Annotated in this window: 49 protein-coding genes, 1 rRNA gene, 7 pseudogenes and 1 riboswitch; of the genes and pseudogenes, 21 read left to right on the top strand and 36 right to left on the bottom strand. The window is 70.8% G+C overall.

Annotated elements, in window-relative coordinates; all coding sequences use genetic code 11:
- Positions 1 to 424 precede the first annotated feature (424 nt).
- Positions 425 to 943 (top strand): transposase, encoded by a 519-nt coding sequence (locus tag AC0ZLC_RS33280; protein ID WP_476755657.1) that lies wholly within the window; start codon positions 425 to 427, stop codon positions 941 to 943.
- Positions 944 to 1,261: 318 nt separating this feature from the next.
- On the opposite strand, the gene AC0ZLC_RS33275 is transcribed toward AC0ZLC_RS33280, so the two are convergent.
- Together AC0ZLC_RS33275 and AC0ZLC_RS33270 are read right to left on the bottom strand one after the other, a co-directional pair.
- Complete coding sequence (locus tag AC0ZLC_RS33275; protein ID WP_476755656.1) at positions 1,262 to 1,726, bottom strand: PIN domain-containing protein; 465 nt, start codon at positions 1,724 to 1,726, stop codon at positions 1,262 to 1,264.
- Positions 1,713 to 2,021 carry a type II toxin-antitoxin system Phd/YefM family antitoxin gene (locus AC0ZLC_RS33270; protein ID WP_476755655.1) on the bottom strand — a complete coding sequence of 103 codons (309 nt, stop codon included), beginning with the start codon at positions 2,019 to 2,021 and terminating at the stop codon, positions 1,713 to 1,715. Before AC0ZLC_RS33270 ends, AC0ZLC_RS33275 begins: the two co-directional genes overlap by 14 nt.
- A gap of 585 nt (positions 2,022 to 2,606) precedes the next feature.
- Between AC0ZLC_RS33270 and AC0ZLC_RS33265 the strand changes: the two genes are divergently transcribed.
- Together AC0ZLC_RS33265 and AC0ZLC_RS33260 are read left to right on the top strand one after the other, a co-directional pair.
- The gene (locus AC0ZLC_RS33265) at positions 2,607 to 2,732 is read left to right on the top strand and encodes a UDP pyrophosphate phosphatase (RefSeq protein ID WP_476755659.1); all 126 of its coding nucleotides are present in this window, start codon (positions 2,607 to 2,609) and stop codon (positions 2,730 to 2,732) included.
- Positions 2,733 to 3,139: 407 nt separating this feature from the next.
- Positions 3,140 to 3,319: a hypothetical protein gene (locus AC0ZLC_RS33260; protein ID WP_358852806.1), complete on the top strand. Its 180-nt coding sequence runs from the start codon at positions 3,140 to 3,142 to the stop codon at positions 3,317 to 3,319.
- Between the two features lie 124 nt (positions 3,320 to 3,443).
- Here AC0ZLC_RS33260 and AC0ZLC_RS33255 read toward each other — a convergent pair.
- Positions 3,444 to 4,184: pseudogene (locus AC0ZLC_RS33255) on the bottom strand (SDR family NAD(P)-dependent oxidoreductase).
- Between the two features lie 49 nt (positions 4,185 to 4,233).
- Positions 4,234 to 4,692, bottom strand: a pseudogene (locus AC0ZLC_RS33250) (DUF4291 family protein); the annotation flags it as partial.
- Between the two features lie 370 nt (positions 4,693 to 5,062).
- Here AC0ZLC_RS33250 and AC0ZLC_RS33245 point away from each other — a divergent pair.
- Positions 5,063 to 5,332 (top strand): hypothetical protein, encoded by a 270-nt coding sequence (locus AC0ZLC_RS33245; RefSeq protein ID WP_476755654.1) that lies wholly within the window; start codon positions 5,063 to 5,065, stop codon positions 5,330 to 5,332.
- Positions 5,333 to 6,122: 790 nt separating this feature from the next.
- Positions 6,123 to 6,716, top strand: a complete 594-nt coding sequence (locus tag AC0ZLC_RS33240) for a DUF4291 domain-containing protein (RefSeq protein ID WP_476755653.1) — start codon at positions 6,123 to 6,125, stop codon at positions 6,714 to 6,716.
- An 80-nt stretch (positions 6,717 to 6,796) separates the two neighbouring features.
- Here AC0ZLC_RS33240 and AC0ZLC_RS33235 read toward each other — a convergent pair.
- A pseudogene (locus tag AC0ZLC_RS33235) lies at positions 6,797 to 6,979 on the bottom strand (DUF4291 family protein); the annotation flags it as partial.
- 68 nt (positions 6,980 to 7,047) lie between these two features.
- Here AC0ZLC_RS33235 and AC0ZLC_RS33230 point away from each other — a divergent pair.
- Both AC0ZLC_RS33230 and lnt read left to right on the top strand, forming a co-directional pair.
- Positions 7,048 to 7,617, top strand: a complete 570-nt coding sequence (locus AC0ZLC_RS33230) for a nuclear transport factor 2 family protein (protein ID WP_476755652.1) — start codon at positions 7,048 to 7,050, stop codon at positions 7,615 to 7,617.
- 162 nt (positions 7,618 to 7,779) lie between these two features.
- Positions 7,780 to 9,354, top strand: coding sequence for an apolipoprotein N-acyltransferase (lnt, locus tag AC0ZLC_RS33225; RefSeq protein WP_476755651.1), 1,575 nt, complete (start codon positions 7,780 to 7,782; stop codon positions 9,352 to 9,354).
- Here the strand turns inward: lnt and AC0ZLC_RS33220 are convergent.
- Both AC0ZLC_RS33220 and AC0ZLC_RS33215 read right to left on the bottom strand, forming a co-directional pair.
- Entirely contained in the window at positions 9,278 to 10,183 is a 906-nt protein-coding gene (locus AC0ZLC_RS33220; RefSeq protein WP_476755650.1) for a Gfo/Idh/MocA family protein, read from the bottom strand. The two genes, lnt and AC0ZLC_RS33220, sit on opposite strands and share 77 nt — an antisense overlap.
- Positions 10,184 to 10,212: 29 nt before the next feature.
- Complete coding sequence (locus AC0ZLC_RS33215) at positions 10,213 to 11,430, bottom strand: FAD-dependent oxidoreductase (RefSeq protein ID WP_476755649.1); 1,218 nt, start codon at positions 11,428 to 11,430, stop codon at positions 10,213 to 10,215.
- 123 nt (positions 11,431 to 11,553) lie between these two features.
- On the opposite strand from AC0ZLC_RS33215, the gene AC0ZLC_RS33210 reads away from it, so the two are divergent.
- Complete coding sequence (locus AC0ZLC_RS33210) at positions 11,554 to 12,144, top strand: TetR/AcrR family transcriptional regulator (protein ID WP_476755648.1); 591 nt, start codon at positions 11,554 to 11,556, stop codon at positions 12,142 to 12,144.
- Between the two features lie 938 nt (positions 12,145 to 13,082).
- Here AC0ZLC_RS33210 and AC0ZLC_RS33205 read toward each other — a convergent pair.
- From AC0ZLC_RS33205 to AC0ZLC_RS33175, 7 genes and pseudogenes are all read right to left on the bottom strand, one after another.
- Positions 13,083 to 13,601: pseudogene (locus tag AC0ZLC_RS33205) on the bottom strand (hypothetical protein); the annotation flags it as partial.
- Between the two features lie 143 nt (positions 13,602 to 13,744).
- On the bottom strand, positions 13,745 to 14,428 hold the full coding sequence (gene ung, locus AC0ZLC_RS33200; protein ID WP_476755647.1) for a uracil-DNA glycosylase: 684 nt from the start codon (positions 14,426 to 14,428) through the stop codon (positions 13,745 to 13,747).
- A gap of 103 nt (positions 14,429 to 14,531) precedes the next feature.
- Positions 14,532 to 16,115 (bottom strand): ABC transporter substrate-binding protein, encoded by a 1,584-nt coding sequence (locus tag AC0ZLC_RS33195; protein WP_476755646.1) that lies wholly within the window; start codon positions 16,113 to 16,115, stop codon positions 14,532 to 14,534.
- A 187-nt stretch (positions 16,116 to 16,302) separates the two neighbouring features.
- Positions 16,303 to 17,064, bottom strand: a complete 762-nt coding sequence (locus tag AC0ZLC_RS33190) for an SDR family oxidoreductase (protein ID WP_476755645.1) — start codon at positions 17,062 to 17,064, stop codon at positions 16,303 to 16,305.
- Positions 17,065 to 17,081: 17 nt separating this feature from the next.
- A complete protein-coding gene (gene fabG / locus AC0ZLC_RS33185) occupies positions 17,082 to 17,843 on the bottom strand; it encodes a 3-oxoacyl-ACP reductase FabG (RefSeq protein WP_476755644.1) in 762 nt (253 codons plus the stop codon).
- Between the two features lie 206 nt (positions 17,844 to 18,049).
- Positions 18,050 to 18,433: a DUF3037 domain-containing protein gene (locus AC0ZLC_RS33180; RefSeq protein ID WP_476755643.1), complete on the bottom strand. Its 384-nt coding sequence runs from the start codon at positions 18,431 to 18,433 to the stop codon at positions 18,050 to 18,052.
- Positions 18,430 to 19,185, bottom strand: coding sequence for a HipA family kinase (locus AC0ZLC_RS33175; protein ID WP_476755642.1), 756 nt, complete (start codon positions 19,183 to 19,185; stop codon positions 18,430 to 18,432). Before AC0ZLC_RS33175 ends, AC0ZLC_RS33180 begins: the two co-directional genes overlap by 4 nt.
- A gap of 160 nt (positions 19,186 to 19,345) precedes the next feature.
- Between AC0ZLC_RS33175 and AC0ZLC_RS33170 the strand changes: the two genes are divergently transcribed.
- A complete protein-coding gene (locus tag AC0ZLC_RS33170) occupies positions 19,346 to 19,816 on the top strand; it encodes a Rieske (2Fe-2S) protein (RefSeq protein WP_476755641.1) in 471 nt (156 codons plus the stop codon).
- A gap of 35 nt (positions 19,817 to 19,851) precedes the next feature.
- Here AC0ZLC_RS33170 and AC0ZLC_RS33165 read toward each other — a convergent pair whose 3' ends face one another.
- Entirely contained in the window at positions 19,852 to 20,502 is a 651-nt protein-coding gene (locus tag AC0ZLC_RS33165) for a cysteine hydrolase family protein (RefSeq protein WP_476755640.1), read from the bottom strand.
- Positions 20,503 to 20,637: 135 nt separating this feature from the next.
- On the opposite strand from AC0ZLC_RS33165, the gene AC0ZLC_RS33160 reads away from it, so the two are divergent.
- Positions 20,638 to 21,105, top strand: a complete 468-nt coding sequence (locus AC0ZLC_RS33160; RefSeq protein ID WP_476755639.1) for a pyridoxamine 5'-phosphate oxidase family protein — start codon at positions 20,638 to 20,640, stop codon at positions 21,103 to 21,105.
- Between the two features lie 31 nt (positions 21,106 to 21,136).
- On the opposite strand, the gene AC0ZLC_RS33155 is transcribed toward AC0ZLC_RS33160, so the two are convergent.
- On the bottom strand, positions 21,137 to 22,042 hold the full coding sequence (locus AC0ZLC_RS33155) for a LysR family transcriptional regulator (RefSeq protein WP_476755638.1): 906 nt from the start codon (positions 22,040 to 22,042) through the stop codon (positions 21,137 to 21,139).
- A 74-nt stretch (positions 22,043 to 22,116) separates the two neighbouring features.
- On the opposite strand from AC0ZLC_RS33155, the gene AC0ZLC_RS33150 reads away from it, so the two are divergent.
- Entirely contained in the window at positions 22,117 to 23,082 is a 966-nt protein-coding gene (locus tag AC0ZLC_RS33150; protein ID WP_476755637.1) for a DMT family transporter, read from the top strand.
- A gap of 12 nt (positions 23,083 to 23,094) precedes the next feature.
- Here the strand turns inward: AC0ZLC_RS33150 and AC0ZLC_RS33145 are convergent, their stop codons facing one another.
- On the bottom strand, positions 23,095 to 24,426 hold the full coding sequence (locus tag AC0ZLC_RS33145; protein WP_476755636.1) for an aminotransferase class I/II-fold pyridoxal phosphate-dependent enzyme: 1,332 nt from the start codon (positions 24,424 to 24,426) through the stop codon (positions 23,095 to 23,097).
- A 36-nt stretch (positions 24,427 to 24,462) separates the two neighbouring features.
- Here AC0ZLC_RS33145 and AC0ZLC_RS33140 point away from each other — a divergent pair, with 36 nt between their 5' ends.
- The gene (locus tag AC0ZLC_RS33140; protein ID WP_476755635.1) at positions 24,463 to 25,152 is read left to right on the top strand and encodes a pyridoxamine 5'-phosphate oxidase family protein; all 690 of its coding nucleotides are present in this window, start codon (positions 24,463 to 24,465) and stop codon (positions 25,150 to 25,152) included.
- 338 nt (positions 25,153 to 25,490) lie between these two features.
- Here the strand turns inward: AC0ZLC_RS33140 and AC0ZLC_RS33135 are convergent.
- The 3 genes and pseudogenes from AC0ZLC_RS33135 to AC0ZLC_RS33125 form a co-directional block, all read right to left on the bottom strand.
- A pseudogene (locus AC0ZLC_RS33135) lies at positions 25,491 to 25,944 on the bottom strand (EamA family transporter); the annotation flags it as partial.
- 153 nt (positions 25,945 to 26,097) lie between these two features.
- On the bottom strand, positions 26,098 to 27,108 hold the full coding sequence (locus AC0ZLC_RS33130) for an EamA family transporter (protein WP_476755634.1): 1,011 nt from the start codon (positions 27,106 to 27,108) through the stop codon (positions 26,098 to 26,100).
- Positions 27,109 to 27,226: 118 nt separating this feature from the next.
- Positions 27,227 to 27,382, bottom strand: coding sequence for a hypothetical protein (locus tag AC0ZLC_RS33125; protein ID WP_476755633.1), 156 nt, complete (start codon positions 27,380 to 27,382; stop codon positions 27,227 to 27,229).
- Between the two features lie 147 nt (positions 27,383 to 27,529).
- Here AC0ZLC_RS33125 and AC0ZLC_RS33120 point away from each other — a divergent pair, with 147 nt between their 5' ends.
- Positions 27,530 to 27,958, top strand: coding sequence for a type II toxin-antitoxin system Rv0910 family toxin (locus AC0ZLC_RS33120; protein ID WP_476755632.1), 429 nt, complete (start codon positions 27,530 to 27,532; stop codon positions 27,956 to 27,958).
- A gap of 160 nt (positions 27,959 to 28,118) precedes the next feature.
- On the opposite strand, the gene AC0ZLC_RS33115 is transcribed toward AC0ZLC_RS33120, so the two are convergent.
- On the bottom strand, positions 28,119 to 28,757 hold the full coding sequence (locus AC0ZLC_RS33115; RefSeq protein WP_476755631.1) for a PadR family transcriptional regulator: 639 nt from the start codon (positions 28,755 to 28,757) through the stop codon (positions 28,119 to 28,121).
- A 142-nt stretch (positions 28,758 to 28,899) separates the two neighbouring features.
- Here AC0ZLC_RS33115 and AC0ZLC_RS33110 point away from each other — a divergent pair, with 142 nt between their 5' ends.
- The 3 genes and pseudogenes from AC0ZLC_RS33110 to AC0ZLC_RS33100 all read left to right on the top strand — a co-directional run bounded on the left by AC0ZLC_RS33110 (position 28,900) and on the right by AC0ZLC_RS33100 (position 30,527).
- On the top strand, positions 28,900 to 29,322 hold the full coding sequence (locus AC0ZLC_RS33110) for a DUF6193 family natural product biosynthesis protein (protein WP_476755630.1): 423 nt from the start codon (positions 28,900 to 28,902) through the stop codon (positions 29,320 to 29,322).
- 187 nt (positions 29,323 to 29,509) lie between these two features.
- Positions 29,510 to 29,701: pseudogene (locus AC0ZLC_RS33105) on the top strand (hypothetical protein); the annotation flags it as partial.
- Positions 29,702 to 29,711: 10 nt separating this feature from the next.
- Positions 29,712 to 30,527 carry a PhzF family phenazine biosynthesis protein gene (locus AC0ZLC_RS33100; protein WP_476755629.1) on the top strand — a complete coding sequence of 272 codons (816 nt, stop codon included), beginning with the start codon at positions 29,712 to 29,714 and terminating at the stop codon, positions 30,525 to 30,527.
- 33 nt (positions 30,528 to 30,560) lie between these two features.
- Here AC0ZLC_RS33100 and AC0ZLC_RS33095 read toward each other — a convergent pair whose 3' ends face one another.
- Entirely contained in the window at positions 30,561 to 31,589 is a 1,029-nt protein-coding gene (locus tag AC0ZLC_RS33095; RefSeq protein ID WP_476755628.1) for an NADP-dependent oxidoreductase, read from the bottom strand.
- A gap of 113 nt (positions 31,590 to 31,702) precedes the next feature.
- Here AC0ZLC_RS33095 and AC0ZLC_RS33090 point away from each other — a divergent pair, with 113 nt between their 5' ends.
- On the top strand, positions 31,703 to 32,287 hold the full coding sequence (locus AC0ZLC_RS33090) for a TetR/AcrR family transcriptional regulator (RefSeq protein WP_476755627.1): 585 nt from the start codon (positions 31,703 to 31,705) through the stop codon (positions 32,285 to 32,287).
- A gap of 134 nt (positions 32,288 to 32,421) precedes the next feature.
- On the opposite strand, the gene AC0ZLC_RS33085 is transcribed toward AC0ZLC_RS33090, so the two are convergent.
- Positions 32,422 to 33,222 (bottom strand): CPBP family intramembrane glutamic endopeptidase, encoded by an 801-nt coding sequence (locus AC0ZLC_RS33085; protein ID WP_476755658.1) that lies wholly within the window; start codon positions 33,220 to 33,222, stop codon positions 32,422 to 32,424.
- A 181-nt stretch (positions 33,223 to 33,403) separates the two neighbouring features.
- Here AC0ZLC_RS33085 and AC0ZLC_RS33080 point away from each other — a divergent pair.
- Positions 33,404 to 33,620 (top strand): annotated as a pseudogene (locus tag AC0ZLC_RS33080) (hypothetical protein); the annotation flags it as partial.
- Between the two features lie 284 nt (positions 33,621 to 33,904).
- Here AC0ZLC_RS33080 and AC0ZLC_RS33075 read toward each other — a convergent pair.
- A complete protein-coding gene (locus AC0ZLC_RS33075) occupies positions 33,905 to 35,422 on the bottom strand; it encodes a glutamate-cysteine ligase family protein (protein ID WP_476755626.1) in 1,518 nt (505 codons plus the stop codon).
- A gap of 496 nt (positions 35,423 to 35,918) precedes the next feature.
- On the opposite strand from AC0ZLC_RS33075, the gene AC0ZLC_RS33070 reads away from it, so the two are divergent.
- Together AC0ZLC_RS33070 and AC0ZLC_RS33065 are read left to right on the top strand one after the other, a co-directional pair.
- Positions 35,919 to 36,503 carry a hypothetical protein gene (locus AC0ZLC_RS33070; RefSeq protein ID WP_476755625.1) on the top strand — a complete coding sequence of 195 codons (585 nt, stop codon included), beginning with the start codon at positions 35,919 to 35,921 and terminating at the stop codon, positions 36,501 to 36,503.
- A gap of 405 nt (positions 36,504 to 36,908) precedes the next feature.
- Complete coding sequence (locus tag AC0ZLC_RS33065; RefSeq protein WP_476755624.1) at positions 36,909 to 37,115, top strand: DUF5999 family protein; 207 nt, start codon at positions 36,909 to 36,911, stop codon at positions 37,113 to 37,115.
- Positions 37,116 to 37,212: 97 nt separating this feature from the next.
- On the opposite strand, the gene gcvP is transcribed toward AC0ZLC_RS33065, so the two are convergent.
- On the bottom strand, positions 37,213 to 40,098 hold the full coding sequence (gene gcvP / locus AC0ZLC_RS33060) for an aminomethyl-transferring glycine dehydrogenase (RefSeq protein WP_476755623.1): 2,886 nt from the start codon (positions 40,096 to 40,098) through the stop codon (positions 37,213 to 37,215).
- Between the two features lie 180 nt (positions 40,099 to 40,278).
- Positions 40,279 to 40,373: riboswitch (glycine riboswitch) on the bottom strand.
- A 116-nt stretch (positions 40,374 to 40,489) separates the two neighbouring features.
- Between gcvP and AC0ZLC_RS33055 the strand changes: the two genes are divergently transcribed.
- Positions 40,490 to 40,858, top strand: coding sequence for a PRC-barrel domain-containing protein (locus tag AC0ZLC_RS33055; RefSeq protein WP_388786219.1), 369 nt, complete (start codon positions 40,490 to 40,492; stop codon positions 40,856 to 40,858).
- Here AC0ZLC_RS33055 and AC0ZLC_RS33050 read toward each other — a convergent pair.
- The 11 genes from AC0ZLC_RS33050 to rrf all read right to left on the bottom strand — a co-directional run bounded on the left by AC0ZLC_RS33050 (position 40,783) and on the right by rrf (position 51,308).
- A complete protein-coding gene (locus tag AC0ZLC_RS33050) occupies positions 40,783 to 42,288 on the bottom strand; it encodes a DNA polymerase IV (RefSeq protein ID WP_476755622.1) in 1,506 nt (501 codons plus the stop codon). The genes AC0ZLC_RS33055 and AC0ZLC_RS33050 overlap by 76 nt on opposite strands.
- 101 nt (positions 42,289 to 42,389) lie before the next feature.
- Positions 42,390 to 43,022 carry a MerR family transcriptional regulator gene (locus AC0ZLC_RS33045; protein WP_476755621.1) on the bottom strand — a complete coding sequence of 211 codons (633 nt, stop codon included), beginning with the start codon at positions 43,020 to 43,022 and terminating at the stop codon, positions 42,390 to 42,392.
- A gap of 217 nt (positions 43,023 to 43,239) precedes the next feature.
- A complete protein-coding gene (locus tag AC0ZLC_RS33040; RefSeq protein ID WP_006123076.1) occupies positions 43,240 to 43,713 on the bottom strand; it encodes a bifunctional nuclease family protein in 474 nt (157 codons plus the stop codon).
- Positions 43,714 to 43,796: 83 nt separating this feature from the next.
- Positions 43,797 to 44,546: a transcriptional regulator FtsR gene (ftsR, locus tag AC0ZLC_RS33035; RefSeq protein ID WP_476755620.1), complete on the bottom strand. Its 750-nt coding sequence runs from the start codon at positions 44,544 to 44,546 to the stop codon at positions 43,797 to 43,799.
- Positions 44,547 to 44,584: 38 nt separating this feature from the next.
- Positions 44,585 to 45,559: an FHA domain-containing protein gene (locus tag AC0ZLC_RS33030; protein ID WP_476755619.1), complete on the bottom strand. Its 975-nt coding sequence runs from the start codon at positions 45,557 to 45,559 to the stop codon at positions 44,585 to 44,587.
- Positions 45,560 to 45,620: 61 nt separating this feature from the next.
- Entirely contained in the window at positions 45,621 to 46,496 is an 876-nt protein-coding gene (locus AC0ZLC_RS33025) for a DUF881 domain-containing protein (protein WP_476755618.1), read from the bottom strand.
- Positions 46,497 to 46,501: 5 nt separating this feature from the next.
- Positions 46,502 to 46,834 (bottom strand): small basic family protein, encoded by a 333-nt coding sequence (locus AC0ZLC_RS33020; RefSeq protein WP_003988855.1) that lies wholly within the window; start codon positions 46,832 to 46,834, stop codon positions 46,502 to 46,504.
- Positions 46,831 to 47,667 carry a DUF881 domain-containing protein gene (locus AC0ZLC_RS33015; protein WP_476755617.1) on the bottom strand — a complete coding sequence of 279 codons (837 nt, stop codon included), beginning with the start codon at positions 47,665 to 47,667 and terminating at the stop codon, positions 46,831 to 46,833. The genes AC0ZLC_RS33020 and AC0ZLC_RS33015 overlap by 4 nt, the downstream gene beginning before the upstream one ends.
- Before the next feature lie 159 nt (positions 47,668 to 47,826).
- Complete coding sequence (locus AC0ZLC_RS33010; RefSeq protein WP_476755616.1) at positions 47,827 to 50,322, bottom strand: sugar phosphate nucleotidyltransferase; 2,496 nt, start codon at positions 50,320 to 50,322, stop codon at positions 47,827 to 47,829.
- A 110-nt stretch (positions 50,323 to 50,432) separates the two neighbouring features.
- Positions 50,433 to 51,041, bottom strand: a complete 609-nt coding sequence (gene clsA, locus AC0ZLC_RS33005; protein ID WP_476755615.1) for a cardiolipin synthase ClsA — start codon at positions 51,039 to 51,041, stop codon at positions 50,433 to 50,435.
- A 150-nt stretch (positions 51,042 to 51,191) separates the two neighbouring features.
- Positions 51,192 to 51,308 (bottom strand): 5S ribosomal RNA (rrf, locus tag AC0ZLC_RS33000).
- Positions 51,309 to 51,318 lie beyond the last annotated feature (10 nt).

Here is a 51,318-nt window from a genome sequence, read left to right as displayed (position 1 = left end):
ACGGCGCCCGTCAGGCCCGTGATGCGACGGTTGCTGATGATCACTGCGCGAGCCCTGTTCCCCACCACCCGACCATGATCAACCATCACGGGCCCGACGTCTCACCGCTTGTCGTGCACGAGCTCGTTAGACATGCGGTATGAAGAAGGCGCGCAGCTACCAGTTGGCGGGTTGGTGACGCGAGAGCTCGCATCGGAGATGTCCGCCTCTGCTCGGTTTCGGAACGGGACCGAAGTCGTTGCGAAGATGGGCCGGTTTGAGGTCCATCGCCGTGGTGAGGACGGAGTCCTAAGGATCCAGGTCCTGCGCGAATGGCCGCGTCCGCAGTGGTTCGGCGCACTGACCTGGGAGACTGCTGTAGGTGCCGTCCACAGGGCGCTGGTCGAGGATGCGGCCGACCGAGTTGCGGAGCGGCTAAGCGTCGATGGTGCCCGGGTCTTCGCTCCGTGCAATCGATCGCCTTGCGGCCTGGTCCCAGTTCACCTTGAGGTGGTGTATGAGGGGTCGTCTTGGTACGCATCGGTGCTCGCGAGGTAGAGGGCGAAACCCGAAGTACTGGCGGATCCGCCGTAGCGCAGACGCATCTGTTCGCCGTCATTCAATCGAGGCGTCTGACAGCGAACCCAGTCGTTCAGGCTTCCTTGTCGGCGAACCTGGTCGCTCTCCGGCCCGATGCCTCCGATCCTGGCCGGAGTTCCCTCCGGGGTGGTGGGAGCGTGTGGCCCCGCTTTTGCCGGCTCGTCCGCCGAGGCGACATCGGTATCCTGGGCGGTTGCGCGCGGATGACCGGGCTGCGTTGCGTGGCATCGTCTACGTGCTGTGCAAGAGCGTGAGCTGGCGGGACGTTCCCGCGGAACACTGCTGCTGCTCCTCCCAGCCTTATCCACTCGAAAATCATCTCGCCGGTCGGTCAACCTGCCAGTGCCGTCGACAGGTCCCTTGAGATCGCCACCGGGACAGAAAGCGCACATCGCCAACAAGTCGACCTGGCCTCCGGCGACGGCTTCCAGGTTTAGGACGGGGCGCTGCTGCTGAACCCTTGCTGAACCAGGCGATCCGGTCGTAGAAGTGTGCGGCGCCGGGCTTGTCGAAGATGGTGTGGCGGCGACGAAATACGGTGACCGTCCCGTTACGTCGGCAGGCCGCCGCCGACCTCGCCCACCGACGGCACGCAGGCGCCGCGAACCGGTCGGTGAACGGGCAGGAGTCGGACACCACCCTGCGCGGAGCCAGGTCTCTATGGCGCAGGTGATGCCGCCTTTTAGAGGTCCTCGGGCAAGAGCCGAAAAGCGTCGTGGGCACTCAGCGGCCGGATCATGCGAAAATCGCTGTCCGTAGTCACCAGCACATTGGTGCGGTATTGCTCGGCAAGGACCACGCTGACAGCGTCGGCGAGCCCGACGCCGTCTCCGCCCCTCGCGTCCTTATAGGCTTCCATGACAGTCAACGCTGTGTGCATATGGGGCTGAATGTCCGGAATGGACCAGCGGCGTTTGTCTACTTGGCTGACTATGAAGTTGAGAAGGTTGGTGCTGGCAGATGGGCCGCGCAGCTTGGTCAGCAGGTAGTCGGCCTCAGCCATCACCATGGGCGAGACTACGAGATGCCCGATACTCTCCATTGCGCCACGGGTTGCTTCGTGAAGTCGGTCATCGCGAAACATAAGGCGCACCAAGGCGTTGGCATCAACGATGGCGACCGGGATGTTGGAGTCAGTCAAGCCCATGACTTCCCATGTCACGCAGCATGCCGGTCAGCTCGTCATCACTGGGAGCCTCGCCGTCGAGGACTGGCAGGTCAGCAAAGGGGCCCATAGGGTCTGTGCGGAAGGGATAAGTGGGTTCACTCACGGGACCTCCCTTCGGAGCGATGGTGGCAACCTCTTCGCCGTTCTGCGTGATGGTGATGGTCTCGCCCGCCTTGACGCGCGCGATGACGTTTGAGGTGTTCTGATTTAGTTCTCTCACGGGTACGCGTGCACTCATAACGCAAGTGTAGAACGTGTAGAACACGGTTGTCACGCTGCAAAGCTAGGTTGTGACCGACCTCCGTCGAGGCTTGTGCGCATGAGTTGAGACGCACAGGGCTGCAGCAGGCTGGTCGTGACTGTTTTTACTGGTCAGAGCATGATCTGAACGCTTCTACCGTCGCGCGCCTTCGACCGGATTCCGTGTTCTCCGTGGCGGTTCGGCTGTCTCGTAGGCGATGGATGAGGCGGAAGGGACCTGCATGTCGCCCGCGCCAGCCCGCGCATCCAGAACTCCACGCACACCAGACCCCTGACCTGCGACTTCACGGCACAGGTGATTTCGGATCCGGTCACCGACAGCGGAAGTCCAGCTCGGGGCGCGGACTGTCCGGCGCCGTCAACCGCGTCGTCCCGAACGACGACCTGGGTCTGGAAGCGACTGGCCTCGCGCGCAAGCTGGCGAACGGCCCCACACGCGCTCACGCCGTACAAAAGTGCAAACCATGTGGCTGCGCTTCGCGGCCAGCGCGAGCACAGGAAAGTGGTGCCATCTCCCACTGCTCTACCATTCGATCTTGAAAAGAGGTGGAAACCAGCAGGTCAAAGCCGCTCAGGACACGTCGACATAGTTTCGTTCATGAAGTTCATCACCACTAAGAGCTTCATGCCGTTCGTCTGGTACCGGATCGTGCTGGGCATCGTCATCATCGCGCTCGTGGCGACGGGGGCACTGAGCCCGCACGCGGCCGAGTCCGCGGGCTGAGGGGGGAAGGCCTCCCCGGCCGCCCTCCTGCCGGGTCCGGCCCGGGTGCCGCCGGCCGGCTCAGGGCCCGCGCGGTCTGCGGAACCCCGGGGCGGCGCCCGCCCGAGCACCGACCGGGGCGGTCGTGAGGACGGCCGCGGCGGCTTCCGGCTCCGGAACGGCTCACGGCTCGGGGAAACCGCGTCGCCCAGTCGGCCCCGGACGAGGAGACCGGCACCCGACGCGCGCATCCGCGAGGCGAGTGCGGGATGGCGCTCCAGCACCTCGAAGAGCATCAGTGACTCCCTGGCGACCCCGGGTGGCATCCATCGCGACAGGTTTCACCAGGATCCACCGTGACCAACCACATACGGCTTGCGTAGCCGTCCGGTAGCGCAGCGTCAGTCCTTGCGCCTAGGCTGGTGCGCATGTCCCCCGATTCCATGACCCCTGGTTCCGTGCGGTCTGCGGCCGAGTTAAATGAGCAGATTCGCGCCCTGTGGATGCGTACGGGCGGTTCCCTGTCGGCTCAGGAGCGGGCGGAGTACGCGCTCCTGGTCGTGGAGTGGGCCGCGGCGATCCGCGAAGAGGTCGTCGAAGCGGCCTGACCGCCGGCCTCCAGCCGAGCAGTCTGGCGAACGGTCCGGCGCCGCCCCGCGCGTTCCCCCGGCGCCCTCGGGGCGAAGTCCTGGTGCCCCGGGGGCCGAGACCCCCTCCCCTCGGCTGTGCAGCTCAGCGTCCGCCCGCCACCCGCAGCACGGCCCCGGTCGTGTACGAGGCGTCCGGTGACATCAGCCACGCGACGGCCGCGGCGATCTCCTCGGCGCGGCCCGCCCGGCGCAGCGGAATCGACCCGGCCGCCCGCTCGGCGCGGCCCGGGTCCCCCATCGCCGCGTGCATCTCGGTGTCGATCATGCCCGGGGCGACGGCGTTGACCCGGATGCCGTCCGGGCCCAGCTCCTTGGCGAGCCCCAGCGTGAGAGCGTCGACGGCCGCCTTCGTCGCCGCGTAGTGGACGAACTCTCCGGGGCTGCCGAGCGTGGCCGCGGCGGAGGAGACGTGGACGATGACGCCGCCGCCCCGTGCGGCCATCGCCCCGGCGGCCCGGCGCGAACACAGCAGCGTGCCCAGGAGGTTGACCTCGACCACCCGCCGCAGGTCGGCGGGGTCGGCGTCGGCGAGCCTGCCGAGGGGCCCCGTCACACCGGCGTTGTTCACCAGTCCCGTCACGGGCCCCAGCCGCTACGCCGCCGTGTCGAAGAGACGGTCCACGTCGGCTTCGACGGAGGTGTCCACACGGACGGTGACACAACGCGCCCCCGTCGCACGCACGTTGGCGGCGGTCCGCTCGGCGGCCGCGCCGTCGCTCACGTACCCGAGCACCACGTCATGCCCGTCCGCCGCGAGACGCACGCACGTGGCGGCGCCGATTCCCCGGCTGCCGCCCGTGACGACCGTGACGGGACGTGCCATGCGTGTCTCCTAGTGACGCCCGGGGATCCAGCGATCCCGCCGGACCACCCTACGCGCGCAGATGTGCGAGAAGCTCCTCGTCGAGGGGGTACGGCGGTTCCAGGGGCAACAGGGCCGCCGCGCGCTCCGGTTCTCCGGCCCGCACGTGCGCGTGGATGTCACCGGCGAGCGACGTCACGTCCTCGATGCCCACGATCCACTCGTCCGCGTACCGCGTGGCGGCCTCGCCGGCCAGCCCCAGCTGGAGAGAGCGGTACGGCGGCGGGGCGAGCCGCAGGTCCCGTTCCGGGTTCCACCGCACCCGCACGAGAGCCTGCCTCAACTGCCGCTTCCAGGCCTGCCGGTCGTCGTGCAGCTCCGGAACGTAGTGGGACAGGCAGGCGTTCCCCAGCGCCCACACGAACCCGGCGCGGCTGATCTCGACGGCCGGCACGGTCCCCTGCCCCTCTCTGGCACCCCATCCGCAGCGGTACATCATCCAGAGGAACGACGGCTTGATCCATGTCAGGCCTCGCTCACAGACCTTTCCATTCCCAGGATGTCCCTGGCTGGGGCTTACCGGCCTCGCGCCTTTGGCGATTGCGATCCGACGGTCTCCCGTCTCGTCGGCGCGCTCCCCGCTTCCGGCTTGAAGGCCCCCGCAGCCTTGAGGCTGTTCTCTGTTGCCGTGCGGAGCGTCAGCACCGACCGCCACCGCCTGCCGGCCCGGTGGCCACGGACGGTTCCGTTCGCATGCGCTAAGGCTTTCGGGTGCTTCTGCTGCGCGATCATGAGACCCGGCGCGCCAGCGCCCGTTTCGGCATTTTCCAGACTAATCTCCCGGAATTGTAAAAGTCGATCTTCCCTAGATCGCACCCACTCACTCCAACGGAGATGACATGCGCAAGCTTCGCAACGTGGCCGTCCTGATCGCCGCGATCGGCAGCATCGGACTCGTGGGCGGCACGGCCCATGCCGGTGACCACGGCGACGGGTTCGTCGTCAGGCAGCACTCCACCTGCCAGTCGCACGACCTGAACGCGGACGTCCTCGGCCAGGTCGGCCTGCTCAACGGCCTGGGCGGCAACCTGCTGAACGGCGAGGGCAACCCCGGCGCCCAGGCCACCACCGTCGGCTCCACCGCGGGCTGCAGCAACAGCGCCTTCTGAAGTCCTGGCCGACGCGGAGTCGCCGGCCGATAGAGGTCCCGGCCCGGGCCTGATGCCCGGGCCGGGACCATATGCGTTGCGTCGGCAGAGCTGCGAGGTGAGCTTGTTCCGCTTTGACGGACACCATCGGTGTGGTGGTCAGGCCGCGATGGGCGCCGACCGTGTGGCGCTGTGTGGCGGACATACCGCACAGCAGGTGGAGGCTCGCCGAAGGACTTCACCCCGTGCCGCTGCGCCCCGCCTGGCCGTGGCCCCCATGCGTTTCTACGTCGCCCAGGGCCTGTCCCGCACAGCTCGGACGAAGGTGACGACAGCTTCAGCATTTGGGCCGCCGCCACCCCACCGCAGCGCTCTCGCCCCGTCGGCCGACGCCGCAGTGGGGTGGGCCGCTTCAACGGCTGACATCGCATCCCAGCCCGGTTGCCTCCATCACCGGACAAGGGACAACTACCTGATCGGCGAGGAGATGGCGGGCTGGGACAGTGCAACTCCTACCCCGGCCCTGTGTGGCTGGAGTTCCCGCCCGCAGGACCAGGCCGGCACGCCCGCGAGGCGTACGGCCCAGAACGCGGAATCTGAGTTCAGCACCGAGAGAGACACTTGACGAACGACCGCGCCCGACACGTCGGTCCATCGAGTACGGCACTGTCGAGATGCCGCTCCGTGTGCCGGACGCTACTTGGCTCGCACGGGCAACCGCCTGCCGCCTGCGGCCGGCGTGCTCCGTCGGATCGGGCAACGGGTCGAAAACCGGTGGTCACCTGAGCTGACCGAGCCCACCCTGTACGCCATGGAAGAACCGCACCGCAGGATCCGTGCGCTCCACACGGCGTCCACGATCACCGTCTACCAGGCGTACCCCCCTGAGATCGGACTGCCCGCCATCCGAGAGGGCCGTTTCCCCGCCGCGTGGAAGCCTGGCCGCATGACGTGGATCAAACCCAGTTTCATGTGGATGATGTACCGCTCCGGCTGGGGCACGAAGGAGGGGCAGGAGACCGTCCTCGCCGTCGAAATCACTCGCCACGGCTTCGACTGGGCGCTGCGCCATGCCTGCCTGTCGAGTTACGTTCGCGGACTGCATCCCGATCGCGGCACCTGGCAGCGTGACCTCAAGCGCGCACCGGCCCGTGTCCAGTGGGATCCCGAACGCGATCTGCACCTGCGTCCCCTGCCACACCGCTCGCTGCAACTGGGGCTCTCGGGTGAAGCATCGTCGCGTTACGCGGCCGAGTGGATCGTGTCCATCAGCGATGTGACCCCGCTCGCCAACGAGATCCACGCACTCGTCAGGGACGGCGAACTGGACTCAGCCACCCGACTGCTCCCCAAGGAGCAGGAATACCCCGCCGGTGCAGAACTCCTGGCCCACCTGCGTCCCTGACCGGTAATCCGGGCACAACTGCCGGCATCACCCGTGGGGCACATGGCGGCACAGGCCCGTGAACGCTGCTCGATGATTCATGTCATCCGGTCGCGCTTCCACGTCGACGGGAACCGGCCCTCCCGTGCCGCGGGCCCGCCGATCCCCGGCGGGTATGCCTGGTAGAGCGTCAGGGTGGACGGGGTGTGCCGGGCGCGGACCTGGAACGCGGGCCGTGTCGGCGGGAGTCGGTCGTTCACGGGAACAGGATCCGTCGCGCACATGTACGAAGGCCAGCGAATAGCCCCGCACGCCCCTTGGCTGATCCCCTCCGGTGGCCAACACTGAGCCGATGACGCAGCGTGTGGAGCTCGCGACCGTGATGGACCGGCTGGCCGTGGACGAACTGATCACCGACTACGCGGTGGCCGTGGACGACGGCGACTGGGAGGCGTACCGGGCGCTGTTCGCTCCGGGAGGCCGTGCCGACTACCGGTCCGCCGGGGGCATCGAGGGGGACGCCGCGCAGATCGTCGGGTGGCTCGCCCGGAGCATGGGGCTGTTCTCCGTGCGGCAGCATCTGATCGTCAACCGGCGGGTCCGGTTCGAAGCGTTGGAGCAGGACACCGGCGACACGGCCCGCGTCCGGGCCGACTACGTCAACCCCATGCGGTTCGCGCGGCGCGACGCGGGCTCCACGGCGGCGGTGCCCTCCGGGCAGCCGGACCTCGTCTGCGGCGGGCGGTACGCCTTCGGGCTGCTGCGTACGTCCGACGGGTGGCGCCTGAGCGAGGTGGTCGTCCACGAGAAGTGGCGCACCCTCGCGGCCCCGTCCCCCGAGCAGCCGCATCGGCACGCCGGCCGGTCAGAACAACCCGGCTCCCCCGAGGGGCCGAAGGACCAACCGCCCAACGGCAGTTGAGCGGCCGCCCTGACAACGGGGCTTCCGCACCGGTGCGGTCGCCCGGCACCGAGGCACCGACCTGCGCGAACACCCGGGAGCCGAGCCGTCGGCACCTGAGCTGTCTGAGATCTCTTCCGCTGGGCAGACTGGGGAGGCACGCACCGGGGAGAGGGAGACCGTATGAGCATGACCGGTGACCGGCTCGCCTCCCGCCGGTGGCGCGGCGCCGCGGCTCTCCTGGCCGGCGCGCTGCCCATGTTCGCGTTCCCGGCGCCGTCCCTGTGGTGGTTCGCCTACGTCGCCCTGGTGCCGTGGATCCTGCTGATCCGTTCGGCACCCACCGGCAGGCGGGCGGCGTACGACGGCTGGCTCGGCGGGCTCGGTTTCATGCTGGCCGTGCACCACTGGCTGCTGCCGAGCCTGCATGTGTTCACGGTCGTCATAGCGGCGTTGCTCGGTGCGTTGTGGGCGCCGTGGGGCTGGCTGGTGCGCCGGTTCCTGACCGGGGTGCCCACGCCCGGCCGGCTGGTGGGTGCGCTCCTCGTGCTGCCGTCGGGCTGGCTGATGGTCGAACTGGTCCGGTCCTGGCAGGGGTTGGGCGGCCCGTGGGGGCTGCTCGGTTCGAGCCAGTGGCAGGTGGAGCCCGCGCTGCGACTCGCCTCGGTGGGCGGGGTCTGGCTGCTGAGTTTTTTGGTGGTGGCGCTCAACGTCGCGGTCGCCGTGCTCGTCTCGGTGCGCGAGTCGCGGATCCCCGCCCTGGCCGGACTGCTGGCCACGGTGGCCGCGGCGTCCGCCGCCTGGGTGTGGTCGCCGCGTCCCGACGCGGACGGCGGTGTCCGGATCGCCGTGGTCCAGCCCGGCGTCGTCGACGGTGCCGACAGCGGCGAGAAGCGTTTCGCCCGCGAGGAGGCACTCACCCGGCGGCTCGCGGGCCGGAAGCCGGATCTGATCGTCTGGGGCGAGAGCAGCGTCGGCTTCGACCTGGCCGACCGCCCCGACCTGGCCGGCCGGCTCACCGCCCTGTCCCGGCTCACCGGCGCCGACATCCTGGTGAACGTGGACGCCCGGCGCTCCGATCGCCCCGGCATATACAAGAGTTCCGTCCTCGTCGGTCCCGAGGGCCCGACGGGCGACCGGTACGACAAGATGCGGCTCGTGCCCTTCGGTGAGTACATACCGGCGCGCTCGCTGCTCGGCTGGGCCACCTCCGTCGGCAAGGCGGCGGGCGAGGACCGCCGCAACGGCAGCGAGCAGGTGGTGATGAACGTCGGGCACGGGCTGCGCGTGGGCCCCATGGTGTGCTTCGAGTCGGCGTTCCCCGACATGAGCCGCCGGCTCACCGAGGACGGCGCCGAGGTGCTGGTCGCGCAGTCGTCGACGTCGTCGTTCCAGCACAGCTGGGCGCCCGCACAGCATGCCTCGCTGGCGGCGCTGCGGGCCGCCGAGACCGGCCGCCCCATGCTGCACGCCACACTCACCGGTGTCTCCGCCGTCTACGGGCCGAGCGGCGAGCGGGTCGGTCCCCGGCTCGGCACCGGTACCAGCGGTTCGGCGGTCTACGAGGTGCCGCCGGCCCGTGGCGTCACGCCGTACGTCCGTTTCGGCGACTGGCCGGTGCACACGGCCCTGTTGGTGCTGGCCGCGCTCGGCGTGACCGAGTGCCTGAGGTCTCCGCGGCTCAGGCGGACGGCTCCTCGACCGCACGTACGACCCGCTCGCACAGTTCATGGGTCGCCAGCGCGTCCCGGGCACTGAGCACCTTTCCCGCCCGTACGGCGTCGAGGAAGGTGAGCACCACCTGCTCGATGCCGCGCTGCCGGGCCACCGGCACCCAGTCCCCGCGCCGCCGCACCGTCGGCTGTCCCTTGTGGTCGATGACCTCGGCGAGGTTGACCACCTGCCGCTTGGTGTCCTGACCCGAGATCTCGAGGATCTCCTCGGTGGATCCGCTCAGCCGGTTCATGACGCCGAGCGCCGTGAAGCCGTCGCCGGCGAGCTGGAGCACGACGTGGTGGAGCAGGCCGGCCTCGGACCGGGACCGTACGGTGACGTCGTCGACCGGACCCGGCACCAGGAACCGCAGCGTGTCCACGACGTGGATGAAGTCGTCGAGGATCATCGTGCGGGGCGCCTCGGCCAGTCCCACCCGGTTCTTCTGGAGCAGGATCAGCTCCCGCGGATGCTCGAGGCACTGCGCGTAGCCGGGTGCGTGGCGGCGGTTGAAGCCCACGGCGAGACTCACGTCGCGTTCCTCGGCGAGCCGCACCAGGCGCTCGGACTCGGCGAGTTCGTAGGCGAGCGGCTTGTCGACGTACGTCGGTACGCCCGCTTCCAGGAGCCGCGTCACGATTTCGGGATGAGCGACGGTCGCCGCGTGCACGAAGGCCGCGTCCAGGTCCTGGGCGAGGAGCTCCGACAGGTCGGTGTGCCGCTGCGCGGCCGGGAGACGGAGGCCGTCCCCGATCTCGGCGAGCGTCGCGGGCGTGCGCGTCTGCAGGTGCAGCTCGATCCCGGGTTGGGTGGACAGCACCGGCAGATACGCCTTGCGTGCGATGTCACCGAGTCCGATGCAGCCGACCTTCACGGGAGTCTCCTCGACGAGTGCGGGCGATGTCAGGGAGTCCGCTCGGGGCTCCGTACCTCGCCGGAAGCATACGGCCGCCCGGGCGGCCGCCAGTCGGCGATGCCGTCGAAGCCGCGCAGGAACAGTCCCGGTCCCACCTGGGAGAGGACGGTGATCGCGGTGTCGCGCACGACGGCACCGGCGCGGCTGCGCATCATGTTCAGCCGGGCGATCCGGACGGCCTGGCGGGCGATGGCGGTGGTACGGGGCCTGCGGTCCGCGGTGTACGCGGCGAGGCCGGACAGCTCCCGGCCGGCCCCGGGCGGACCGGCGTGGTGGGCGAGCACGACGGCGTCCTCGATGGCCTGGTTTCCGCCCTGGCCGAGGGTGGGCGGCATGGCGTGCGCTGCGTCGCCGAGCAGTGCGGTCCGGCCGAGGTGGAAGGCGGGCAGGGGGTCGGCGATGTGATGGACGTCGTGCCGCAGGACGTCGGCGGCACCGGCCGCGTCGATGACGGCGGGGACGGGGTCGTGCCAGTCGCCGAACCGGCGTCGCAGTTCCGCCTTCTCGTCGTCACGGGCGCGCTGTCCCGCCGGGGTCACGGCGGCGGCGTACGCGTAGATCCTGCCGTCCTTGAGCGGATGCGTGCCCCAGAGGCGTCCCGGTCCCCAGGTCTCGTGCGAGGCGAAGCGCAGGCCCGGTACCGCGATGACGACGCGCCAGGTGGTGAACCCGGAGTAGACGGGCCCGGGGTGCTGCGGGAAGAGCGCCCCGCGTACGGCGGAGTTGATGCCGTCGGCGGCCACCACCAGGTCGGCCTCCAGCTCGCCCTCCGCCGTGGCGACGCGGGCCGGACGGCCGGTGTCGCCGGGGTCGGCGAGGGTCGCGCGGGCCCCCGTCCGGATGCATCCGCCGGGGAGGCGGGCCGCGAGGCTGGTGATGAGACTGGCCCGGTGCAGCACCACGAGGGGGCCGCCGAAGCGCTCGGCCAGGGCGGTGGCGTCGACCCGGGAGATCCAGCGTCCACCGGGGTTGCGCAGACCTCCGTCACCCTGCCATGCGGCGAGATCGCGGATCTCGTCGCCGAGCCCGATGACGTCGAGGGCGCGCAGGGCGTTCGGCGCGAGGGAGATCCCGGCACCGAGCGGCGCCAGGGAGGAGGCCCGCTCCAGCACGGTGACCCGCCAGCCGCGCCGGTGCAGGGCCACCGCCGCGGTGAGGCCTCCGATGCCGCCCCCGACCACGACGGCGTGCGACGACCGTGCCATGACTCCACCTCACCCTTCTCCGCGGGATGCGGGAGCCGGCAGCCGGCCTCCCGCGTCACTACATCTGTAGTACCCGTAGGCTCGACGTTACTACAGATGTAGTGACGCGGGTAGGTTGTCCTCATGCCCGTACGCAGCACCGGCGCCTCCCGCACCGAACTCATCGCCGACACCGCGCTCGCCCTCCTCGCCGAGCGCGGCATGCGAGGCCTCACCCACCGGGCCGTCGACGAGGCGGCGGGGCTCCCGCAGGGCTCGACGTCCAACCAGGCGCGCACCCGGCTGGCGCTCCTGGAAGCCGCCGTCCGCAGACTGGCGGAACGCGAGGCGCAGGTCCTCCTGCCCGAGGATCTGCCCGACCCCCGGGGCGGTCTCGACGCGCTCGCCGACGGACTGGCCCTCGCGCTGCACCGGTACCTGACCCGTCACCACGAGCTGCTGATCGCCCGCTACGAACTGGCCCTGGAGGCCACCCGGCGCCCCGAGCTGCGGACGTTCTTCGACGCGGCAGGACAGCGCTTCCGCGATCCGCTGGCCGCGCTGGTCACCGCGGCCGGTTCACCGGCACCGGCGCGGCACGTGCTGTCGCTGGCGGCGTGGTGCGACGGGCTGATGTTCTCGTGCGTGGCGGGCGGGTTCCACGCCTCCGTGCCGACTGCCGACGAACTGCGGGACAGCCTGAGCGAGTTGCTGCACGGAATGCTGAGCGGCTGACCACGCCGGGCCGCTTGGACGCGGGCCCCGGAGGCCGTCGCCCGGGTACACCGGCCCAGGGACGACTGGCGCCTGGAGCACGGCCGCCCCGCGAAGTCCGGCCGGACAGGCCAAGGCTCCGCCTCGATGGCCGGATGGCCAGGCCGCGGGGAACCGCCCCGATGGCTCACCCATGTGGGGCATCCTCCGCCTGTCCGCTCCCCAAAGCGGCCAGGACCGACCAGAGTTGCTTGGATGCATCGAACGACGACCACCGCAACGCTTCTGGTCACTCTGGCCGTCTCGGCCCTGTCGGGTTGTATGACGGTTCAGCGACCTCCCGCTTCGGGCCCGCCACCCGCGCCGTCCCCGCCGTCGGCGGCCCGCTCCGACGGCGGCACCGCGCCGCGTGTCGTACAGGCCCCGGCCCGGGAGGCGCTGGAACCCGTCGGCCCGTCCCGGCACCCCTCGCCGGCCCCGGCGCCGCACCGGACGGCGGCTCCGGCGGCGCCACCTCCGGCCCCTCCCCGTCCACGGCACGAGAACCCGCCGCCGGAACGGCACCTGCCCGACGCCCCGGCCCTCGTTCCGCCCGGACCCCGGGGACACGCTAAGAACGCGGACATCTGCGCGCTCGGCAAGACGTACGGAGGCTGGGTACCGGACAGCCCGCAAGCGGTCATCTGCAAGGGCACGTACGGGCGTTGACGCCGAGGGGACGCGGCAGCGGGCACCCCGACGGCACGAAGGACGCCGGACACGACCGCAGAAGGGGCCGCCCGGCCTCCCCGGCGGCCGCCCCTGTCTCCCCAGGGAACCGCTGGAGCGCCCGGCTACGGCCGCCCCTGTCGCGGTGGCCTCGGGGTCTCCCCCGTCGGGCCGCCGCCGGGCGGGGACCCCGGAGCGGTTCCGGAGCCGGAACCGTGCCCGGGCCCCCGCGCAGGCCCGGCGCCCCATGAGGGGCCAGGGCCCGGCGCGGAGTCCCGGCGCTCCTGCGGCCCGCCTTCCTCACCCAGCTTCAGTTCGAGGCGGCCGATCGCCGCCCGCACCCCGTCCCCGTAGGGGTCGTCGCCTAGGGCCCCGACCGCGCTCCGGGCCCGGCGCAGATGACTGCGGGCGGCAGCGGAGCGGCCGAGCTTCACGTAGTCGGCGGCCAGGTTCAGATGAAGCGAGGGATAGAACGCCCGCACCTCGAGCGACCGGTGGTGCTCGGCGATCCGGCCGTCGGTGAGCTCCTCGGCCGCCGACAGGGCGCGCAGGTCCCAGGCCAGTTCGTCCGAGGGGTCGTCCTGCGTGTCCGCCATGTAGTGCGCCAGCGTGCAGCGGTGCAGCGGGTCGCCGTCCTCACCGATCTCCGCCCACAGGTTCATGAGACGGCCCCGGGCTTCTTCGCGATCACCGCCGTGGTGGAGCATGACGGCCTGTCCGATCCGGGTCATCATCGCGTCCGGTGCCGCCTGCTCCTGCTGCTCCGCCACCGCGTCCTCCAAGCTCGCCGCCCCTCTTCCACGACGCTAACCGCAGACACCGGCAATCACGGTCAGGCGGCTCCGGGCAGCGCTGCGCCAGGCCGGTGACGCCCGGGCCGGCTCCGCCGCGGGCACCTGCGGCCCCTCCCCCGTCAGCCGAGGTCCGGGATCCGCCAGTCGATCGGCTCGTGCCCCTGCGCGGCGACCGCCTCGTTGATCTGCGTGAAGGGGCGGGAGCCGAAGAACTTCTTCGCGGACAGCGGCGAGGGGTGGGCGCCCTTCACGACGATGTGCCGCTCCTCGTCGATCAGGGGGAGCTTCTTCTGCGCGTAGTTGCCCCAGAGCACGAAGACGGCCGGGTCGGGACGGTCGGCCACCGCACGGATCACGGCGTCCGTGAACTTCTCCCAGCCCTTGCCCTTGTGCGAGTTGGCCTCCCCGGCGCGCACGGTGAGCACCGCGTTGAGCAGCAGCACCCCCTGCTCGGCCCACGGCATCAGATAGCCGTTGTCCGGGATCGGGGTGCCGAGCTCCTCCTTCATCTCCTTGTAGATGTTGCGCAGCGAGGGCGGGGTCCGCACCCCGGGACGGACGGAGAAGCACAGTCCGTGCCCCTGGCCCTCGCCGTGGTAGGGATCCTGGCCCAGGATCAGCACCTTCACCCGCTCGTACGGCGTCGCGTCGAGCGCGGCGAAGACCTCCTCGCGCGGGGGATAGACGGGACCCTTGGCGCGCTCCTCCTCAACGAACTCGGTGAGTTCCTTGAAGTAGGGCTGCTGCAGCTGCTCGCCCAGGACGTCGCGCCAGGACTCGGGCAGCATGGCAATGTCGGTCACGTCAACTTCCTCCGATGTGCGGTCACTTCCAGGCCTCAGAACCTACAGGCGACCACTGACAATCGGCCCCGCCCCCGGTCCCGCGGCCCCCGCGGCGCCGCGGTCACCAGCTCGTCTTGCGGTGCAGCTCCCACATCGTCATGATCGTGGAGGGGTCCAGCGCCCGCTCCCCGCCCGCGATCTCCTCGCTCGCGGCCACGTACTGCTTGCCCTGCCACAGCGGCAGCAGGCGCGCGTCGTCCACCAGGATCTGCTGCGCCTCCTCGAACTCCTCGATCACGGCCCCGCGGTCGCTCTCGCGGCGGGACTCGGGCAGCAGCACCCCGGTGATCTCGGGCGACTCGTACGGCGTGCCGAGGGCGTTCTGCTCGCCCACGAAGGGCGCGATGAAGTTCTCGGCGTCCGGGAAGTCCGGGAACCAGCCGCGCCCGAAGACCGGGTACTCGCCCTTGCGGTAGCCCGCCTCGTACGTCTTCCAGGGGCGGCCCTTGACCCTTACGTCGAACAGGCCGGAGGCGTTGAGCTGGTTCTTCAGCTCCTCGAACTCCGGTGCCGTCTCGGAGCCGTAGCGGTCGGTGGTGTACCAGAGGGTGAGCGGGACCCGCTCGGTGATGCCGGCCTCGGAGAGGATCTTGCGGGCCTTGGACGTACTGGGCTCACCGAAGTCGTCGAAGAAGGCCGTGGTGTGTCCGACCAAACCCTTGGGAACCATGGAGTACAGCGGGTCTACGGTGTCCTTGTAGACCTTGTGCGCGATCGCCGGCCGGTCGACGATCTGGGCGATCGCCCTGCGGACCTCGGGCTTCTTGGCCCAGGGGTCCTTCGGATTGAACACCAGGTAGCTGATCTCGGTGCCCGAGCCCTCCACGAGCTGGAGACCTTCCTCCTTGGCCCGCTGCCGCTGGAGCGCCACGATGTCCTTGGACGCGAGACCGCGGAAGGTGACGTCGATCTCCTTGTCCCTGAGCGCCTGGAGCATATGGCCCGAGTCCTGGAAGTAGCGGATGGTGACCGCGTCGTTCTTGCGCTCGGCGAAGCCGTCGTAGTGGTCGTTCCTGACGAGCTGGGCCTCCTTGCCCTCCTCGTAGGACTGGAGGCTGTACGGCCCGGACCCGAAGACCTTGCCGTCCTTGCGCAGCGAGTCCGCGGGGTAGTCGTCGGGGTCGACGATCGACATGGCGGGCGTGGCCAGGACGAACGGGAAGGTGGCGTCCGGCTTGTTGAGGTGGAAGACGATCTCGCGGTCGCTCAGCGCCTGGACGCGCTCCAGGCTGCCCAGCAGGCCGGCCGGGCCGCCGTCCACGTTGATCTTCCGGATCCGGTCGATCGAGTGTTTGACCGCGCGCGCGTCGAGCTTGTCACCGTCGGAGAACTTCATGTTCTTGCGCAGCACGCACCGGTACACGCGGTTGGAGTCGTCGGTGAACCGGCAGCTCTCGGCGGCGTCGGGCTCCGGTGCGCTCGCCCCGGAGGGGTAGCTCAGGAGGGTCTGGTAGATGTTGCGGAACAGTTCCCAGGAACCGTCCCAGGAGGCGGCAGGATCCAGCGTGCTGGGCGCACTGGTGGTGCCCACGACGATCGGCCCCTTGTCGCTGGAGGAGTCCGTGGACAGGACTCCGCACCCGGTCACCAGGGATATGGACGTGACCGCCGCCAGCTGACGCAGACATCGGTTCCGATTGAACACGCGCACGCTCCTCGATCTGCCGTACCAAGGGTCGGCAGACGATACCGCAGTGCCCCGCCGGTGGAACCGCGTTCCGGCGGGGCACTTGATCAGCACGTTCGTGACTACGTTGTCATGCCTCTGTACGCGCCGTGGAGGTCGACGCGGGCGCCCCTTCTGCCAAGGGGCGCCCGCGTCGGCACGACCGTCAGGCGACTCCGGCGTTCAGGAAGATCCCGCCGTCGACGACGAGCGTCTGACCGGTGACCCAGTCCGACTGCGACGAGGTGAGGAACGCGGCGGCGCCGCCGATGTCGGACGGGACACCGAGCCGTGCGAGCGGGTAGGCGGCGGCCGCCTCCGCCTCCCGGCCCTCGTACAGGGCCTGCGCGAACTTGGTCTTCACGACGGCCGGGGCGATGGCGTTGACCCGCACCTTGGGCGCGAACTCGTGCGCCAGCTGCACGGTCAGGTTGATCATGGCGGCCTTGCTGATGCCGTACGCGCCGATGAACGGCGAGGGGGCGAGGCCCGCCACGGAGGCGATGTTGACGATCGCGCCGCCGTTCTGGCTCTGCCAGGCCTTCCAGGTCTGCTGGGCGAAGCCGAGGGCCGAGACGACGTTGGTCTCGAAGACCTTGCGCGCCACGTCGAGGTCCAGCTCCGCGATCGGCCCGAACACCGGGTTCGTACCGGCGTTGTTGACCAGGTAGTCGACGCGGCCGAAGGCCTCCATGGTGCGCTCGACGGCGACGGCCTGGTGTGCCTCGTCGTGCGCCTTGCCCGCGACGCCGATGGCGCGGTCCGAGCCGAGCGCCTCGACGGCTTCCTTCAGGGAGTCCTCGTTGCGGCCCGTGATGCACACGCGGTCACCGCGGGCGATCAGGGCCTCGGCGACGCCGTAGCCGATGCCGCGGCTGCCGCCGGTGATGAGCGCGACCTTGCCGGAGAGTTCGGGAGGTGTGGTCATGTCCGTGTCTCCCGGCTTCAGTTGAGGGGTCCGCCGGCGACGTACATGACCTGGCCGGAGACGAAGCCGGCCTCCTCGCCGGTGAAGAAGGCGATCGCGTTGGCGATGTCGTCCGGGCGGCCGACGCGCTGCACCGGGATCTGGGTGGCGGCGGCGGCCTGGAACTCCTCGAAGTCCATGCCCACCCGCGCGGCGGTCTGCGCGGTCATCTCGGTGACGATGAAGCCGGGGGCGACGGCGTTGGCGGTGACGCCGAACTTGCCGAGCTCCTTGGCGAGGGTCTTGGTGAAGCCCTGCAGACCGGCCTTGGCGGCGGAGTAGTTGACCTGCCCGCGGTTGCCGAGGGCGGAGGACGACGACAGGTTGACGATCCGGCCGAACTTGGCGTCCACCATGTGCTTCTGGCAGGCCTTGGACATCAGGAAGGCGCCCCGCAGGTGCACGTTCATGACGGTGTCCCAGTCGGACACGTCCATCTTGAACAGCAGGTTGTCGCGGAGCACGCCCGCGTTGTTCACCAGGATCGTCGGGGCTCCGAGCTCCGCGGCGATCCGCGCGACCGCGGCCTCGACCTGGGCCTCGTCGGAGACGTCGCAGCCGACGGCGATGGCTGTGCCACCGGCGGCGGTGATCTTCTCCACGGTGTCCTTGCACGCGGCTTCGTCGAGGTCGATCACGGCGACGGCACGGCCCTCGGCCGCCAGTCGTACGGCGGTCGCGGCCCCGATGCCGCGCGCGGCACCGGTGACCACGGCGACGCGCTGCTCAGTGGTGGACATTGCTGGTTCTCCTCGCCCTTGGAAAAGCCTGTCGTCATGCCTGTCTCGGCACCCTCGGCGCCCTTGCGGGGACCGCGGGAGTCCTGAGAGGCCTGCGGCTCACACGGTACGCCCGTCCGGTGAGCGACCGCTTAGTACCCTCAGCAGACGTGACGCTAGAAGCCCTGGCACGCGGTGTCAACGGCACACCGCCCGCATGTGATCCATTACCTCACCAGCAGCCCGAGCAACCGCTCCGCCTCGGCGCCGGGATCCGCTGTGAGGCCGGTGTGCACCGGCCCCGGCTGGACGACGGTGGAGCGCGGCGCGATCAGCCACCGAAAGCGCCGCCCGGCGTCGTCGTGGGCCGCCTGGCCTGCGGCTCTTCCTCCGGCGCAGACTCCCTCGACGGCACGCAGCGCGGCCCGCACACCGGCGGCGTCCGCCTCCGGGTCGAGAGCCCGCAGCTTGGCCTCGTCCAGATGGGTGCGGACGGTGACGAAGGATCTCGCACGGCAGTACACCAGCACGCCGGCGTTGAAGCACTCGCCGCGTTCGACCCGCGGCACCACCCGCAGCAGCGCGTACTCGAAGACGTCCCGCCCGTTCACTCGGCCCCCTCGATGCGCTCGTGGATGTCGGCGGCGCGGGCCAGGAGCGGCTCCGCGTAGGCGCGGCGCAGGGCGTCGGCCGAGTCGAAGCCGGGCTCGCCGGCCAGCCACGCCGCGGGGATCTCGGCGGTCACCTCGGCCAGCAGCTCCTCGGTGACGAGAGGGGCGAGCCGGGCCGCGGCGGAGGCGACGTCGGGGGCGAACGGGGCGAGGGCGTGGTCAAAGGCGTCGTACGGTTTCGCCGCCGAGGCCCGCGCGCCGGGCCAGTTGTGGTGCCAGATCATGGTGGCGCCGTGGTCGATGAGCCACAGCTGTCCCTGCCTCACCAGCAGGTTGGGGTTGCGCCAGCTGCGGTCGACGTTGTTGACCAGCGCGTCGAACCAGACGATCCGGCCGGCCTCCTCGGGGCTCACCTCGAAGGCGAGGGGGTCGAAACCGAGGGCGCGGGACAGGTAGTCCATGCCGAGGTTCAGGCCGCCGCTGGACTTGAGGAGTTCCTGCACCTCCTGGTCCGGTTCGCCGAGGCCCAGCACGGGGTCGAGGTCGATCGTGACGAGCCCGGGGACCCGCAGGCCGAGCCGGCGGGCCAGTCCCCCGCAGACGACCTCCGCGACGAGCGTCTTGCGGCCCTGCCCGGCACCGGTGAACTTCATGACGTACGTGCCGAGATCGTCGGCCTCGACGAGTCCCGGCAGCGAGCCGCCCTCACGCAGGGGCGTGATGTAGCGGGTCGCGATGACTTCCTTGAGCATCGTCCCAGGCTACTGGGGTGTTCCGGGCGGCCGGGGGCGCCGGGTGGGCGCCCCGCCGTGGTGTCCCGGCGGGGCGGGCGTCCGCCGGTCTGAACGGGGTGCCGGGGCGGCACGTACCCCTGGGTGGATGGAAGCCGTGTTCGTTGAAGGGAACGTCAGCATGACCAGCGAATCGCTTGAGCCCGCGCCCGTCCCCGGGCCGGCCCGCCGTACCGTCGTGTCGGCGGTCGGGGCGGCCGGGATCGCCGTCGCGCTGACCGCGTGCGGATCGCAGGACAAGGAGTCCGATTCCTCCCAGGTGCAGCCCGGCGGCAAGGACGGCGGCGGTGACGGTGCGGCCGCCGGGACCGTGCTGGCCAAGACCGCCGACATCCCCGAGGGCGGCGGCAAGGTCTTCGCGGACCAGGGCGTGGTGGTGACCCAGCCGACCGCGGGCACGTTCAAGGCGTTCTCCGCCAAGTGCACCCATCGCGGTTGCGCCGTGAAGGGCATCTCGGACGGCATCATCAACTGCCCGTGTCACGGGAGCCAGTTCTCCGCCGCCGACGGCAGCGTCAAGAAGGGCCCGGCGACCGAGCCGCTGGCCGCCGCCGAGATCTCCGTGGACGGCGACGCGATCAAGCTCGGCTGACCGGCGCGCGGCCGGTCGGGGGGCCGGCCGCGCGTTCAGGCCCGCGGCACGCGGCGGATCCGCCGGAAGCAGGCCAGCACGTCGTCAGTGGTGGTGAGGGTGGCGACCAGGGCGAGGGTGTGCCGGATCATCAGGGGGGTGTAGTCGGCGGGCACCCCCGCGATGGCGTCCGCGGGCACGACGGCCGTGTAGCCCCGGTTCACCGCGTCGAACACGGCGTTGGGAACGGCCACGTTGGCGGAGACACCGGTGACGACCAGGGTGCGGCAGCCCAGATTGCGCAGCAGCGGGTCGACGTCGGTGCCCGAGAGCGGCGACAGTCCGTGCAGCCGCCGTACGACGATGTCCTCCTCGGCCACCTCGACGGGCGGTGCGACGCGCACGGCCGTGGTGCCCGCGAGCTGCTGCACCGGCAGCCGTTCGGCCGCCCGGAAGATCCGGGCGTTGCGGCCCGCCCCCCGTCCGTCGGGCCGCCGTTCGGCGATCGCGTGGATCACCTGGACGCCGCCCTCGTGTGCGGCGGCGACCAGCCGGGCGACGTTCATGAGCGCTCCCGACGAGCGTGCGACCGCGGCGAGTTCGGGCAGCGCGCTGTCCGGGCCGACGACGCCCTGCTGGCACTCGACGGTGAGCAGCACGGTGGACGCGGGATCGAGGAGTTCGCTGAGCTGTTCGTACGACGGCATGGCTCCCCCTGGTCACGGACGGCCGGAGCGGGCGAGACTAACGACCATTGCGTGCGGACGGAAGACGCCTCATGCTGTGCTGACGCACCGTCAGTCTTCATATGCGGCGGGCACGTCCGGGAAGAAGGGGACCGCATGGCCGTCACTCAGCGCCGGGGCCGGAAGATCATGATGACGCCGGACGAACTGGACGAGTTCCTGACCGGCCGGCGCACCTGCCGTGTCGCCACGGTCTCGGCGGACGGCGCTCCGCACGTGAGCACCCTCTGGTTCGCCTGGGACGGCACCTCGCTCTGGCTGTACTCGATCACCCGCAGCAAGCGGTGGGCCGATCTGCGCCGGGACCCGCGCGTCGCCGTCGTCGTCGACACCGGTGAGGAGTACGGCGAACTGCGCGGCGCCGAGCTGTCCGGCACCGTCGAGTTCGTCGGCGAGGTGCCCCGCACGGGCGAGCCGTGCCCCGAACTGGCGGGCGTGGAGCGGCTGTTCGCGCGAAAGAACTTCGGCGTCGACGAACTTCCGCACGACGGCCGCCACGCCTGGATGCGGCTGACCCCCGACGCCGTCGCGTCCTGGGACTTCCGCAAACTGGCGTCCCTGTAGCCGGGATCCGCCGGCGTCCGGGGGCCGTCGGTCAGGAGGCGACGGCGCGGCCCGCCTCGCGGAGCGCCTCCACCGCGGCCCGGATCGAGGGGCGGCGGTCGGCGTCCGCCCGCCACACGACGTACACGTGCCGCCGCACCCGCTGCTTCACCGGAACCATGACGACCCCACTGGGCACGGGGTGCCGGCCGAGCAGGGGGGCGATGCAGACACCGAGGCCCGCGGCGACCAGGCCGAGCTGGGTGTGCGTCTCCGCGGCACGATGGCCGATGCGCGGCTCGACGCCTTTGGAGCGCAGGGTGAACATCAGCCACTCGTGACAGAACTCGCCCTGGCCCCAGGTGATCCACTCGTCCTCGGCGAACTCGCAGAGGTCCACCTCGGCGCGGCCGGCGAACCGGTGCCCGGCCGGGATCGCCACATCCGCGGGATCGTCGAGGACGGCCGCCTTGACCAGGCCGTCGGGCAGCGGCATCGGCTTGTTGTACCAGTCGAGCACCACGGCCAGATCGAGATCCCCCCGCACCACTTCGGCGACGCCGGCCTCCGGTTCCAGTTCGCACGAACGCACGCGCAGTCCGGGGTGGTCGCGCCGCAGGGCGGCCAGCGCGGCCGGGAACAGCCCGCGCGCGGCGGTCGGGAAGGCGGACAGCCGCAGCTCGCCCGCCACCTGGCCGCGCTGCGCCTCCAGGTCGGCCTGGGCGAGCTCGACCTGGGAGAGGATGCGCGCGGCGTGGTCGGCGAGCAGCCGTCCCGCGTCGGTGAGACGCACCCCCCGCCCGTTCTTGGCGAGCAGCCGCTGTCCCACCTCCCGCTCCAGCTTGGACATCTGCTGGGAGACCGCCGAGGTCGTGACGTGCAGCCCCTCGGCTGCGGCGCTGACCGAACCGTGCCGGGCCAGGGCGTCGAGGGTACGCAGGCGCTCCAGGTTCAACATGTAAGTGATGCTACGAGATATCGCTCGCAAAATCTCGCTTGTGCTACGAGATCGGCTGCCTCATCGTTACGTCCATGAGCAGCGTCACCAGCCGTCGAACCCCCGCCCCCGTGTCCGCCCCGCCCCGCCGCGCGGCCCTCGACTGGCGGCTCCGCTTCGGGGCCCTCTCCCTCGTCTGGGGCTTCAGCTTCCTTCTCATCAAGGTCGGCACCGAGGGGTACGCGCCCTTTCAGGTCACCTTCGGCCGGCTGCTGTTCGGGACCGCGGTGCTCGCGGCGGCGATGGCGGTGAAGCGGGAGCGGCTGCCGCGTGGCGCCCGCACGTGGGGCCATCTCACGGTCGCCGCCTTCCTGCTGAACGCGCTGCCGTTCTCGCTCTTCGCCTACGCGGAGCTGACGATCCCGTCCACGCTGGCGGGCATCTGCAACGCGACCTCGCCGCTGTGGGGCATGGCCCTGTCCATGGTGGCCCTCTCGGAGGACCGGCCGACCCGGGTCCGGGTGGCCGGCCTCGGCGTCGGCTTCCTGGGCGTACTGACGGTGCTCGGTGCCTGGCAGGGCTTCAGCGGCCTGGACGCCAGGGGCACCGCGATGGCGCTGGCCGCCTCACTCAGCTATCCCGTCGGCTGGATCTACCTCCGCCGCACCCTGGCCGGTACGGGCACCTCGCACCTGTCGATGACCGGCGCGCAGCTGCTCCTCGCCACCGTCCAACTGGCCTTCGTCACGCCGCTGTTCACCACGCTCCCCACCCGCTTCCCGCTGGTCCCGCTGCTCGCGATCGCCGCGCTGGGCGCGCTCGGCACAGGGTTCGCCGTGCTCATCCAGTACGGCCTGGTCGCCGAGGTCGGCCCGACGACGGCCCAGATGGTCACGTACTTCATCCCGGTCATCGCCACCGCCGCGGGTGTCGCCGTCCTGGGCGAGTCGCTGGCCTGGTCGACACCGGTCGGCGCGGTGATCGTCCTCGCCGGCGCCGCGCTCACTCAGGCCGGGCCGCGACGTGGAGGTGACCGCTCGCCGACGACGGCGCAGAGGTGACCTCCGGGGACTTCACACGTACCGGCGCTCCGGCGCGGGACCGACGGCGGAGGCGACGGCGTCCGCCACCGGCCCGATGTCCTCGGGGCCGAGCGGGGAGACCGTGATCCTGATGCCGGGCGGCGCGTTCATCCGGAAGCGGGCGCCGGGCGCGACCGCCCAGCCCGCGTGCAGCAGCCGCGCGACCGCGCCCGTCTCGTCCGGGACGGGCACCCACACGTTCATCCCGCTGCGTCCGTGCGCCGCGACACCGCGCTCCGCCAGCGCCCGGATCAGCGCGTCCCGGCGCCGCCCGTAGTCCGCCGCGACGGCCGCGGCGTCCACCGCACCGCAGGTCCACAGGTGCACCACGGCCCGCTGCAGCAGCAGGCTCACCCAGCCGGGCCCCAGCCGCAGCCGTCCGTGCACCCGGTCGGCCGTGACCTCGTCCCCGGTCAGGACGGCGAGCCGCAGGTCGGGACCGTAGGCCTTGGCCACGGAGCGGACGAGGGCCCAGTGGCGCGTCACGCCCGCCAGCGGGTGCAGCGGCAGGCCGACGATCCGGTGACCGTGGTCGTCCTCGACGAGCAGCGTCCGGGGATGCGCGCGAAGCACGGAGCGCAGGGCACGCGCACGGGTGGCGGTCACCGAGGCCCCGGTCGGATTCTGCGCCCGGCCGGTGACGATCAGGGCCCGCGCGCCGCCCTCCAGCGCGCGCCGCACGTCTTCGGGGACCGGACCCTCGTCGTCGACGCGTACCGGAACGGTGTGCAGCCCGAGCGCGGGCACCAGGTCCAGGAGGCTGCCCCAGCCCGGATCCTCGACGGCGACGGCGTCTCCGGGTTTCAGGTGGGCGGCCAGGACCCGTTCGATGGCGTCGAGCGAACCGGAGGTGACGACGACGGGCCCGTCCGGCACGCCGTCCGCGTCCAGTTCGGCGCGGGCCAGCCGTGCCAGGTCGGGGTCCACGGCGCCCTCGCCGTACATGACCGGCTCGCGGTCCGCCCGGGCGGTGGCCGCCGCGAACGCCTCGGTGAGGCCGGGCAGCAGAGCGGGATCGGGATTGCCGTCGGCCACGTTGCGCACGCCCGGCGGCACCCGGACGCCGATCCGCTCCCGTCCGGTGGTGGCGGGCCTGGCGCGCACGCGGCTGCCGCGGCGCCCCGCGGTCTCGATGACCCCGCGCTCGCGCAGCGTGCGGTAGGCGGCCGCGACGGTGTTGGGATTCACGCCGAGACCGGCCGCCAACTCCCGCATCGGCGGCAGCAGTTGCCCCGGCTCCAGATCGCCGGCACCCACCCCGCGCTCCACGCTCGCGGCGATCTCGGCTGCGCGGCGCCCTTCGATCCGATACTCTCCTAGCACAAAAGAGATTATGCACTAGTGCAATGGAGGCCGCAAATGTCGGAGACGAGCACCCAGCCAGGGACGGCGCAGTCCGCTGCCTACACCCCGACCGACCGCACCGTCCCGACCCGCTCCCGGGAGCGCGCGGCCTACGACCGGGAGTTGGTGCACTCGATACTCGACGAGGGCTACGTCTGCCATCTGGGCTTCGTCCGCGACGGTGCCCCCGTGGTGCTCCCGACCCTGTACGGGCGCGTCGGCGAACGGCTGTACCTGCACGGTTCGACGGGCTCGCGCCCGCTGCGGATGGCCGGCCAGGCGGACCCCGGGCTGCCGGTCTGTGTGACGGTCACGCACGTCGACGGTCTGGTCCTGGCCCGGTCCGCCTTCCACCACTCGATGAACTACCGCTCCGTGATGGTGCACGGCGTCGCCCAGCAGGTGACCGACCCCGACGAGAAGCGGGACGCCCTCGACGCGCTGATGGATCACGTGGTGCCCGGCCGCTCCCGCGACTCCCGGCCGGCCAACGCCAAGGAACAGGCCGCGACCGCCGTGATCCGCCTCGACCTGAACGAGGTCTCGGCGAAGCTGCGCACCGGCGGCCCGAACGACGAGCCCGAGGACCTGTCGCTCCCGCACTGGACCGGAGTGCTGCCCCTGGCGAAGGGCTACGGCACGCCGGTCCCCGCCGCCGACCTCGCCCCCGGCATCGGGCTGCCCGACTACCTGGCGGCCTTGTGACGTGGGGCCACCTGTGCGGCGTACGGGGTCGCGGGCGGCGGGGGTGAGACTCCTCCCGCGGCCGGACTGCCCCGGGACACGGGCAGGGGGCATGGCTCTCCCGGCCCGGGAGAGCTGCGGCCGCGGGTGACGGGCGCGGCGCTCTCCACGCACGCCGCCGACAGACTTCGGACACGGACGGGCGGGCACGCCTCCGGCGGGCGGGCTCCGGCCGGCGGGCTCCAACCGGCGGGCTCCAACCGGCGGGCCTCGGGCACAGACCGAACGGCCCGCACCCGGAGCTGCCGCACCCGCCGCCTCGCACGCCTGCGGTCCCCCGCAGGCCTCGAAGGTCCGGCTCAGACAGGCGCCGTCTCCTCCGCTCGCGCCGCGCGCGTGGCCGCTGCCGAGTCCCGCGCCTCGGCCACCGCCGGCCCCGCGACCGACCCGAGCATGACCAGCGTGCCGATCAGTGTCGCCGCCGTCAGGTGCTCACCCAGCAGACCGACCGCGAGGACCGCGGCGCTCACCGGTTCGAGGAGCATGATCACCGAGACGGTGGCCGACCGGACCACGGCCGTGCCGGCGAAGTACAGCGCGTACGCGAGCGCCGTCGGGATCGCGGCGATGTACACCAACAGGGCCGCGATGTGGGCGGGTTGCCCGGTGTGCGGGACCAGGCCCTCGGCCAGGGCGAAGGGCAGCAGGCACAGGGTCGTCACACCGAACGCCCCCACCGTCGTACCGGCCGCGTCCACCTCGCCATGACGGGCCCCACCAGCGCGTGAGCAGCGTCATCAGGGAGTAGCCGGTTCGCGTACGGCGGCCGTCGCGCGCGGACGCGGCGGACGCACCGCGAGCAGCAGGACGAGCCCGCCCGCACACCGCCAGAAGGACAGAGCGAACGGCCCCATTCAGGCGGCCGGAGGCGGAAGAACGCGTGCGTCCGAGTGCAGGATCAGCACCCTAGGCAGCCGTGCCGCGCGCGGACAACTCCCTTTCCTCGCCGCCCGCCCCGCCGGCGACGGGCCCGTCGGGTGTCTTCGCGGGCGCCGACGACTGCGCGATGAAGGCGCCCGCCAGCACCACCGCACCGCCGACGATCTGCGGCAGCGAGAGGTGCTCGCCGAGCAGGACCCAGGCGAGCACCGTCGCGATGACCGCCTCCAGGCACGCCACCACTCCGGCCACCTGCGGTGACAGCGTGCGCACGGAGACCACTCCGGTGACGTACGCGACGACGGTGGCGATCAGCACGATCCAGCCGAGCAGCAGCGCGGCGGCGACGGACGTGCCGTTCATGTCCGCGCTGCCGTCGAGCACCGACCAGTCCATGGTCCAGGGGCGGGCCACGGCGGTCAGGACGACGGTGCCGACCAGCAGCCCGTACGCGATGACGCCGAGCGGGTCGGGGGCCTCGGTGCCCGCGTCGCTCCCCTGGTCGGACAGGACGAAGTAGCCGACCTGGCAGCAGGCGGCGCCCAGCGCGAGCAGCAGCCCGAGCAGGTCGAAGCTCAGTCCCGCCCACACCTCGACGACGCACGCGAGACCGCCGACCGCGAGGACGACACCCAGGGCCGCGGCGCGCGTCACCGGCCGCCGCTGGACGAAGCGCACCCAGCCGAGCACCAGGGCGGGGGCGAGGTACTCGACGAGCAGCGCGACGCCCACGGGGATGCGGGAGATCGCGGCGAAGTAGCAGGCCTGGACACCCGCCACGGCGAGCAGCCCGTACCCCACGAGCAGGGCGGGGCGCTGCCGGACCAGGGCGCGATGGCGTACGGCGAGGGGCAGCATGACCAGGGCGGCGCCCGCGACCCTCAGCCACACCACGTGGAGCGGGTCGAGCCCCGCTTCGATCAGCGGCTTGGCCGCGACACCCGATCCGCCGAAGGCGACCGCGGACACGAGGGCGAGGCCGAGTCCGAAACCCCTGCCACGGTCAATTGCACTGCTCCGAGACGTACGCACCGGCACATGATGACAGGCACGGTCATGAGCGTCACCCCCTATGACACCTGTCTCATACGCTGGACCCGATGACGCGGACGCCGGGGTGGCGCGGTCGTGCCCGGCCGGGCCCCGAGAGCAGCCCTCAACGCCCGCTGCCCCCGACGCCCCGGGCACCCCAGACGCACTCCTCGCGCCCGGCGCCGACGTCGGTGCGCGACAGCAGCACCCGGGGGCGACGCCCGCGCCACGGACCGCCCTCGGAGGCGGCGGGCACCTCGGGGTCCCACTCCAGCGTCATGACGCGCGCCCCCTCCCGGAACAGGTCGGCGAGCAGCGCTCCGCACGTACTGACGGTTCATCAGTATTGAATGTTCGAGGCCCTGCGGCTACGTTCCGCGACACCGTCGCTGCGCCCGGCGCAGCGCCCGACGCGAAGGGTGGTCGCATGGCCGAGGTCAGCGCGGAGGCACGGATCGAGGCGCCCGCCGAGAAGGTCTGGGCGCGGCTCACGGACTTCTCGTCGTACGGGGAGTGGAACTCCACGCACACGAGCTTCCCCAAGGGCACCCCCCAAGTCCTGGCCGTCGGCGGCACGTTCGTGGAGAACATGAAGCTCATGGGCTTCCCGGCCGAGGTCGAGTGGACCGTCGAGGAGCTGGCACCGGCCCGCACGCTGGCCGTCCGGGGCGAGGGCCCCATGGCCGTCATCGTGGCCACCCGCTACACGCTGATCCCCGACGGAGACGCGACGACGGTCCGTATCGACGGTGCGTTCACCGGCGCCGCCGTCTCCTTGATGGCGGGCAGGCTCAAGGACTCGGCGACGGCCGCGCTGCACGAGTCACTGCGCAAACTGACCGGGCTGGTGACCTGAGGCGAGTACCGGCGTTCCCCGCCCGTCGGCGACCACGACGAACGGCGCCCCGTGGAGGAGTTCCACGGGGCGCCGCACCTGCCGGCCGGGGCGCGAAGACGTACGGCCGGAGAACCGCTCGTTTCGGCGTGCCCCCGCCGGGGTGCACCACCGCAGTCCGTCAGTCCTGGTCGGCGAGGATCAGGTACAGCTTCTTGCGGGCTTCGTTGATGACCGCGACCGCCTTGTCGCGCTGCTCCTTGCTGCCGGTCTTCCAGACCTGCCCGAACGCCTCCATGAGGCCGAAACCGGCCTGCCGGATCTCGCTCAGCGCTTCCCAGTCGACCCCGCGCCCGGCCTCTTCCCAGGGTGCGTCGGGACCCTCGCCGGCCGCGGAACGGCCGGCCTCGGTCAGTGCGAACAACTTCTTGCCGCCCTCGGTCTCGCTGGCGATCAGGCCCTCGTCCTCCAGCAGCTGAAGGGTGGGATAGACCGAGCCCGGGCTGGGCTTCCACGCCCCGCCGCTGCGCTCGGCGATCTCCTGGATCATCTCGTAGCCGTGCATGGGCCGGTCCTTGAGCAGGGCCAGGATCGACGCGCGTACGTCACCGCGCCGTGCCCTGCCCCGCGGACCGCCCCGGCCGCCCCGTCCACCCCAGGGACCGGGGCCGAAGCCCGGTCCGCCGAAGCCGGGACCACCGGGACCGAAGGGCCCGAAGGCCCCGCGCCGCCCCTCGAAGCCGCCCCGACCGTGATGGCCGGGCCCGCCGTGGTGTCCATGTCCGTGTTCGTGGCCGAATTCCTGTCCATGGGAACGCATCGCAATCACTCCATTCCATCGTTGATCGGTCGCGATGCTTCAACGATATATCGGAAAGTTTTACCTGACAAGCCTCTCCAGTTCGCCCGACGCCCGCCGAACGATCAGCGGAGGACGAGCAGCGGCTGGGATGATGGTCACCATGGACACGACGACGTCAGGCCGGGCTCTGGTCGAAGCGGGTTGGCAGAAAGTTCGCGACGACGGGCGCGTCCGTCCGGTGCTGCTCGAGGCGGCCTACGCCGAACCCCGCCTGCGGCAACTGTTCCCGTGGACCGGAATGGGAGAGCTGCACTTCAGCCGCTGCACAGAGTGGCAATGGACGTGGGACGTTCCCTTCATCCAGCCCGCGGCAGACGGCGGCTACTGGGTCTCCGGCCCCCTGCGCAGCGAGACCGTCGGGCCGGCCGCCACGGCGCAGGAGGCCATCGCGATGGTGGTCGAGCGCCTCCCTCCGAACTCCGGACCTGCTTTCGTCGGGACCTCGGAAGATCTCGCAGCCCACGAAGCCGCGGCCTTGTCCGCAGCCGCTGGGCCCCGGAACGCCGACCACCGCGCGAACTGATGCCCCAACCCCGGGGGCCAAGGTCCCAGCGACATGTCACCACTCAGACATCCCCGGGGTGACCGAACTTCGCTGACAACGGTCGACTTCACTGTCATAGGACAGCCCCCGTGCGAAGGGCCTCCCGGGCCGGCTCGTCAGCGACGCCGACGACAACAGGCGACCGCGCCGCGAACGGGGGACGCGTAGCCCCGACCCGGCCCCCGAGCAGCAGCGGGTCGAGGCGCCCGGCGGGCGCCGGCTGGAGGAGTACGCCGACGGCGGCTTCCTGGTGAGGGCCGACCCCGAGGGCAACGAGTTCCCCCGAGGACCGGCCGCCGCGCCGAACGGGCCGGCGCCGCCGGATTGGCCTTGGCCCGCGGCTCCGGGCGGGGACTAGCGTCACCGTCATGCGCATTCGAATCGTCGACGCCTTCACCGACCGCCCCTTCGCCGGCAACCCGGCCGGGGTCCTGCTCCTCGACGCCTTCCCGGACGACACCTGGCTCCAGGACGTCGCCCGCGAGGTCAACCTTGCCGAGACGGCGTTCGTCCACCGCCTGGCCGAGGGCGGCGACGCCGACTGGGCCCTGCGCTGGTTCACCCCCGTCACCGAGGTCGCGCTGTGCGGTCACGCCACCCTGGCCGCCGCGCACGTGCTGCACACCACGGGCGCCCACGCGGGACCGGTCCGCTTCGCGACCCGCAGCGGTGTGCTCATCGCGACGCCCCGGGAGGACGGTTCCCTGACCCTGGACTTCCCGACCGCCCCGCTCACCGCGGCCACAATCCCCGACGGCGTGGCCGAAGCCCTGGGCGCGGAGCCTCTCACCGCCTTCGACACGGGCCCCAACATCGGCGACCTGCTGATCGAACTCGCCGACGAGCAGACGGTCCTCGGTCTCACCCCGGACCACAGGGCCCTCGCGCGGTACTCGGAGCGCGGCATCATCGCCACCGCCCGCGCCGAAGACCCCTCCCAGGGCTACGACTTCGTCTCCCGCTGCTTCTTCCCCAATGTCGGCATCGACGAGGACCCGGTCACCGGCAGCGCCCACACGGCCCTCGCACCGTTCTGGTCCGCGCGTCTCGGCAGCCCCGACCTGACGGGCCTCCAGGCGTCACCCCGCTCGGGCCGCGTCCGCACCGAACTGCGCGGCGACCGCACCCTGCTCACCGGCCACGCGGTCACCGTCATCGACGGAGTTCTGTGCCCGGCGGAGTGAGGAGGTCCCGGGAGACACCGGCACATGTCGCCGCTATGAGCCGGCTCGCCCCTGAGCGACCGTGAGCACGATCTTGCCTCGGATGTGCCCTCGGGCGGCGCGCTCGTGCGCCGCCCCGGCATCCGCGAGCGGGAACGTGCTGTCCACGGCGACGCGAACCGTGCCCGCGTCGAGAAGGCGTCCCAGTTCGGCGAGCTGCGCGCCGTTCGAGCGGACCTGGGCGCTCGAGACGGTGACGCCCAGCTTCGCGGTCTCTTCCTCGTCGAAGTCCCCGGGAAGGACGGGGAACTGGGCTCCGCCACGCTTGAGCGTACGCAGGAAACGCCTGCTGTCGGGACCGCCCACGGTGTCCAGGACGAGGTCGACGTCGCGCACGAGTTCCTCGGGACGGCTTTTGGTGTAGTCGATGAACCGGTCGGCGCCCAGGTCGCGCAGGAACGCCTCATGTCCTCCCGAGGCCACCGCGATGACACGTGCGCCCCTCCACTTCGCCAGCTGCAACGCGAAGTGGCCCACGCCGCCCGCGGCGCCGTTGACGAGCACGGTCGTGCCGGCGTCGATCGATGTCGGACGGTGCCGGGTCCTCTGGAAGGGCGACGGGTGATCGTGTCCGGCCTCGATCAGGAACTGCCACGCGGTGAGCCCGGCCATGGGCGCCCCGGCGGCGTGCACGTGATCGATGCCGGACGGCTTGCGTGCCACATCCGACGCGGGCGCGGCCACGTACTCGGCGTAGGCGCTGCCGCCGAAGCCGGGAAAGCGGAGGAGACCGAAGACCTCGTCACCGACAGCGAGGCCGTCCACGTCCTCCGCGACGGCCTCGACGACGCCCGACACGTCCGTCCCCAAAATCACCGGCAGGCTGACCGTCGAGTCGGTCTCCCCGGGCATCCTGGTCAGCCCCCCGCGCAGGTACCAGTCCGGAGGGTTGACGCCGACCGCGTGAACGCGAACCAGCACCTCACCCCGCCCCGGTTCGGGGATCGGCACCTCGTCCTGCCGCAGAACCCCGGGACCACCGTGCTCATGGAGCCGGATCGCCCTCATCATGCGTGTCGGCATCGTCTTCTCCTGCCCGCAGCGCGGGATAGCCTTGTATCCGGATCAGCGCTCCACATAAGTGGACCACTGATCCGAATATATGGACCACTGATCCGGAAAGTCAAGAGGGACAGATGCGGGCCGACGCCAGGAAGAACCGCGACCACCTGCTCGCAGTAGCGGGCACCGCCATCACCGAGCAGGGCGTCGACGTGTCACTGCGCGACATCGCGCGCAGGGCCGACGTCGGGCTCGCGACGCTGCTGCGTCACTTCCCGACACGCGAGGCGCTCCTCGAGGCCCTGCTCCGCACGAACTTCGACGAGCTGACGGCAAGGGCGGGCGAGCTCGCGACGTCGGACTCGCCCGAGGACGCTCTCGTATCGTGGCTGCGCGACTGCGTCGGCTGGACGACCGAGTACCGGGGCGTGACCGAGCTGATGGCATCCGCCATCGAGGACACCGAGTCCGCACTCCACGCTTCCTGCGTCACCCTGCGGGCGGCCGGTGCGCAGCTCCTCACCCGAGCCCAGGCCGCGGGCACGGCGCGGACCGACATCGATGGCACCGATCTCTTCGCGCTGGTAGCGGCGCTCGCGTGGCTCAGCGATCAGCCCTCGCTCGCCCCCCGCTCCGCTCACCTCTTCGATGTCGTCGCGAGCGCGATCCTGACGCATCCGGCGAGCGGCGAGCTCAGGGGGACACCGCCCCCGGCGTAGCTGGGACGGCGCCGGCCACGATCACCCGGCGCACCTCGTACGGCGGCGGGCACACGGGGCGTACGAAACCACGTACGCCCCACGCCCAGGCACACCTGCTCCGGCCGCGCACCCAAGCCCGACGCCGGACGCACTCACGCGGTCGGCAGCCACCCCACCCTGCCCGCCAGCAGCGCGTATCCCACGAACGCCCCGATGTCGAGGAGCGAGTGGGCCACCACGAGCGGTCCGACCCGGCCCCAGCGCCGGTAGAGGTAGCCGAAGACCAGACCCATCGCCATGTTGCCGAGGAACCCGCCGACGCCCTGGTAGAGGTGGTACGAGCCGCGCAGCACCGCGCTCGCCACCAGTGCCGTGCCCGGGGTCCACCCCAACTGCCCGAGGCGGCGCAGCAGGTAGCCGACGACGATCACCTCTTCGAGGACCGCGTTCTGGAGGGCGGAGAGGATCAGCACCGGGTACTTCCACCACACCTCGGGCAGGGCCTCGGGCACCACCGTGAGGTTGAAGCCGAAGCCCCGGGCCGCCAGGTAGAAGGCGATGCCCGTACTGCCTATCACCGCCGCGATCGCCGTGCCGCGACCGAGGTCCGGCCAGGGACGCGTCCGGTCGAACCCGAGCGTGCGCAGCCCCTCCCCCTCGCGCAGCAGGAAGTGGGCCACCAGCGCCACCGGCACCAGCGCCGACGCGATGCCGAACAGCTGCCACGCCAGATCGAGCCACGGACGTCCCGGCGCGGCCGAGGCGTTCAGGGTGGCCGCCTGGTCCTTGAGGCCCCCCGGCTTGGTGACCGATCCGACGAAGCTGATCAGCGCGGAGACCCCGCTCGCGCCGAGCGAGAGCCCGAGGACCAGCAAGGTCTCGTCCCGGAGAATCCGTCGTGACAACCGCCTCTCGGGAAAGGAACCGGCCACCGCCCCTGCCTCCACCTGCAGTCACTCCTTCGGTTGAGCACTCCCGCCTCATCCCCGTACACGCCCCGCCAGGGTCTCGAAAGAAGTTGCGAAGACCGTGCGCGACAGGCCGTCGGGGGACGGGCACCGTCGAGGCGTACCTCCCTCGTGTCCTGCCATACGGCTGTTCACGGCTCGGGGCTCATCAGGGAGGGCAACCGCCATGGGACGTCACAGCTTGCCCGACGAGTACGGAGCGGGTGCCCCCGCCCCCCGCCCTCGCGTCCGCCGCCGCAACGTGGCCGTCGCCACCGTCCTCGTACTCACCGTCGCGGCGGGCACCGCGGCCGCGATGCGCGGCGGATTGTTCGTCCTCGGATCCTCCTGCCGGGACGAGGTGACGCCTCCAGGTCGCCGCCTCCCCGGACATCGCCCCGGCCGGCGCGACGGGGCTGCCCGCGCTCATCCGGCTCAGTGCCGCGGCGGCCGGCACGAGGGGCGGCGGCACCCGGGGTTACCCCGCGACCCCTCGGTCACCGAGCGGGGCGATCCGGGGCACAACCGGGCGCTGGTCCTCTCCACGCAGGAGGTGTTCGCCCACAACGCCTGACCTCCGCCCGGCCGTCCGCCGGGGGGCGCCGCGCCCCCCGGGAGCAGGCTCGCGTGGGGCGCGGCGGCACCCGGGGGCAGGCTCGCACGGGGGCGCGGCGGCACCCGTCGGAGGTCACCCGAGAGGCACCGGCTCCGGCAGCCCCACCGGCCACGTGTGCACCGGCTCCCCGGCGTGCATCAGCTCGGAGTACCGCTTGGTGGTCGCGGCCAGTGCGGCCTCCCGGCCGAGCCCCTTCTCCGTCGCCAGGTGGAAGGTGGCCGCCTGCCAGCTCGCACCGTTGACCCGGCGCCGGCACCGCTCCTCGATCACCCCGAGATAGAAGTCCCGGTCGGCCGGCTCGATGCCCCACGCGTCCAGCCCGGCCGCCGCCAGCGGCAGCAGCTCGTCGCGGACCAGGTCGACGGCGTCCACCTGGGCGGTCCCGCCGTGCCGGCCCGGCTGCGGCCACTCCAGGCGGGCGTCGATGCCGTCACGGCACGCGGCGTCGAAGTTGGCCGCCGCGGCCTCGAAGGGCAGCCGGGTCCACACCGGCTTCGCCTCGTCGGCCAGCGCCCGCACGAGGCCGTAGTAGAAGACCGTGTTGGCGATGACGTCGGTGACCGTGGGACCGGCGGGCAGCACGCGGTTCTCGACGCGCAGGTGCGGCACACCGTCGGCGATGTCGTACACCGGCCGGTTCCAGCGGTAGATGGTGCCGTTGTGCAGGACCAGTTCGGACAGCTTCGGGGTGCCGCCGCCGTCGAGCACCTTCAGCGGGTCCTCGTCGTCGCAGATCGGCAGCAGCGCCGGGAAGTAACGCAGGTTCTCCTCGAACAGGTCGTGGGCGGACGAGATCCACCGCTCCCCGAACCAGGTCCGCGGCCGCACCCCCTGGGCCTGCAACTCCGGCGGCCGGGTGTCCGTGGACTGCAGGAACAACGGGGGCCGCGACTCCCGCCACAGCTCGTGCCCGAACAGGAACGGCGAGTTGGCGCCGACCGCGACCTGCGCGGCGGCGATCGCCTGCGCGGCGTTCCACACGTCGGCGAACCGCCCCGGGGTGACCTGCAGGTGCAGCTGTACGGAGGTGCAGGCCGCCTCCGGTGCGATGGACCTCGACGTGCAGACGAGACGCTCCACCCCGTCGATGTCGAGTGCGAAGTCCTCACCCCGGGCGGCCACGATCTGGTCGTTCAGCAGGGTGTAGCGGTCGACGTCCGACAGGTTCGAGGACACCAGGTCGTCGCGGCCGAGGGTCGGCAGAATGCCGATCATCACGATTCCGGCGTCGACCTCCTTGGCCTTGCGGTGGGCATACGCGAGGGAGGTGTTCAGCTCTTCGGAGAGCTGGTCGAAAACCCGCCCCGCCAATCGGTGTGGCGCTATGTTCACTTCCAGATTGAACATGGCGAGTTCTGTTTGGAAATCCCGGCTCGCTATCCTGTCGAGTACTTCGGCATTCATCATCCGCGGCATGCCGTCCGGTCCCGCGAGATTCAGCTCGATCTCCAGGCCCATCAGATTCCGCGGACGCTCGAAGCGCTCCTCCGCCAGCAACCTCTCGAGTCCCGTCAGGCACTCCTGGAGCTTGCTGCGGTAGCGCTGTCGATCGGACAGGTCGAACGACCCCGCCACGACCTTCTCTCCCATCGAAGTTCCCTCCTTGGATGGGTAGGCCGATGCTCCGGCCGCTCTGTTACACGGTCACGGTGGATGATGCCCCGACATCGCGATCCATAACGTCCCGGCCTGGCCCCGGGCCCGCTAGGCTGAGGCCGAGTACCCCGGGGCACATTCACCAGGCATGGTGCCGCGCGCAGTTTCACGCCCGTTCGCGCTCGTGATAAACGCCGACGAGAACAGGCCGACCACTTGGACGCGGTATTCCGAGGTCAGCTCCTCGCGGCCCGCACGAAACAGGGATCAAACTCCCCTTTCGCCGACCGAATAGGCGCTTGTTCTTCATACCCGGAACAGCTAGCTGAAACATTGTGTGAACACGTGTCGTATAAACTCTGCAAACGAGGCAGAGAGTAGGCGCACGCCGTCATCGCATCCGCCCCTCTGACCCCGAGAGCTGACAGTGTCGTCCGCCCCCGCCCCCACCCTCGCGCCACCCTGCCTGTCGAATGAGAGGCGACCCACCATGCCGCTGCACGTCCCCCCGGCTCCCGCGCCCGCCCTGCGCTCTGTCCTCACGGCACTCGGTTCCCCCACCGCTGTCCGCGAGGCGCACACCCCGTCCCTGCGCAACGTCCAGGGACCGGTGTCTCCCGAACTCCCCTTGCCCGTATACGTCCTTGACCGGATCACGCCCGCCGGCGCCGCCGCCACCCGCCTCACCGGCTGGCGCTTTCTGATCCGCGGCGGCGAGCGCGCGGTGGCCGCCGCCGAGACGATGCTGACCCCCGACGGCTGGGCCTTCTCCCACTTCTTCGAGGGCCCGTACGTCACCTCCACCGAGCGCGCCCTGCGCCAGGCGGAGAACATGCAGCAGACCTTCCAGCCGCGCCTCCTGTCCGTGCCGGAGCTCTACATGCTCACGCTGTGGCTGCACGGCGACTGCGTCGCGGACAGCAGCACGGGGCACCCGCTCGCCACCGATGTGCTGGTGCCGCTGGCCCCCGCTCCGCCCGGCATCGCGGCGCACCGTCCGCACCGTGTCGCCGAACTCCTGCCCGTCCTCACCCACCGGGTGACACCCGCACCCCTGCTCGGTTCGCCCGCCTAGGCAAGCCCGGGCCCGGTTCGGCGGCAGCTCGCCGTCACGCCTCGCGCCCCGCAGCCGTCGACCCGGCTGCGGGGCACTTCGCTGCCCTGTGCGGGACACTCCGCTCTTCCGGGCTGTCCCGCGCTCGTACGAGTCGCCGGGCCCGTTTCCCCGTCCGGACTAGCCCTATCCGGCTATCCCGAACCACCCGAAGAGACAGTGCAGTTGGAGTGAACCGTCCGCACGGGTGATGCGTCATGAACCTGTGAGAAGTGCTGCTGCCAAATCCCTGCGGATCGCCGCCCGTGGGGCAACACTGGTACCAGACCGACTTGTCGACGGGGGGCGGCCATGGACAGCGTTCCGAGCCGCAGGACAGCTACGACAGCCAGCTCATACGTCACGACCCAGCGAAAGATCCCATCCATGTGCCAGCACCAGCCACCGTGTCCGACAGCCGACTCCGCCGACCGGGAAGCCGCCCTCCATGTGGCGCATCACCCGGAACAGGGGTGGAGCCTGCTGTGCAACGGCGTCGTGCTCTTCGAGGACACCGGTGAGCTCCTGCCCGACGGTCGGATCATCGCCCCGCACCGCCCCCTGGGCACGGGACAGGTGATGACGGCCGCCTGAGCCGCACGGGCGGCCTGCTGCGACAGCCGCCGCGCACGAGAGGGGCCGGCCCGGAGACGCACTCTCCGAACCGGCCCCGACGTACGCCCGGCGGCGACTACTCGTCGTAGGCGTCCAGCGGCGGACAGGAACAGACCAGGTTGCGGTCGCCGTACGCCTGGTCGATCCGGCGCACCGGCGGCCAGTACTTGTCCGCCGCCGAGACAGCGCCCGGGAAGACCGCCTCGGCACGGCTGTAGGCGTGCTCCCAGTCGCCGCCCAGCGCCGCCGCGGTGTGCGGCGCCCCGCGCAGCGGGTTGTCCTCGGCCGGCCACTCGCCGGAACCGACCTTCTCGATCTCGGCGCGGATGGCGATCATCGCCTCGCAGAACCGGTCGAGCTCCACCAGGTCCTCGGACTCGGTCGGCTCGATCATCAGCGTCCCCGCGACCGGGAACGACATCGTCGGCGCGTGGAAGCCGTAGTCGATCAGGCGCTTGGCGATGTCGTCGACGCTCACACCGGTCGCCTTGGTCAGCGGCCGGAGGTCGATGATGCACTCGTGTGCGACGAGTCCGCCCGGCCCGGTGTACAGCACCGGGTAGTGCGGCTCCAGCCGCTTGGCGATGTAGTTCGCGGACAGCACGGCGACCTGGGTGGCCCGCTTGAGGCCCTCGCCGCCCATGAGCCGGACGTACGCCCAGGAGATCGGCAGGATCCCGGCGGAACCCCAGGGCGCGGCCGAGACCGGGCCGACACCGGTCTTCGGGCCGGCCGCCGGCTGCATGGGGTGGTTCGGCAGGTACGGCGCGAGGTGCGCGCGTACGCCGACCGGTCCGACGCCGGGACCGCCGCCGCCGTGCGGGATGCAGAACGTCTTGTGCAGGTTCAGGTGCGAGACGTCGCCGCCGAAGTGCCCCGGCTTGGCCAGGCCGACCAGCGCGTTCAGGTTGGCGCCGTCGACGTACACCTGCCCGCCCGCCTCGTGCACCTGGGCGCAGATGTCGGTGACGTGCTCCTCGAAGACGCCGTGCGTGGAGGGGTACGTGATCATCAGCACGGACAGTTCGTCGCGGTACTGCTCGATCTTGGCGCGCAGGTCCTCGACATCGATCTCGCCGTCCCCGGCGGTCTTGACGACGACGACCTTCATGCCGGCCATCACGGCGCTGGCGGCGTTGGTGCCGTGCGCGGAGGACGGGATGAGGCAGACGGTGCGCTGATCGTCACCGTTGGCACGGTGGTATCCGCGTACGGCGAGCAGACCCGCCAGCTCGCCCTGCGAACCGGCGTTGGGCTGCAGCGACACGTTGTCGTACCCGGTGACCTCGGCGAGCCGCTCCTCCAGCTCACGGATGAGCGTCAGATAGCCCTGCGCCTGCTCGGCGGGCGCGAAGGGGTGCAGCTGCCCGAACTCCGGCCAGGTGACCGGCTCCATCTCGGTGGTCGCGTTGAGCTTCATCGTGCAGGAGCCCAGCGGGATCATGCCGCGGTCGAGCGCGTAGTCCCGGTCCGAGAGCCTGCGCAGGTAGCGCAGCATCGCGGTCTCGGAGCGGTACAGGTGGAAGACCGGGTGCGCGAGGTAGTCGTCGGTACGCAGCAGCGCCTCGGGCAGCGTGTCGGCGGCCGACGCGTCCAGCGCCTCGATGTCGGCCTCGACGCCGAAGGCGGTCCAGACGGCGCCCAGCTGCTTGCGCCCGGTGGTCTCGTCGCAGGCCATCGACACGTGGTCGGCGTCGACGAGGTGCAGGTTGACCCCGCCCTCGCGGGCGGCGGCCACGATCGCGGCGGCCCGGCCCGGCACCCGCGCGGTCAGCGTGTCGAAGTAGGAGCCGTGGACGACCTCCACTCCGCCGGCCTCCAGGCCCGCGGCGAGGATCGTGGCGTAGCGGTGCGTACGCCGGGCGATCGTCCTGAGCCCCTCGGGGCCGTGGTAGACCGCGTACATGCCCGCCATCACGGCGAGCAGCACCTGGGCGGTACAGATGTTGCTGGTGGCCTTCTCGCGGCGGATGTGCTGCTCACGGGTCTGCAGGGCGAGGCGGTACGCCTTGTGCCCGTCCGCGTCGACGGACACGCCGACGAGCCGGCCCGGCAGGCTGCGGGCGAACTTCTCGCGCACCGCCATGTAACCGGCGTGCGGCCCGCCGAAGCCCATCGGGACGCCGAAGCGCTGGGTGGTACCGACCGCGATGTCGGCACCGAGGTCGCCGGGCGCGGTGAGCAGGGTCAGAGCGAGCAGGTCCGCGGCGACGGTGACCACCGCGCCGAGCTCGTGCGCCTGGTCGATCAGGGGCTTGATGTCGCGTACGGCACCGGAGGCACCCGGGTACTGGACCAGTACGCCGTTGATCTCGCGGCCGGCGACGTCGGCCGGAATGCCCTCGCTCAGGTCGGCGACCACGACCTCGGCGCCGGTCGGCTCGGCGCGGGTCTCGATGACGGCGATGGTCTGCGCGAGGGTGTCCGCGTCGACGAGGAAGAGGCCCTTCTTGTTCTTGCCCATGCGCCGGGACAGCGCCATCGCCTCGGCGGCGGCGGTGCCCTCGTCGAGCAGCGAGGCGCCGGACGTCGGCAGGCCGGTCAGCTCGGCGACGACGGTCTGGAAGTTCAGCAGCGCCTCCAGGCGGCCCTGCGAGATCTCCGGCTGGTAGGGGGTGTAGGCGGTGTACCAGGCCGGGTTCTCCATGACGTTGCGCAGGATCACCGGCGGCGTGAAGGTGCCGTAGTAACCGAGGCCGATCATCGAGTCGAGCACCTCGTTGCGGTCCGCGAGGGAGCGCAGCTCGGTCAGTACCTCGGCCTCGGTGCGGGCTCCGGGCAGCTCGAGCGCGTCGGCGTTCTTGATGACGTCCGGCACCGCGGCGGCCGTCAGCTCGTCGAGCGAGCCGTATCCGACCTGCGCGAGCATCTTGGCCTGGGCCTCGTGGTCGGGCCCGATGTGGCGCTGCTCGAAGGGGATGCCCTGTTCGAGCTCGGAGAGCGGAATGCGATGGGCGGTCATTGCGGAGGCCTCCTGGTCTGACGCGACCTTCGGGGGGTACCACGACGCGGGTACCCCGACGGCCTCCCCCTCTGTCATCTCAAACCTGAGAGCTTCACCGGCCCGCCGTAGCTGACGACCCGGTTTTCACCGTCGGTGAGGACGGGAGCCGACGACACCCGCCCTGCTTTCCAGAGTGACCTCGTCCGTGCGGTACGTGTGCCTGAGAGATTCCGGGGAGGATTTGCTCCTTCGGCGCCTCCGGTCTCGCCGGAGGACTCTCCCGCACGGGGTCAGCAGCCGTTTGCCAGCCTACCAGCGAGGACAGCGCACGGGCTTTCGAGTGGCCACCTTCCTGAATGTGCTCTTTCGTAGTGCTTACGGATGAGTTTTGCGCCCACGAGGAGGGCCCGTGCAGACCGACATCGATCCGCGCAACCTGATCGGCCGCAAGGCGTTCGACCGCAAGGGCACCAAGATCGGCACGGTCGACGAGGTGTACCTCGACGACGCCACCGGGATGCCCGAGTGGGCGGCCATACGCACGGGTCTGTTCAGCCGGGACGCCTTCGTGCCGCTGGAGCCCAGCGAGGTCGTGGAGGGCACGCTCCGGGTCCCCTTCGACCGTGCCCTCATCAAGGACGCGCCCGACTTCGGTGTCGGCCGCCACCTCTCTCCGGAACAGGAACTCCAGCTCTACCACCACTACGGGCTCGACCTGGCGTCCCCTCCCCCGCCGGACCGCGACTTCGGCACGCTCGCCGGTTCGGACGAGGCCTGACCGGCCCGTCCCCCTGACACCTCCTCCGCATCCGTCCCACCCGGCACCGGCCAGGCGGCCTCCGCCGGGACCGCGGTCTGTGGCGCCCCCGCGACCAGGGGCAGCGGGTCCGCCGGCTCCAGTGCGGGATCCTCGGTCCGGAACGTCCGCACCCGCCCCGGTTGCGAGTACGGCGTCTCGAACCGCACGGTCACCCGCCCGAGTCCACTGCCCTGGACCCAGCCGTGCCCGTACTCGGCGTGCCGTACGTCGTGCCCGGCGGGCCAGCGCCGCTCGGCCGGCCGGGCCGGCTCCCCGACCGCTTCCCGCGCCCCGTCTTCCTCGGCCTGCTCCTGCGCCAGGAGCTCCCCGGCGGCGGCCTGCGCCTGTGCGAACAGGTCCTCCTGCGTGTAGTCGGCCAGCCCGGTGACCCCGACGCCCAGCAGCCGCACCCCGCCGGTCGTGTCCACCGCGTCGAGCAACCGGGCGGCGGCCTCGCGCACCACGGAGGGGTCGTCCGTGGGCCCGCGCAGCGTCTCGGACCGGGTCAGCGTGGAGAAGTCGTACCGCCGCACCTTGAGCACCACGGTCCGCCCCGAGCGCCCGGCGCCCCGCAGCCGCCGCACACACCGGTCGGCGAGCCGCCGCACCTCGGCGGCGACCCGCACGCGGTCGTGGATGTCCACCTCGTAGGTGTCCTCGACCGACACCGACTTCGCCTCCCGCTCGGCCACCACGGGCCGCTCGTCGTGCGCCAGCGCCATCGCGTACAGCGCGTGCCCGTGCGCCCTGCCCACCAGCCGCACCAGCTCGTCCTCGCCGGCCTCGGCGATCTCCTCGACCGTGGTGATCCCGGCCCGCCGCAGATGGTCCCCGGTCGCGGGCCCCACGCCGGGCAGCGTCCGCACCGGCATGGGCCCGAGCAGCGCCCGCTCGGAACCCGGCTCGATCACCACGAGGCCGTCGGGCTTGGCCTGCTCCGAGGCGATCTTGGCGAGCATCTTGGAAGCGGCGAGCCCCACCGAACCGGTCAGCCCCGTGACGGCTTTGATGTCCGCGCGCAGCTTCCCGGCCACCAGCCGCGCCGAGGTCTCGTCCCACGCCGTCCCTCCGGCTTCCAGATCGACGAACGCCTCGTCCAGGCTCAGCGGCTCCACGAGCGGCGACAGCGCCCGCAGCAGACCCATCACCTGCTCGCTGACCTGCCGGTAGAGCTCGAAGCGCGGCACGAGATAGGCGGCGTGGGGTGCGAGCCTGCGCGCCTGCGCCATGGGCATCGCCGAGTGCACGCCGAACACCCGCGCCTCGTACGATGCGGTCGCCACCACACCACGTACACCCAGCCCGCCCACGACCACGGCCTTTCCGCGCAGGCTCGGCTTGGCCGCCTGCTCGGCCGAGGCGTAGAAGGCATCCATGTCGAGATGCAGGATCGTGGGCGTGGTTCTCACGTGTCCGATGCTGCCCTACGCCACTGACAATGCCTCGTCGAGCTGGGGGCAACCGCCGAAGGCGCCGTCCGTCGCCGGAGCACGGGCGGGACCGGGTGACGTCAGACCGCTCGGTTGCGCCGCCGGGCCAGTTCGTCCGCCGGGTTCTGTCCGACGAGGGTCTCGCCGGTGTCCACCCGCTCGCCGTGCAGCTGCGACAGCGCAGCCTCCACGTCCCGCCAGACGACCCCCACGGCGATCCCGAAGACGCCCTGGCCTCCCTGGAGCAGCGCGTGCACCTCGTCCGGGGAGGTGCACTCGTAGACCGTCGCGCCGTCGCTCATCAGCGTCATCCGCTCCAGGTCCCGGAACCCGCGCTCACGCAGGTGCTGAACCGTGGTGCGGATGTTCTGCAAGGACACGCCCGTGTCGAGGAACCGCTTGACGATCTTCAGGACCACGACGTCCCGGAAGCTGTAGAGACGCTGCGTCCCCGAGCCGTGGGCCGGTCGCACACTCGGCTCGACCAGGCCGGTGCGCGCCCAGTAGTCCAGCTGCCGATAGGTGATACCCGCCGCCGCACACGCCGTGGGGCCGCGATACCCGATCTCCGCGGAATCCGCCTCTCCGTCCGGCACCGGTGTCGGCCGCTGTGGAGCGGGGCCGGCTGCGTTGCCGTGAAGCGGGTACGGGCCGCTCTCCCCCAGACTGCGTCCGGGGGCACCCCCAGCCGTACCGTCGCCGCTGCTTCTCACGCCGACCTCCGTCCTTGAACTGCCTTCTCGACGGTAGGCAGTCGCCCGGGGCGCGTCAACGATCGCCACACTCGCCACGCCGGGTGATAATCACCCTAGGAGTGGTTTACCGTGCCCCACCGCGGGGAAAGGCTAGCCGAATGCGCTCCGTAGGGGCCGTAGAACGCGTCACCGGCCTGCGGCATGTGCCGGTCGCGGCTCTCGCCGTTCGGGGGCATCACTGGCTGTTGGTCCCGAAGTCCTCGGGAGAGATCTGGTCGAGGAACTCGCGGAACTTCTCCACTTCGTCCTCCTGCTCGTCCGGGATCGCGATACCCGCATCGTCGAGCACACCGTCGCTGCCGTAGATCGGCGTCCCGGTGCGCAGCGCGAGCGCTATGGCGTCGGACGGCCGCGCACTCACCTCGACCCCGCTGGCGAACACCAGCTCGGCATAGAAGACGCCCTCACGCAGATCCGTGATGCGCACTTCGGTGAGCTCCTGGCCGACGGCCTCCAGCACGTCCTTGAACAGGTCGTGGGTCAGCGGTCGCGCGGGGGCCATGCCCTGCTGCGCGAAGGCGATGGCCGTCGCCTCCCCCGGCCCGATCCAGATGGGGAGGTAACGGTCGCCTCCCACTTCGCGCAGGAGCACGATCGGTTGGTTGGAGGGCATTTCGACCCGGACACCTACGACATCGAGCTCGTTCACACAGTAACCCTAGGCCGTGCCCGGGACGTTTGGGTAGTCGGGCACAGAACGGGTGGACGATCCGCCACCGGCGAACGCCCCGCTCAGGGAAGTCGAACACCCAGCGCGGTCTGCACCAGAGCGGCATGGAGCTTCGCCGTGAGCCCCGCCAGCTCCTTCGTACGGGCCTCGGCATGAGCCCTGGTCTGCGGGTTGCGGTGGCGCCGCAGCGGGGACACCACCTGGTCGACGAGACCGGCCTCACGGTCGGCGGCAGCCTTCATCGCACGCAGGTGCCTTGGCTCGATCCCGAAGCGCCCCAGTTCGACCACGAGCGCGGCGACAGTGAGCGTCTCGGCGTCATAGCCGCCGTCCGGCAGTGGAGTGACGAGCCCGTAGGACTCCCACTCCGCGAGCTCCGGCTCACCGATCCCGACGGCGGCCAGCAGCTCGTCGCGGCCGATGCGCGCCGCCGTGGGCGGCTCCGGCTCGACGAAGAGCTCTCCGAGCCGTTCACCGTCGCCGACGTCGCGCTGACGCCCCAGGGCGGGCAGGCGTACGTCCTCGCCGCGCTCCAGCGCGTCCAGGTGCTCCCGGATGACCTTCAGCGGCAGATAGTGGTCGCGCTGCATCCGCAGGACGTGCCCGAGGCGCTCGACGTCGTGTGCACTGAACTTGCGATACCCCGACGGGGTCCGCTGCGGCTCGATCAACCCCTCCGTCTCCAGGAACCTGATCTTGGAGACGGTCACTTCGGGGAACTCGTCGCGCAGCACGTTCAGCACCGCGCCGATGCTCATCATGTCCGCGGCGGCGGTACCGCTGCCGGCACCGCCGCTCGGTGTGTGAAGCATGGACCTTCCCTGGGTCCCCCCGGACGGAGTTCGGGCGGTCAGATACTTCGCTGGCTCGCGTAGAAGACCAGCCGGTACTTGCCGATCTGCACCTCGTCACCGTTGGACAGGGCGACCTGGTCGATCCGCTCCCGGTTGACATACGTGCCGTTGAGGCTGCCGACGTCGGCCACCGTGAACGAGCCGTCCGCGGCGCGACGGAACTCCACGTGGCGACGCGACACCGTCACGTCGTCCAGGAAGATGTCGCTCTGCGGATGACGCCCCGCCGTCGTCAGCTCACCGTCCAGGAGGAAGCGGCTGCCCGAGTTCGGGCCGCGGCGCACCACGAGGAGCGCCGAGCCGAGCGGCAGCGCGTCGACGGCCGCCTGCGCCTCCGGGGAGAGCGCGGGCGACTGCGTCTGGCCCGTCACCTCGGAGTCGTAGGCCTCGAGGCCGGAGATGGAGATCGTCGAGGTCGTCTCGGACGGACGCTCCGCGGGAGAACCGCCCCGCAGGGGCGCACCGCAGTTGGAGCAGAAGCGGCTGTTCTCCGCGTTGCGGTTGCCGCACCTCGTGCAAACCAGGGCCGACATGGACGGGTCCTCCTGCCGCGGCTGCCCCCCAGGGGCGGGTGACGCGTACGGGCCGGAGGCGTACCCCCCGCCCGTACCCGAGGTCGACGGATCCCCGAAACCTATGGGGCCGGACGCGGCAGGGTCAACAGACCGCGCGCCCTGGCCACCGGACATGTCACCGCCCGGACCAGCGACCTGGTCCCGGAACAGCGGGCGGTCACCGCTCTGCGCCTCCCCGTCCGCGGGGCGCGGTGCACGGTGGCGGGCAGTCGCGTTGTCGCTGCCCTCTCGTGCGCTCTTGCCGAACAACTTCGCAAACAACTTCACGGGCGATTCCCCTTGACCGAAACAGACCCGCCCGTGGGGCAGGACGAACCCTGATTGAACACACCGGTCGACCCGGACATCCTCACAACGTCCGTATCCACCTGACAGTTTCCACCACGCACCACCCAATCGGTGCGCCGACCCCCCGCAACCTCATGCCCTGACCCGTGAGCCCCCATGCGCCGGGGGCTCACGGGGAGGACGACCGAGCGTAGTCAGGCCGCTCCACCGCTCGCAAGGCGTCCACAACGATCTTCGTCGAGCGTTCCACCGTGACGGTGGCCTGCTCCTTCTCCAGCGTCTGCACCACACCTCCGGGGATGTTGAGCGCCGGCTCCAGGTCCTGCGGCTTGCCGATGACCTTGAAACGATAAGGCTGTTTGATCTTGTTCCCGTCGACGCTCACTCCGCCGCCGGAATCCGTCAGATAGGTGTCGGCGACCACCCGCACGCCGTTGACCTGGATCGCCTCCGCCCCGGCCGCACGCAACTCCTGGATCGCGTCGAGCAGCATGTCCGCCTGGACCGTCCCCTTCGTGTCGTCGACGGTCACCGTGATTCCGGGTCCCTGCGCCGCCACCGTGCCCGCGAGAATGCCGAGTTGCTTCTCCTTCTCGACCGTCTGCCTACGAGCCTCCTCGGCCTGGTTCGAACTGTTCCGCAACTCGGTGCGCTGGTCCTCCAGCCCCTGCTTCTCGTCCTCAAGACGCTGCGTACGGTCGTCGAGTTCATCCAGGATGCGTACGAGGTCTTCCTGACGGGCACCCCGCAGGGCGCTGCCACTGTCACTGTTGGACGCCACCTGCACGGCCAGGCCGAACCCGAGGCCGAACAGCAGCAGCGCCACGATGAGTTGGGCGCGGGTCACCCGGGGCGGCCACAGCCCCTTGGCCAGCCTCTGACGGCCGGTCAGCGGGGGGTCTTCCTTCGTCCGCTCCTCCTGGACCGTCTCCGGCCCGGGAGGCGTCGGCGCCGCCGGGACCTCCTCGGGCAGTTCCCTGCGCAGGCGGTGCTCCGAACTCTCGGGCGGGCCGGAATTCTTGGGTGTCTTGTCCTCGTCGCTCATCGGCCTCACGCCCGGAAGACGTGCCGGCGGATGGCCGCGGCGTTGGAGAAGATCCGGATGCCCAGGACGACCACCACGCCCGTGGAGAGCTGGGCGCCGACGCCCAACTTGTCGCCCAGGAAGACGATCAGCGCGGCCACGACCACGTTCGACAGGAAGGAGACCACGAAGACCTTGTCGTCGAAGATGCCGTCGAGCATCGCGCGCAAACCACCGAACACGGCGTCGAGCGCCGCCACGACGGCGATCGGAAGGTAAGGCTCGACGACGGCCGGGACCTCGGGCCGGACCAACAGTCCAGCCACGACTCCCACGACGAGGCCCAGTACGGCGATCACGATGTGCCCTTCTCTGTGCTCGGCTCTGCTGTTCGTACGATCACACTCGTTGCCGCGGGCAGCCGGAGGTCATCCTCTACGGAAATACCGGTCCGGATGTCGAAGTTCTCCTGCAACGCGTGCAGATACAGCCCGTCCGCGCTGTTCTGGAACTTCGTGCTCAGCCGGTTGCCGTCCCCCACGGCGAGCACCGTGTACGGCGGCACGAGCGGCTTGTTGTCGACCAGTATCGCGTCACCCGCGGCGCGGATCGCCGACAGCGCCGTCAGCCGTTGCCCGTTGATGGAGATGGCCTCGGCACCCGACTGCCACAGGCCGTTGACGACGCGCTGCATGTCCCGGTCCCGCACGCGTCCCGTGTCGGAGAAGTCGGACGTCTCGCGCGGATCGCCGTTGCCGCCCGAGGAGGCGTCCTTTGCATCGTTCACGACCAGCTTCACGCCGGGTCCGTGCACCGCGGTGGCACCCGACAGGATGCCCACCAGGTCGGCCTGGTCGCCGCCCCCGTCCTTCTTCAGCGCCTCGCGCTGCCGGGCGCTCACATCGTCACGCAGGGTGTCGACGGCGTCTTCCAGCTTGTCGGCGGTCGCCGTTTCGCTCTCGATGCGGTCGATGAGTTCCTGGCGCTCCTTGGCGACCACGGGGGCAGCCACGCGGGCCTGCGCCGCACCGACCGTGACGACCAGTCCCGCCAGCACCAGACCCGCTGCGAGACCCAGCTTCGCCCGCAGCGTCTTCGGCATGCCGCCGGCGCCGTCGGACTTCTCCCGCGCGGCCGCCTCGGCGTAGCCGTCGTCGAGGCTGTGATCCATGACGTTGGTGAGCAGCGACATGGAGGCATCCGGACGCGCGGGTCGCGTGGGGGTGCTCCGAACGGGGTGCTGCTGCGGCATGCCGCACATCGTCGCACGTCGCGACGGCTACCTCCGAATGGCCCCACCGGCGTGCCGGACAGGCCCCCTTGGAGGCACTTGTCCGGCACGCCCCTCGGCTCAGCGCCCCGCGCTGTCCACGATCGCCGCCCACTCGTCGAGCAGGGCCTGGGCCGACGCGTCGTCGGGGCCCTCGGCCCACAGATGCGTCACCGCCTCCGCGGGATCGGGAAGCACCATCACCCAGCGGCCGTCCGCCTCCACGACCCGCACACCGTCGGTCGTGTCGACCGAGCGATCGCCTGCCGCCTCCACGACCCGCCGCATGACGAGCCCCTTGACGGCCCACGGAGTGGCGAGGTCACGCTTGAGCACGTGCGCCTTCGGGATCCGCGCGTCGATCTGGCTGAGCGTGAGCTGCGTACGCGCCACCAGCCCGAGGAGCCGGACGAAGGCGGCGGTGCCGTCGAAGACACTGCTGAACTCCGGGATGATGAAGCCGCCGCGGCCGTCACCGCCGAAGATCGTCGTCTCGTCGCGGCCGACCCGGGTCAGGTCGTCGGGCGACGTCGTCGTCCACTCGACCTGCGTCCCGTGGTAGGCCGCCACCTGTTCGGCGATCCGCGTGGTGGTCACCGGCAGCGCCACCCGCCCGCTGCGCCGCTCCGCGGCCACCAGGTCCAGGAGGACGAGCAGGGCCCGGTCGTCCTCGACGATCCGCCCCTTCTCGTCGACGAGCGAGAGACGCTCGCCGACCGGGTCGAAACGCACGCCGAACGCGGCTCGCGCGGACGCCACGATCTCGCCGAGCCGCACCAGCCCGGAGCGGCGCGTCTCCGCCGTCTCCGTGGGCCTCGACTCGTCGAGACCGGGGTTGATGGTCAGCGCGTCGACGCCCAGCTTGCCGAGCAGGCTGGGCAGCACGAGCCCGGCACTGCCGTTCGAGGCGTCCACGACGACCTTCAGCCCGGCCTCTGCGATACCGGTGGTGTCGACGTTCCGCAGGAGGGAGCCCGTGTACGAGTCGTAGACACTGGCCGGGAAGTGCAGATCGCCGATCTCGCCCGGGAACGCGCGCCGGTACTCCTGCCGTGCGAACACCCGGTCCAGCTTCCGCTGGCTCGCCTGGGAGAGGTCGGCGCCATCACCGTCGAGGAACATGATGTCGACCGAGTCCGGTACACCGGGCGAGGTCCGGATCATGATGCCGCCGGCGCTGCCCCTGGCGGTCTGCTGCCGGGCCACCGGCAGCGGTACGTTCTCCAGGTCGCGTACGTCGATGGCGCTGGCCTGCAGCGCCGAGATGACCGCGCGCTTCAGCGCGCGCGCACCACGGGAGTGGTCACGGGCCGTGGTGACGGTGGCCCCCTTCTTGAGGGTCGTCGCGTACGCCCCCGCGAGGCGCACGGCGAGCTCCGGGGTGATCTCCACGTTGAGGATGCCGGAGACACCGCGGGCGCCGAACAGATGCGCCTGCCCGCGCGACTCCCAGATCACCGAGGTGTTGACGAAGGCGCCGGCCTCGATCGTCTTGAAGGGGTAGACGCGTACGTTCCCCTGGATGATCGATTCTTCACCGACGAGGCACTCGTCACCGATGACTGCGCCGTCCTCGATCCGCGCGGCGCGCATGATGTCGGTGTTCTTCCCGACCACGCAGCCGCGCAGGTTGCTGTGCTGCCCGATGTACACGTTGTCGTGGACGACGGCCCTGTGCAGGAAGGCGCCGCTCTTGACGACGACGTTGGAGCCGACGACGGTGTGCTCGCGGATCTCCGCGTCCGCTTCCACCTTGGCGTAGTCGCCGATGTAGAGCGGGCCCCTGAGCACGGCGTCGGGATGCACCTCGGCACCCTCGGCCACCCACACGCCCGGGGAGATCTCGAAGCCGTCGATCTCGACGTCGACCTTGCGCTCCAGGACGTCGGCCTGCGCCTTCACGTAGCTCTCGTGGGTGCCGACGTCCTCCCAGTAGCCCTCGGCGATGTAGCCGTAGATGGGCTTGCCTTCCTTCATCAGCTGAGGGAAGACGTCACCGGACCAGTCGACGGAGACGTCGGCCTCGACGTAGTCGAAGACCTCGGGCTCCATGACGTAGATACCCGTGTTCACCGTGTCGGAGAAGACCTGGCCCCAGGTCGGCTTCTCGAGGAAGCGCTCGACCTTGCCCTCCTCGTCCACGATGGTGATGCCGAACTCCAGCGGGTTCGGCACCCGGGTCAGGCAGACGGTGACCAGCCCGCCCTTCTCCTTGTGGAAGTTGATCAGGTCGGTGAGGTCGAAGTCGGTCAGCGCATCGCCGGAGATGACGAGGAAGGTGTCGTCCTTCAGCGCTTCCTCGGCGTTCTTGACGCTCCCGGCGGTACCGAGTGGCTTCTCCTCGTTGGCATAGGTGAGCTCCATCCCGAGCTCTTCGCCGTCCCCGAAGTAGTTCTTGACCAGCGAGGCCAGGAACTGGACGGTAACAACGGTCTCACTGAGCCCATGCCTTTTGAGCAGCCGAAGCACGTGCTCCATGATCGGGCGGTTCGCCACGGGCAGGAGCGGCTTGGGCATGCTTGAGGTCATAGGGCGAAGGCGTGTGCCTTCGCCTCCGGCCATCACGACGGCCTTCATGTCGGAAGCGTCCTCCTTGAAGAGACGGTCATGCCGACTTCACCCGTCCAAATTGTCCCGCACATTCCGTCGGCGGGCCAACGAGCACTTCAGCCGCGCAATGGGCGAGCTCAATCGGCCATGGTGTCCGCCGTGACAAGACGGCGGACCTGAACCACGTAGAGGACTCCTGCCCACCAGTAGAGGGTTGTACCCCATCCGGTGAATGCCCATCCGAAAATAGCTCCGAGTGACGCGATCCAGCCGTCTGCGTCACTGAGCAGCAGCAACGGGAAGGCATACATCAGGTTGAAGGTCGCCGCCTTCCCGAGAAAGTTGACCTGCGGCGGCGGATAGCCGTGGCGCCTGAGGATGCCCACCATGACCAGCAGGACCAGCTCGCGCGCCAGCAGTACGGCCGTCACCCAGAGGGGAAGGATTTCCCGCCAGGTGAGGCCGACCAGGGTGGACAGGATGTAGAGCCGGTCGGCGGCGGGGTCGAGCAGCCGGCCGAGGCTGCTGATCTGGTTCCAGCGCCTGGCGAGCTTCCCGTCCAGGTAGTCGCTGATACCGCTGAACATGAGCACCAGGAGGGCCCATAGGTCGCTCTTTGGTCCCCCGAACTCGGGCCAGAGGATCAGCCACAGGAAGACGGGCACGCCGACGAGACGCGCCATGCTGAGGATGTTCGGGATGGTGAGGACCCGGTCTGTCTGGACGCGGGTCTCCTGGACCTCCACCCGGGGGCCTCCTGTGGGAACGAGCCGACGATGCTCCCTGACCTTACCCGCAGCACTCATGGCATGAAGCGGAGGGGTGCGGGCGTCACCGGAAAACAAAAAAGCTCCGGCTCCTGGGCGAAATGCCCAGGAGCCGGAGCTCTAAAAGAAGTTCGGCGGCGTCCTACTCTCCCACAGGGTCCCCCCTGCAGTACCATCGGCGCTGTAAGGCTTAGCTTCCGGGTTCGGAATGTAACCGGGCGTTTCCCTCACGCTATGACCACCGAAACACTATGAA

This window comes from Streptomyces sp. GLSS-08, from assembly GCF_056387915.1.
The sequence above is the reverse complement of the archived record's forward strand: the minus strand, read 5'-3'. Positions and strand labels throughout refer to the sequence as shown.

Coding starts and splice junctions, on each gene's coding strand:
- AC0ZLC_RS33190 (WP_476755645.1), bottom strand. CDS start 17,064: ATGACCACACCTCCCGAACTCTCCGGCAAGGTCGCGCTCATCACCGGC.
- AC0ZLC_RS33095 (WP_476755628.1), bottom strand. CDS start 31,589: ATGCCGACACGCATGATGAGGGCGATCCGGCTCCATGAGCACGGTGGT.
- AC0ZLC_RS33170 (WP_476755641.1), top strand. CDS start 19,346: ATGACCAGCGAATCGCTTGAGCCCGCGCCCGTCCCCGGGCCGGCCCGC.
- AC0ZLC_RS33215 (WP_476755649.1), bottom strand. CDS start 11,430: ATGGCACGGTCGTCGCACGCCGTCGTGGTCGGGGGCGGCATCGGAGGC.
- gcvP (WP_476755623.1), bottom strand. CDS start 40,098: ATGACCGCCCATCGCATTCCGCTCTCCGAGCTCGAACAGGGCATCCCC.
- AC0ZLC_RS33110 (WP_476755630.1), top strand. CDS start 28,900: ATGGACACGACGACGTCAGGCCGGGCTCTGGTCGAAGCGGGTTGGCAG.
- AC0ZLC_RS33125 (WP_476755633.1), bottom strand. CDS start 27,382: ATGACGCTGGAGTGGGACCCCGAGGTGCCCGCCGCCTCCGAGGGCGGT.
- AC0ZLC_RS33015 (WP_476755617.1), bottom strand. CDS start 47,667: ATGTCGCTGCTCACCAACGTCATGGATCACAGCCTCGACGACGGCTAC.
- AC0ZLC_RS33150 (WP_476755637.1), top strand. CDS start 22,117: ATGAGCAGCGTCACCAGCCGTCGAACCCCCGCCCCCGTGTCCGCCCCG.
- AC0ZLC_RS33175 (WP_476755642.1), bottom strand. CDS start 19,185: ATGCTCAAGGAAGTCATCGCGACCCGCTACATCACGCCCCTGCGTGAG.
- fabG (WP_476755644.1), bottom strand. CDS start 17,843: ATGTCCACCACTGAGCAGCGCGTCGCCGTGGTCACCGGTGCCGCGCGC.
- AC0ZLC_RS33010 (WP_476755616.1), bottom strand. CDS start 50,322: ATGAAGGCCGTCGTGATGGCCGGAGGCGAAGGCACACGCCTTCGCCCT.
- AC0ZLC_RS33160 (WP_476755639.1), top strand. CDS start 20,638: ATGGCCGTCACTCAGCGCCGGGGCCGGAAGATCATGATGACGCCGGAC.
- AC0ZLC_RS33245 (WP_476755654.1), top strand. CDS start 5,063: ATGCGCAAGCTTCGCAACGTGGCCGTCCTGATCGCCGCGATCGGCAGC.
- AC0ZLC_RS33140 (WP_476755635.1), top strand. CDS start 24,463: ATGTCGGAGACGAGCACCCAGCCAGGGACGGCGCAGTCCGCTGCCTAC.
- AC0ZLC_RS33155 (WP_476755638.1), bottom strand. CDS start 22,042: ATGTTGAACCTGGAGCGCCTGCGTACCCTCGACGCCCTGGCCCGGCAC.
- AC0ZLC_RS33065 (WP_476755624.1), top strand. CDS start 36,909: ATGTGCCAGCACCAGCCACCGTGTCCGACAGCCGACTCCGCCGACCGG.
- AC0ZLC_RS33275 (WP_476755656.1), bottom strand. CDS start 1,726: ATGGGCTTGACTGACTCCAACATCCCGGTCGCCATCGTTGATGCCAAC.
- AC0ZLC_RS33090 (WP_476755627.1), top strand. CDS start 31,703: ATGCGGGCCGACGCCAGGAAGAACCGCGACCACCTGCTCGCAGTAGCG.
- AC0ZLC_RS33260 (WP_358852806.1), top strand. CDS start 3,140: ATGTCCCCCGATTCCATGACCCCTGGTTCCGTGCGGTCTGCGGCCGAG.
- AC0ZLC_RS33240 (WP_476755653.1), top strand. CDS start 6,123: ATGGAAGAACCGCACCGCAGGATCCGTGCGCTCCACACGGCGTCCACG.
- ftsR (WP_476755620.1), bottom strand. CDS start 44,546: ATGCTTCACACACCGAGCGGCGGTGCCGGCAGCGGTACCGCCGCCGCG.
- AC0ZLC_RS33025 (WP_476755618.1), bottom strand. CDS start 46,496: ATGAGCGACGAGGACAAGACACCCAAGAATTCCGGCCCGCCCGAGAGT.
- AC0ZLC_RS33230 (WP_476755652.1), top strand. CDS start 7,048: ATGACGCAGCGTGTGGAGCTCGCGACCGTGATGGACCGGCTGGCCGTG.
- AC0ZLC_RS33070 (WP_476755625.1), top strand. CDS start 35,919: ATGCCGCTGCACGTCCCCCCGGCTCCCGCGCCCGCCCTGCGCTCTGTC.
- AC0ZLC_RS33165 (WP_476755640.1), bottom strand. CDS start 20,502: ATGCCGTCGTACGAACAGCTCAGCGAACTCCTCGATCCCGCGTCCACC.
- lnt (WP_476755651.1), top strand. CDS start 7,780: ATGAGCATGACCGGTGACCGGCTCGCCTCCCGCCGGTGGCGCGGCGCC.
- AC0ZLC_RS33280 (WP_476755657.1), top strand. CDS start 425: ATGGTGCCCGGGTCTTCGCTCCGTGCAATCGATCGCCTTGCGGCCTGG.
- AC0ZLC_RS33100 (WP_476755629.1), top strand. CDS start 29,712: ATGCGCATTCGAATCGTCGACGCCTTCACCGACCGCCCCTTCGCCGGC.
- AC0ZLC_RS33115 (WP_476755631.1), bottom strand. CDS start 28,757: ATGCGTTCCCATGGACAGGAATTCGGCCACGAACACGGACATGGACAC.
- AC0ZLC_RS33120 (WP_476755632.1), top strand. CDS start 27,530: ATGGCCGAGGTCAGCGCGGAGGCACGGATCGAGGCGCCCGCCGAGAAG.
- AC0ZLC_RS33210 (WP_476755648.1), top strand. CDS start 11,554: ATGCCCGTACGCAGCACCGGCGCCTCCCGCACCGAACTCATCGCCGAC.
- AC0ZLC_RS33265 (WP_476755659.1), top strand. CDS start 2,607: ATGAAGTTCATCACCACTAAGAGCTTCATGCCGTTCGTCTGGTACCGG.
- AC0ZLC_RS33075 (WP_476755626.1), bottom strand. CDS start 35,422: ATGGGAGAGAAGGTCGTGGCGGGGTCGTTCGACCTGTCCGATCGACAG.